We start from the raw sequence: 57,671 nt of genomic DNA, 5'->3' as shown, positions 1-57,671 counted from the left end.
CGGAAGGAACAAAGAGCTCCACCGCAAGCTGGATCAGGAGCTCGGACAGCACCCGCACTTCCACCTGTTCGGCTATATTAGCGAAATAGCCCAGCTAATGCAGCTGAGCCATTGTATCGTAACGAAGCCGGGCGGAATTACGCTCTCAGAAGCGCTTGTCAGCCGTCTTCCCATCTTCGTGTACCGCCCTGTACCAGGCCAGGAGCTGAATAACGCCCTGTATTTAGAGAGCAAAGGAATCGCCCATATTGCGAACGATCCAGGCACCCTGATCCGCCAAATCGATGGGCTTCTCTTAAACGAGGAGCGGTTAGCCCATGTTTACGGGGAGATCGATCTTGTGCGCAGACCCGAGGCTGCCAAAACGATCGTCAGCGACATTATCGAGCAGTGGTTCACACCTGCCTCCTCGCTGGCCGGCAGCACGTCGATCTCCCTGCTGTAGGCAAAACGACAATATCGTTGCTATCATGAATTATTTCGCATGAAAATAAACTTCTGGCCGAGAAGGCCAACGATGAACAACCCCAGGCTTACCCATGGCGCTGCTTCAATAACAGGCAGCTTATCGTGCAAATAGACTGCCGCTAATATGACTGCCGCCAGATAGACGCCATAAATCGCGGCAATCTTCAGACTGAAGCCGCGCCCTTTACCAACCGGCTTGACGCTATCGCGCTTCAGCACCCTCAACACCAATTCAATTACAGCAATCGAGGCAAAGACCAGCATTAGCACAGAAAAAAGGCTGATTCGGTTGAAGGCACCCGTCTTGTTCCCAAATCCCATGGCGATGAAGCCGAACAAGGCCTGCACCGCAAACATCCAGGTTAAGGCGATCCATGGGATCATCGCATACTCCGATATCGCCTCCCGCAGGCTTCTCTTAGGCAAATGTTCCAGCAGCTCTCGGAAGTACTGCTCCGGATCCTCTCCAAATACCTCCGCAGCAGTCTTCCCATGCCGCTGGGCCTCGAGCATGTGCTGAGCCGTCTCTAGAAGCAGCTCTTCTGCCTCAGCCTGATCGACTCGGCTTGAGCGTAAATAAACAACCATATTATCAAAATACGCCTCATTCTCTGGTGTCATTTGCGCTCTCAGCCGGTTATTCTCCTCTGCCATCTGATTAATCTTCATGTCCGCCAGCTCCTTTCGTCAGTACGTGATCCACGCTTTGCCGCAGCCCATCCCAGGATTTCCGAAACTGCCGCAGCGACTGCACGCCTTCATCCGTTAATCGGTAATATTTCCGGGGCGGTCCGCCGGACACCCCGTCCTGCCGTAACTCACCGCAGATCAGCCCTTCCTTCTGCATCCGCAGCAGCAGCGGGTAGATGCTCCCTTCACTAACAAACGACAAGCCCGATTGCTCCAGCAATGTCGTAAGCTCATACCCATAAACCTCTTTTCTCTCCATCAAGGCCAATATGCAGCCCTCTAGAATGCCCTTTAGCATTTGGCTGTAGGTCGTCATGTATCATTTCTCCAATCCAGTTAGCTCAACCATTCCAGTTAGCTCGACATTGTAATTCGACAGTCCGGCTGTTCGGCAGTTTTTAGAAATTCAACTAACTTGTTAAGCAAGATAGCAGGGAGTAGCATATTATACTGCAAGGTAAGTCATAGAGTTCAAGTTCATAACATATCCCCCAACTATCTTGCATTGTAATATAGTATATGCCAATCCTATTTTTAATGTCAATCCGTTCTGTAAACAGCAGGCTCGTCATACACTGTCTATTGAGACAGGGAACCCGTCCCATTCCCTTTATTTGACTGACAGAAAGAAGGTAGATGCTCATGTCCCCTTTCAAATCCTCAACGGGTCTGTATGAAAATGTAGCGGCCTTCCTCTGCTATCTGTTCGCTTTTGTCGGCGGCGTCGTATTCCTGGCGGTAGAGAAAAGAAGCCGCTTCGTGCTTTTTCACGCGCTTCAATCCGTGATGCTGTTCGCCGGGCTCATGATCGCCCATGCCGCTGCCGGCTTCCTGCCGTTGATCGGCATCGTAGTGGGGCTGCTGCTAAGCGCGCTTGGAATCGCGCTCTGGCTCCTGCTGATGCTGACGTCTCTGCAAGGCAAGTGGCTTAAGCTGCCGTGGATCGGCGAGCTTGCCGAGAAGCAGTTGAACCGGATGTAGGAGCAGCGCCGAACCGTTTTAAGCTCACGACCGAGATCAAAAAATGACCAAGCCTTCACAGGCTTGGTCATTCTCTTACATTTGCCGGAACAAACCATGCCCCGTGCTAATAGATGTTATAGTGCCGACGCGGAAGCTGCTTCATCAGCCGCCGTCGGCTGCTGTCCTGGTGTAGGTGCCGATTTGGCTTGATGCCCCCGGAAGCCGTTAAACAACAGATTCAGCACGATGGCGGTGAAGCTGCCGGCAACAATACCGTTGTCAACAAGAATGCGAAGCCAGTCCGGCACGCGCTGGAAAATTTCCGGCACGACGGTAACGCCGAGACCCATGCCTACTGAACAGGCGATGATGAGCAGGTTCTCATGACGGTTAAGATCTACCTGATCCCCCAGCATGCGTACGCCCGAGGACAGTACCAGTCCAAACAGGGCGATCATCGCTCCGCCGAGGACGGAAGCCGGGACAAGCTGGGTCAGCGCGGCGATTTTCGGCACGAAGCCGATCAACACGAGCAAGCTGCCGGCAACGACGATCACATCGCGCGTTTTGACCCGGCTCATTTGAATCAGTCCAACGTTCTGGGAATATGTCGTGTATGGGAAGGAGTTGAACAATCCGCCCAGAACGATCGCCAATCCCTCGGCCCGGTAACCGCGGGCCAAATCCTTCGATGTAATATCCTTATCCACGATTTTGCCAAGCGCCATAAATACGCCGGTCGATTCGGCAACGCTAACGATTGCAACCAGAATCATCGTCAGAATGGCTGACGCGTGAAATGTCGGCGCCCCGAAATAGAACATTTGGGGCATATGGAACCAGCTCGCTTCTTGAAGCGGCTTGAGATTCACACCGCCCGCAAGCGCGGAGACAATCGTGCCGGCAATGAGGCCGAGCAGGACGGAAATAGAACGCAGAAACCCTTTGGCAAAGCGGTTCATCAGAATAATGAATAGCAGCACGCCAAAGCCCAGCGACAGGTTCAAGGGGCTTCCGAATTCGGGATTCGTCCCCGGATTGCCGCCTCCCAGGTCCGTCAATGCTACCGGAATCAAGGTCACCCCGATAATCGTCACCACGGAGCCTGTAACCACTGGAGGGAACAAGGCTATCAATTTACCGAACAATCCGGAAAACAGGAACACGAACAGCCCGGAAGCGATAATCGCCCCATAGATGGCCGATACGCCCATCCCGTCGGTCAAACCGATGGCGATCATCGGCGACACGGCCTGAAACGCACAGCCTAGCATAACCGGCAGCCCGATCCCGAAGATGCGGTTGCCCCACACCTGGAGAAGCGTAGCTACGCCGCAGGCCAGAAGATCGATAGCGATCAAATACGTAAGCTGTTCATGGCTGAGCTGCAGCGCATTGCCGACAATCAGCGGCACGATAACCGCGCCCGCATACATCGCCAGCACATGCTGAATGCCTAGCGATAAGGTTTTGAATGGATGTCTATTTCTTTGAAAAATGGCTTCCCGCTCCATAAAAATATCTTTTCCTCCCCATATCGTATCTGGTCTATTTATTAATCCACAAAAGAAACGGCACCGTTCTCCAATGAAGCGATGCGCACCAGGGATTCAACCCGGTATCCGGCCTTATTGAGCAGTCCTGCCCCAGGCTGGAACGATTTCTCAATGACGATGCCAATACCAGCTACGCTGGCGCCAACCTGCTCCACAATCCGGGCAAGGCCAAAGGCGGCCTCCCCATTAGCCAGGAAATCATCAATAATGAGCACGCGGTCCTCCGAGCTCAGAAACTTCTTCGACACGGTAATCTCGTTGCTCTCTTTTTTCGTAAAAGAGTAGACCTTCTCAACCAGAATATTATCCCGCAGCGTAAGTGATTTATGTTTGCGGGCAAAGATCATCGGCACTCCCAGTTCCAGAGATGTCATGATCGCTGGCGCGATGCCCGAGGATTCAATCGTCAGCACCTTCGTAATCCGTTCATCGCCAAATCTCCGTGTAAACTCGGCGCCAACCTCTTTCATCAGCACCGGATCCATCTGATGATTCAGAAAGGAATCCACCTTCAGCACCTGATCGCTCAGGACGATCCCTTCCGCCATCACCTTATCTTTGAGCAGCTTCATCTCTCTTCCTCCTTGAATTATCTTGGTCTCCTATCCTCTTCATTATGCCGTTACCGTTAACCGGAATAAAAAAAAGCCCAGTTCCCAAAGGCTGGGAAATGGACCTCCTGGCAGAATTCGCCCTAATGCAGGGATGACATGCCAAACTGCGGTCAAAGTATAGGTCAGGAGCCAACCTCAAATAACCGCCCTTGGCACGGCAATACGAATTCTCCCCGTAGTCCGATCATTTCCGGTGATCAGGTAGAAACATGCAGGCCGATTCCTGCACATATACGAGAAGCTAATGAAGAATCTTGTCGAAAACTATCTCTACAATGATTAGTAGTATAACTCATACAATCAATAGAAATAAAGAGGTATTTCGTGGATTGGTCAAATATTTTACAGATAAGCGTTTTCCTGGCGCTTGGCGCCGCTTAGATGGGGCGCGTATCCTTTGGAAGCAGATTCGATATGATCGATTTCAACTCTCCGTCCGTCTGATAGTTCTCTTCTCCGGTATCCAGCCGGCGGATCCTGACTTTCTGGTATTCCGCACTCGGCTCGGTCGGCAAAAATACCAAGTTCTCTTGGTCGGCAAGCCGAAGCTTGTACCCCATATCCCCGAACATCGATAGAAAATCCTGCTCCGTTGGCGTTTTGCCCTTATCGAGGAAAATAAGTCCGCGAAGCTCTTTGGTCTTTTGTTTGTATTCCACTTCAAAATGAACGATACATTCCATGGTGTCCACACTCCTAAAAGTAACATAGTAAGCAGAGGCGCAATTACAGCTTTCCCTGCAGCTGCCGTCCCCATCCGGACTGGCGCCTACTATTTACTACGGTTCAAATGTCCCTGCAGCAGGCATCATTTATAACAACTCGGTGAACTTTTGGCCAGACGGCCAGTCCCGGCCTGCTTAAATTTGCTCTGAGCCGCAGTGCGGACACCATTTCGTTCCCTTTACCAGCGTCGCCGAACATATTTGGCAGCTCGCCTCGTCTCGCAGAGATTCCTTCGCTGCCGCGACATGCTCCGTCAGCTTCACATTCTCTTTCCATGTTCTAATCCGGCGATCCAGCTCCTCCTGGCGCTCGCGCTCCCGCTCCAGCTCCCGCAGCCGCCGTTCTTCCTCCTCGGGATCAATCGGCTCGGCCTCTTCATACCGGGCAGGTTCCTCTTGACCGAGATGGCTGAACAGCGCACCTTCTTCCAGCAGGGCGAGCGGATCGCTGAGCCGCTCGTTCTTAGCCTCAGACTCCTCCTCGTCCGCTTCCATGCGAACCTGCGCCGGCTTATTCGCCTTACCCAATTTATGTCCGCAGTATTGGCAGAATAGCGCCTCTTCCGTAACCACTTTGCCGCAGGAAGAGCACAGGCGCTCGTTTCTAAGCTCAGCGATTTTGCACCGGATCTCATCCCGTTCTTCGGCGAGCAGATCACAGGTTTTCGCTAGATCCATCATTTCCTTCTCCGCTAACGACATGTCTTTATTACGGTATCCTTCGTAGAATACTTCGCCCATTCTTTGAAAGTATAAGCCCATTTCACGCTCAATATTATTGATCTGCGTGTTAAAGCGTCCGATTTCGACCGCGTTCTGCGCCTTATCGGTTACCTTGCCCGCACCATCTTTAATCCGCTGTAAAAATTTCATGACATACTCCTCCCGTGTTCCCCGACTCCTTGATGTGGTTGTGCTATATTGTCCCGTTCGCCGGGAATGCTTGGATGTTTCTTCTCTGTTATTAAACAGCTTGCTGACTGCGCAATCTGTGAAATCGTAATTATCATAACAGATTTGGCGGCCCAGTGAAAATCCCAATCCTCCCTTTGATTCAGCTGCAGAACCATTGTGTATAAAGACATTAATCGAATGAAAAATGAGGTTGGAGGGGAATTTCGGATGAAAACAGGAAGAAAGCCCTATTATGTATCCGTCGCTCACCGCAGCATCCAGGAAGCGCCTAACCAGGACTCCACGGAATTCAGAGTGCTGCTGGACGAAGAAGATTTCGCCAAACTAAGCGACAAAATTGCGGAGCTGTCAGAAGAGGACATTTATACGTTCAGGCGCGCACCGGTCCCTTATAAATCCGCGGATCATGACGATGCTACAGAACAATTTAACGCTCGGATGATAGAGGTCTATACGCTGCTATACCAGTACGGCGATGAACAAACCCGCCGGTCCATCATCGGTCTGGGCGTCCTTGGCAAGCTGCATAACTCTGATTATGACGATCCCGGCTATAACGGAAAAAGTCCCCTAAACAAATGATTCGCTTTGATTTTGCCAGGGCGTTCAAGGTACAATAAGGGAGCAGTACGAAACGTACGAAACCATTTTTTTAGCTTAGGAGTAGATTATCCTGGACAGAGTAGATGCTAACGATAAAGGCGCCCTGTTAAATCAGCTGGATTTGCGGGAGTTGTATCAATGGGAAATCGGAGACGACCAGCTGCGCAAGCTGGAGGAGTGGAAGAAGCTTCCTACGCTGTATCAGCTCGCACTGGATGAATTGAAGAACAAGATCAAGCTGATTCAGACCGAGTGGAAAATTTTGAACGGGTACAGCCCGATCGAACATATCAAGACGCGGATCAAGGAACCGAAGAGCATACTCGACAAGCTGGAACGCAAGGGTCTCGAAATGACCGTTGATAATATGGTGAACAAAATTCACGATATCGCCGGCATGCGTATCGTCTTTTCGTTCGTGAAGGACATTTACAAGCTGCTGGATCATCTGCGCCATCGCGACGATCTTACGATCATTGAGATCAAGGACTATATCGCTAAGCCAAAGCCGAACGGGTACCAGAGCCTCCATGTGATCGTTGCTGTACCGCTAACGCTGTTCGAGGGACAGCGCTGGATGAAGGTGGAGATTCAAATGCGCACGCTGGCTATGGATTTCTGGGCCAGCATGGAGCATATTCTGTTCTACAAATATGACAAGCAGGTGCCGCCGCACGTCGTTCAAGAGCTGACGGAAGCGGCCAAAGCCGCCGATGCGCTCGACAAGAAGATGCACGGCCTGCGAAGAGAGATCATGGGCGCCGCCGAAGCGTCTCTTCCCGAGCCCGGGATAAGCCGGGATATATAACAGGACAGCCGTCAAGGAGTGGAACCTTGACGGCTGTCCTGTTTTGCTGGCGCGTAAGGGGGCTTGCCGCCCGCCAGGCTTGGCTGTGGCCTAGCGAGGCTTATGCCGCAGCTGGCGCGCCAGCTCCTCGGCCCGCTGCATGACGCCCTCGCGTACAAGGCCGAGGCCTTTAGCTGCGCCCCGCACGCCGGGGAGCAGCTTGGCCAGGGCCTCGGCATCCTCGTCCGGGGGCGGGGGTTCCACGGCGTCCAGCTGGATCTGGACGTCGTGGAACTGCGGGCCCGGGGCATGCAGGCCGCCCTGCTCCGCCATCTCCGCGAGCCACTCGGCGATGCTCGGCCCGCCCGCACGGGCGCGGGCCTCCTCCTGCTGAGGCCCCAGCGCCGCGCGCAGGGCCTCGGCGGCATCGGGCAGGGGCTCCGCCTCTGCCCATGCCGCCAGCACTGCCGCGAGCAGCGTCTCGCGCGTCCAGCCGAGCAGCGTTAACCGCTGCTCGGGCGTGGCCGCGCGCCATGCTGCCGCGCCCGCGCGTGCGGCCTTCGCTGCATGGCCGCACGGCTCTTCCGCGCAGCTGCAGCTGCAGCTGCTGCGCGGGGGGCCCTCCGCCGGCTGCCACGGCGGAGTCTTGGGCAGGAGGCCGGCGATCGACGTTGCGCCGGCCTCCTGCAGCGCAGCCAGCTTGAGCGGCTGCTGCGCAAGAGCCTGGAGCAGACGCCGGCCTGGGCCGGGCGCGTCTGCTTCCAGCAGCAGCACAGAACAAGCGGGCTGTTCTGTGCCTTCCCCGGCGGCTGGAATCGTGATTCTCCAGCCGCCCGGCTCCGGCTCGATCTGCACACCGGCCGCCACAACCTTGTTGTCCATAGGCTGTTCCATCGTCCTGCACGCCCCTCCTCGCAGATTTATTGCTGCAGCTCAATCAGATGCTGCAGCTCCTCGTTCGACATCTCCGTCAGCCACTGCTCGCCGGAGCCGACGACCTGCTCTGACAGCGATTTTTTGCGCTCGATCAGCTCGTCAATCCGCTCCTCCAGCGTCCCTTGGCAAATCAGCTTATGAACCTCGACATTCCGCTTCTGTCCGATGCGGAACACCCGGTCGGTCGCCTGATTCTCCACAGCCGGGTTCCACCAGCGGTCATAATGAATCACATGATTGGCCCGCGTCAGATTCAAGCCAACCCCTCCAGCCTTGAGCGATAGTACGAAGAACGGGGCACCGCCTCCCTGCTGGAAATCCTCCACCATGCGGTCCCGCTCCGCCTTGCTGACTCCGCCGTGAAGAAAAGCGGGAGTCATGCCGTACTTCAGTTCAAGCGCCTCGCACAGCAGTTTGCCCATTTGCACATACTGCGTAAAAATAAGCGCGGCCTCGTTATTGTCAATAATCAAATCCAGCAGCTCGAGCAGGCGCTCCATTTTGCCGGATGCCTCTGTCTTTGGCCTTGTTTCCTTTGCGCCGGTCACCAGCAGCGGATGATCGCAGATTTGCTTCAGACGGGTAAGCGTAGACAGCACGATCCCTTTGCGGGTTATGCCGGTGCTGCCCGCGATCCGCCCAAGCAAGTCCTCCGTAGCTTCCCGGTACAGCTCGGCTTGCGCCGGCATAAGCGGACAATAGGACTTCAATTCAATTTTATCCGGCAAATCCTTGCGGATGTCCGGATCACTCTTCAGCCGGCGCAGCAGAAACGGCGCAATCAGCTGGCGAAGCCTTGCCAGCTCCGCAGGCTGCTGCTCGCTGCTCCCGGCATATTTCGATTTGAATGAGGATTGGCCGCCCAAATAGCCGGGATTCAGGAACTGAAAGATGGACCACAGCTCGCTGAGCCGATTCTCAACCGGCGTTCCCGTCATTGCAATCCGATGCGGGGCGTTCAGCTTCATTACGCTCTGTGCCTGCTTGGTACCGTAATTTTTAATGTACTGCGCCTCATCAAGTACAATCGACGCCCATTCAACCGACTGCAGCTCCTTCATATCCCGCCCGGCCAGCGGGTAAGTCGTCAGCACAACCTGCTGCCTGGCGCATTCCTCCCGGAATTCCTCTCCGTGCAGCCGGCCGCTGCCATGGTGAATGTGCAGCTTCAGTTCAGGCGCGAACCTCGACAGCTCCTTCTGCCAGTTGCCCAGCAGTGACGTCGGACAGATGATCAGCACCGTTCCAGCCTCGATTCCATCAAGCAGCGCCGCAATGACCTGTACCGTCTTGCCCAGTCCCATATCATCGGCGAGCAGAGCCCCGAAGCCGAGCTGCCGCATCATAACCAGCCAGCGGTAGCCCCGCTCCTGATAGGGCCGCAAGGTTCCTCGCAGCAAGCGGGGAACCGGCCTGTCATCCATGCCGCGCACCGAATGCCCCTCCAGCAGCAGCGACAGCAGGCCTGCGGTTTCCACCTGCTCAATCGGCAGGCCGTCCCAATAGCTGCCTTCTTCCTGCACGGTCAGATGCATCAGCTCACGGAAGCTCATTTCTCCGGTCTTATAGCGCTTCATGAATTTCAGCACCTGGCGGATTTCCTTTACATCGATCTCAACCCATTCCCCGCGAAAAAAAACGAGAGGCGACTTGGACGCGGCCAGTTCGTTAAGCTCCTCTTCGGACAAGGGGCTTCCGCCGAACACCGCCTCCGCCTCGTAAGCAACAAGCTGCTCGACTCCCAGCCGCGGCGTACTACCTGGCCCTTGCCCGGATTCCGAAGGCGTTCCCCACTGTTCCGTCCGCAGTCTAATCCCGGCAGCCCGGCGCCCCTCCTTCGACCAGCGGGAGGGCATCTGCACCGTAATGCCATGCCTGCGAAGCTGGGCTACCTCCTTGCTTAGCAAGGCGTATACCTCTTCCGGCTGAAGCAGCGTGCCCTCCGGGCGCGGGCATTCCATCGCTTTCCTTACTCCCCGGGAGAGCCTGGCCGCCTTGCCGAGCCGGTGCAAAAGCTGCTCGCCAGCACCGTGATATACCCTGCCGCGAATCTCGATATCCTGCTCCGGATAGCTCCATATCAGCCCATAGGGCAGCAGAACGCCAGGATCCTCGACGCCTTCAGCCCACAATGACAGGCGCCAGGCGGGCATTGCCGCCACCTCTTCCGCCGGTTCGAGCCGCAAGCATAAACGGAATGTTCCCGGGCTCCGCCCTTCATCATCCTCGTACTGAACTTTCGGCTCGCCCCCGCCGGCATCCCTGATGCCCTCAGCCAGCTCAGCCAGCTCCGAGACCGTACCCTGCATGTCCCCGTGCGGCACGGCGGCGAGCAGGCCGTTCCACCATAGCTCCGCCAGCGGAGAGGTGCCCCGGCGATAATCTGCCCGGCTCGCATTCAGCTTTCTACCCAATCCGCCGACAGCTTTGCGAACCTCATGGTCAAGAACAGCGCTCATAAAAGAGTAGAGCACTGCAATTTGCCTTGCCTCGACGTCCTCCTCCTGCATTCCCCCAAACTGGACGGCAGCCAGGCAGATCGGCGGCATGCTTCCAGCCAACAGCCTGAACCGTTCTTCATCCACAGGCTCGCCAAGCTTCGGCCCCCATAGCGCTTTTGCAGAAGCTTGGCCTTTCGGCCGCCGGTTCCCGGTCAGTGGAACCTCTGCCATGCCGGGGGCTATCCGCCCTTTCATCATGAGCTCAAGCGCAAACTTTGCCGCCTTGCTCCAAAATTCCAGCTCTTGCCCAGGCAAAAATCCCTGCGCCTCTATCTGGGCTTCGTTCCAGCCCAGCAGCAGCGGCCATGCGTCTTGAACAGGCAGGGCAAGCCCTTCCAGCGTTCGCCCTATCAGTCCCCTCCGTTCGCCGGATTTAAAGGCGCTTCTTCCAGCGGAAGCTGGATAACGCACTTCGGCGAGCCGAAGCGCGGCCTGTTGAAATGGCCGCTTCCCTTCTGCCGTCTCCAGTCTGCGCAGCGAGGCTGCCCAGGCATCAATCTTAGATTCGGATGTTTCACCCGAGAAACAGAACAATACCTCTCCCAGCCATATCGCATAAAGACGTTGATTCATGGTGATCTCCCGTCGTTTCTATTCCATTTTCCTCTGATCCATTTTGCCCATAACCCGGCCATTCTCAAACGCTTCGCCAGGTGATCGGCATCCAATGAATATGATAACACACCGCCTGATATCATTCGCGCTAATTGGGTATATTCATATCATAAACACTACTTGGTTACATCCTAGGTTCATTTCTAAATCAAGCATCGCAGGAGGTATATATATGTTTCGTAACAATGCCTTCCGCTGGTGGAATGCGCTGTTCTATGCGGCCGTCCTCGGCGTCAATTATTTGGCCATGGCGATTCCGATGGGCGGGATGACCACCGGGCAATTATCCGACAAATATCATACCCCCATCACGCCGGCCGGATACGCGTTTATGATCTGGGCGCTAATCTATCTATTGCTAGCCGGATATATCGTATATCAGCTGCGAAGAAATACCGGAAGACAGGATTCCGTGCTGGCCATTTCCTATTGGTTCATCCTGTCCTGTATTTTTAATATGGCCTGGGTATTCTTATGGCAGTATCAATATATCGCATTATCCTTTGCCGCCATGCTCGCCCTGCTTCTATCGCTTGCCGTCATCTATGCCAAGACCCGCTACGTCTATACGCCAACTTCTGGAGAGACTTGGCTGCTCCGGCTGCCATTCAGCATTTATTTTGGATGGATTTGCGTGGCCACGCTGGTTAATCTCGCTGTTATTCTCTTCCATGGAGGTCTCGGGATAAACCTGAATCCCAAAACAGCAGGGATTATCCTGCTATCCGCAGGCACCGCTGCTGCTATCGGAATAACCCTCCGCCCCCGCGATGGTGTGCTGCCGCTGGTATTCGTCTGGGCTTATGCGGCCATTGCCATTGAACAGAAGAGCATCCCTGGACTCAGCATGACCGCTGCCGTCCTCGCCTTCATTTTATTGCTGTATGCGCTGTGGATTGGACTTATGCGTTCGCGAGAGCGGGATTGACCGGCATTTTTAAAAAAAGGCCACTTACATCCCTTGCGATAACCCAGGTAATGTACGTGACCTTTGGACAGAAGACGGTATCGGGTCTGCCTGTTTCAGTATTACTTCAGTGCAATAACTTCGATCTCGACCAAGCCGTCCTTCGGAAGACGGGCAACCTCAACCGCACTGCGTGCCGGATAAGGCTCGGCAAAAAACGAGCCGTAGATTTCATTTACCTTTACGAAATCATTCATATCCTTTAAGAATACTGTCGTTTTCACGACCTTGTCCAGGCCGCTTCCCGCCGCCTCAAGAATCGCTTTCACATTGTTCAGCGCTTGAGCCGTCTGAGCTTCCACTCCCTCCGCGAATTGTCCGGTCTCCGGAACGAGGCCAAGCTGCCCGGAGGTATATATGAGATCGCCGATGACTACTCCCTGCGAATACGGCCCGATCGCTCCAGGTGCTGCCGTTGTAGATAATACTTGCTTTTCCATCATCTATTCCAACCTTTCTCATTGATCTAGTATAAATATTAACCGGATATGCCGCGTCCGGCAAACATCGCTTTATCCTCGGCAGCTGGAGGCAAACCGGATGCTTGCACATGCGGAGACCTAGGCAGGTAGAGTATAAAGGTGCTTCCTTCGCCTTCTTGGCTCTCCATATCGATCCATCCGCCCAGCAGACAAGCCAAATGCCTGCTGATCGGCAATCCAAGCCCTGTCCCCCCATACTTGCGGCTGATGGAGCCGTCCCCCTGATGGAACGGTTCAAAGATGACCTTGTGCTTGTCCGGCGGAATCCCGATCCCGGTGTCCTTCACGGCAAACGCGATATATTCACCTCTGCCCCGCGCATTCGCTTGTACCTTGTATATCTCCATCCTGACATTACCTTTGTCCGTAAATTTAAAAGCGTTGGAGAGCAGATTGCGCAATATTTGCCCGATTCGTTGGGGATCAGAGATGATCGTAGCCGGCAAGTCGGAAGCTGTGCTGATGTCGAAGCCTACTCCCTTCTGCCGGGCCGTCTGTTCGAACTGTAAATAGAGCAGCTGCGGCAGCTCCTTTACGTTTACTTCCTCCTGGACGATTTCCAGCCGCCCCGCCTCCACCTTCGACAAATCAAGAATATCATTAATAATCTGCAGCAGCTCCTGCCCCGATCTGTAGATGATTCGTCCATAATCCGCAGAGCCTGAATCTTTCTCAGGATAATTCTCCGAGATCATCTGCGCCAAGTTGATAATACTGTTGAGCGGTGTCCTTAACTCATGGGACATGTTCGCCAGAAATTCCGACTTATATCGGGAAGCGAGCGCAAGCTGCTGTGCCCGTTCCTCCAGCGCCAGCTTCGCTTTCTGCAGCTCCTCCGTCTGGCTCTGCAGCAGTTCGTTCGCATGCTTAAGCTCAATTGAGCGGCGGCGGTCCAGCTGGAAATCACGCAGCATCATGGCGAATACGATGCTTAAGACGATGCCGAGCGGCAGCACGACGGGCATAATTTCCAGCATGTACTTTCGGAATGGAATTACGCCGAATACAGCAATGTTAATCGTATTTACCGCATTGACGATCAGTATGGCGATCGCGCCTTTAATAACGAAGCGAAAATTGCTTCTCTGCATCCATATGTTGATTCCGGCGCACACGATGCCCAGAATCGTCAAATTTAAAAATCCGGCGAGGGCAGCCTCAGTCACGCCAAACGTGAACCGGACCAAGCCGATTCCAAAGCCGATGACCACTAGCGTAAGTGGCTGCGAATATACGGCTGTAGCGATCAGAAGGGGAACGAACCTCAGATCGAAGATGACATTGTCGCTCAGCTTGAAGCCAAACCTCATGCAGATCCAACCGGAAAAAATCATAAGCAGCACGGATAAAACGTAATTGATCCTGCGCGGCGTTTTCAAAAACCAATACTTATATAAAACATTCGCTAAATAAGCGACGGTAACCAACATAGCCAAATTCATCAAGAAGGAATTTCCAAGACCCATCTGTTTTCCACCCGCTTTGTTCAAAGTTAAAAGGTATTGGAACTTTCTGCATTTCTATGTTCATACCATATTAACATGAAGCGGCATCAGTAATCATCAAGACGTTTGCTTCTCGTAATACGCCTGTACGAATAATCCGACAAAATAAGGGTCCCATTGCGTTCCCTTCCCCTTCTCCAGAATGCATATCGCCGTTGCCGCATCCATGCCTTTGCGGTAAGGGCGGTCAGAGGTCATCGCATCAAAGGCATCGGCAACGGCAATAATTCTGCCGAAGAGCGGAATCTCTTCTCCCTTTAAGCCATCCGGGTAGCCTGCGCCATCATAGCGTTCATGATGGGAGCGGACGCCCGGCAGAAATGCCGCCATCTCATCGGCTGGCTCAATCTGCTTCAGGATGGCCTCACCCAATACGGGATGAGCCTTGATCTGTTCCCATTCCTCCTCGCTGAGCTGTCCTTCCTTCAGCAGTACGGCGTCAGGTATGCCGATCTTTCCAATGTCATGGAGCAGAGCCGCTTTGCGGAGCTGATCGACCACATGCTTCGGGAGTCTGGCCAAATTGCCGATCTGGACCGCATATTCGGCGACCCTTAAGGAATGTCCGGCCGTATATGGATCGCGGGCATCCAGCGCTGCGGCGAGCGTCGCAAAATAGCTCTCCACCAGCTGATCATTGCGTGCCGCCTGGATTCGTACTCCCCGCAGCATATGATTGAAGCCGGAGACGAGCCGGGAGAACTCGTCGGAGAACAGATCGCTGGCCTCCGTCCGCAGGTATCCAACCTTGACCTCGGCCATTCTTTCGTACAAATGCTGAATCGGCGTCTCGAGTTCCCGGGTCAGCAGCCGCGATCCGAAGAAAGCAAAGCCAAGCCCGATCAGAAGAACAATGCCAGCCCATTTCCAATAGGCTGAATGGTCGACATTCCAATCTCCCAGCCTGAATTGAACAGCGAGATTGTATAACAGAAGCGGAAAAGCCCCAATCAGAAAAAAACTCCATCTTAACTTGCGTTTGATTGAGATAAGCACACGGCCGCCGAGCGTCAGCTCCCTGCCGAACAGCTGCAAGGATTGGAACTGCATCTCTTCCAGTACAGGCCGGATAAAGTGAGAGGTGAGATAGAATTCAATCAGTGCATGCATGCCGGCCAGAAAAGCACCTCCAAGCAGCGCCAGCAGCACATAATAAGGCGGAATCGATAGTTCTCCCGCGGACACGAGCCATAGCGACAAGCTGGCCGCGGGAACGGCCAGCCCGAATAAATGGGGCCCGATAATTCTTTTGACGGTCAGCGCAGGCAGACGGTGGGTCTTTAAATATATCGACTGCATTTCAGTGAAGGTGCCGACAGGTTCATGGAACGCCTGGCGGATCGGCCTGATTTGCCTGGAGAATACCGCCCACTCCAACCCGAGCATGGCGGCAATGGAGACGAACATGACTGCAAGCATCCAGACATACTCGTTCCTCGGGATCTCCTTAAAGGCGAAAATGATAAGACTGGCGATGGAAATGACGGCGGCGAGCGAGCCTGCGATATAGTTCAGCAATAGGCGTGAATAAAACGTCTTATACACCGACAATGAAATGCTCATTCCTTCCGTTTAGCACAAATAATGGATGTTGCCTTGTATATACATTATCGGTTCAAAAGTATGAAGAATTGACACCTTTTTCCGTTTTAACCGGAGCTTGAGAACTAAATCGTCAGAAAGATTTCGCAATATATTTAAAAAAATAAATTTTAAAATATAAGTAACCGCTTGTATTCGCTCTGCATCAAGCCTCCTGCCTCTTGCAGGTCTAGGCGAGATGTTTTTTATCACATACTAAGTGATTTATTTCACATATATGCTTTTATTTATATGCTAAACTTTCCTCAAACAAAGGATTTCCAGCCTTTTTCAACATTCAATTCCATAGTTCAACTTGTATAAATGGATTTATTGCAGCTAGTTTCGGCGACAAGGAAGGGAAGGGTGATTTAAATGTATTTCAGGTCATTAAACGAGGGGAGATGGCTATCTTGGGCTGGATTCTTGATTTTAGGTGCATAAAATCCATTTAACCCCTTGAAACATTCGCTCTGGGCCGAATTAGATACATGAATTCCATCTAGTATATGACACCGTTAATGGCTCACTGCTTAGTGGCTCACTGCTTAGTGACTCACTACTTAGTGGCACGCAGCTTATATAGGCTGAACTATAGATTGGAACAGGCGCACTCAAAGGTATTTGCTTGTTTATCCTGGACACCTGATTTTCCTTATTAAATATCCCCTACGTTATTAAAATGGTTCACATTTTAATATATACAATTTTATTATTTGGAGGTCATTTAACATGAAAAAAGCATCCATTCTACTATGCAGCGCTTTACTGCTAGGACTTCTTGCAGGGTGCGGGGCCAAAAATGAAGCTAATACGGCGAATCCGGCCAACAACGCTCCAGCTGCCGAGAACAGCTCTGCCAACGCTTCAGCCGAAGCTCCAGCTGCAGAAGGCAAATTCCAGGACGGTCTATACTTCGCCATGGGTAAGGAAGATCCAAAATCCGGCTGGCAATACTTCGTGAAGCTGCAGGTGGAAGGCGGCAAAATCACGGACGTCGATTGGAATGGCACCAACGCAACCGTTCCGGTAGACAAAGTTACTTATTCCGAACAAGGCAAATACGGCATGAAGGAAAAAGGAAACGCGCAGGCAGAATGGCATGAACAAGCGGCCAAAGCGATCGCTTTCCTGATTGAGAAGCAAGACACGAAGGCCGTAACCCTTGATGCCGAGGGCAGAACCGATGCTATTTCCGGCGTATCCATTCACGTTAACGATTTGTTCGACCTGGCTGACCAGGCGCTGGCTGCAGGCCCAATCCAGCCAGGACCTTACAAAGATGGCAACTACCACGCCGAAGAAGACAAATTCGCCGAGAAATCCGGCTGGAAAGAAACCGTTGACGTCATCGTATCCGCAGGAAACATCGTCAGAGTGAACTTCAGCGGCGTAAACGAAGCTGGTGAAGATAAGAAACAAAACTCCATCGACGGCAAGTACGGCATGGTTGCTAATGGCGGCGCGCAAGCAGAATGGCATGAGCAAGCTGCCAAAGCCGAGCAATATCTTGTTGAGAAACAAGATCCAGCTGCGGTTAGCTTCAATGACGAAGGCAAAACAGATGCCATCTCCGGCGTATCGATCAGCTTGAAGTCATACTACGATCTTGCAGCCAAAGCGCTTGAGCAAGCTAAATAATACTAGTCTTAAATCATTCGCTATATAAGATGAACTAAAGAATGAGATGCGGGCAATCTATTTCATCCAAGAAATCTAGGAGCAACAGCGATCGTAAGGACATTTTACGTACCTACCCCGCATCGAATTCAACAGTTCAGCTTATATAGCAGCACATCTCCACGATTACCAGCCTAAAGTAAGAAGGTGAATATGTTGAAGAAAATAGTCGTTCTTGGCGGCGGTTACGGCGGTGTCGTCACCTCGAAGCATCTGGCCAAATTGTTCAAAAAAGACAAAGATGTCGAGATTCAGTTGATTGACAAGAACCCGTACCATACGCTGCTGACGGAATTGCACGAAGTCGCGGCAAACCGGGCACCCGAGGATTCCATTCAGATTGATTTAAAGAAAATTTTCGCGGGACAGAAAGTGGATGTCGTCCTGGACTACATCGACAACATTGATTTTAAAGCGAAAGAGCTTCGCTCCAAGAAACAAACGTACAAATACGATTACCTCGTTATCGGTACCGGCTGTAAGCCAACGTTCTTCGGCATTCCAGGCGCCGAGGAGCATGCGATGACCTTATGGTCTTATGAGGACGCTGTAAAGCTGAAAATACAGGTTCGCCGCATGTTCAGCGAAGCTGCCAAGGAAACGGATCCGGCGATCCGCAAGAAGAAGCTTTCCTTCGTCGTCGTCGGAGCAGGCTTTACCGGCGTAGAGCTCGTTGGCGAGCTTGCCGAATTCCGCGATGAGCTGTGCAAGGAATTCTACATCGATCCGAGCGAGGTTCGCCTCGTCGTGGCGGATATGGCGCCAAAAATTCTGCCGATTCTCCCAGATAAACTGATCGGCAAGGCGGTCAAACGCCTGAATAAAATGAATGTCGAAATCGTAACGAGCGCCAAAATTACCGGCGTTACGAAATCGAGCGTCCTGCTTGGAGAGAAGGAGCTTGAAGCGGCAACAATCGTCTGGACGGCGGGTGTTGAAGGCTCCGACCTTGTCGGCAAGCTCGACGTGCAGCAGGAAGGCCGCAAACGGATCGTTACGAACGACAAGCTGCAAAGCGTGGATCATGAGGACGTATACATCGTTGGCGACAACATCTTCTATATCCCGGAAGGCGAGACGCGTCCGGTTCCGCAAATGGTCGAAAATGCCGAGCAAGCAGGTCCGCTCATTGCTCATAACATTTATGCGGACGTCAAGGGCAAACCGAAGAAGTCCTACAAGCCAGGCTTCCACGGTACGATGGTCTGCATCGGCAGCCGCTACGGCGTAGCGAATGTGGGACTGCCGAATAAGATGTTCATGGTCAGCGGATTCATGGCGATGCTCTTCAAGCACTTGATCAATATGTACTATCTGTTCACGGTGGTTGGCTTCAATAAAGTATGGACTTATATGATGCATGAATTTTTCCATGTGAACAATCGCCGAAGCTTCGTAGGCGGCCATTTCGCCAAGCGTTCACCTAACTTCTGGCTGCTGCCGCTCCGGGTATTCGTCGGCTACAAATGGCTGCAGGAAGGTCTCGACAAGCTGCCTAAAGTGCTCAAGAACCCTTCCGAAATCTTTCTGATTCCGGCGCCGCCAAATGCCGGCGATGCGATATCCGCGGCAAGCGAAGCGGCGCAGGCCGTGACGACAACCGTTGACGCTCAAGCGGCCGCATCCGCCGTAGAAAGCGCGTCTACCGCCGTTACGGCACTCCCGGTACCCGGATTTATCACGAATACGGTGAACTGGTTTATGGGTCTCTTCTTCTATACATCCGACGGCGGCTATACCGGACTTGCGACCGTATTCCAAACCGGTATGGTATTTGCAGAAATCATTATCGGCCTCCTGCTGATTGCCGGCCTGTTCACCGCAGTGTCCTCCATCATCACGGTTGGACTCGGCATCATGATCTGGTCCTCGAGCATGGCATCGGGCGAAATGCTCTGGTACATGACAGCTGGCGTAGCGCTGATTGGCGGATCAGGCAGCATGTTCGGACTTGACTACTACGTACTGCCTTGGCTCAAGAAGCATTGGAAGAGAATACCGCTCGTTCGCAGATGGTATCTTTATACGGATTAAGCATTACAACTGCACACAGTTATGCCCCTTATTCCAGAGTAATGTGCGGTTGCCGCGCATTACTCTGATTTTTAACCGAGGATGATCGTGAGTGGATATGAAACCGCCGAAACCGGTGCGAAATCCCCTGCAAACCCTACCTGCTTGTTAAGGAGTGTTTCTTATGATTACTGCTCTCATTCAAGATGCTTGTCAATTATTGCAGGGCGACATTTCGCCCGACACCGGCATTACCCTTAATTTGGACCGTGAGGATGTGCTAACAGCGGCCCATCTGCTCCTGCAGTATGATTTGCCAGCGGAGCGGCAAATTCGTTTGCTCTCCATTTACATGGCCATCAAGCTCGCTCTCCAGCGCCACTGGGATTGCCAGCTGCTTGAGCCCGGCGACGAGCTCACCCGCAAAGTGCTGGATGGCGACTATTTATACAGCTTTTACGTGCAGCAATGCCTGCGCTATGACGAATTCAGTCTCCTCGCCCACTTGGCCCCTACGGTGAAGCAAATTCAAATCAAGCGAGTCGAGGGACGTCCGGAAGATGAGCGGCTGGAGAAATCCTTCGAAGTATTCCTTCGCCTGGAGCATCATCGCAACACTACCCGAAAGGCGATTTAGCGGCTTGCGGTTTAGCGGTGGCGGTTTGGCGATTTGGCGATTTGGCGATTTGGCGATTAAGTTATTTTAGCGGTGACTTATGACGAGGAGGGGAACAGGATGAACCTGCATGAACAGCTCGGCATCTCCATTAGAGCGGTAGATAAAGAAATCGAGAATATGGTGAAATTCGATAAGGATGTTCCCCGCTCCTCGGAGCTGGCCCGCAGTATTCTCGAGCTTATTCGCTCGGGCGGCAAACGGGTTCGCCCATTGATGGTGATCGCAGGAAGCCGCTTCGGTCCCTCACCCGACGAACGCAAGACATGGAGATTGGCCGCTGCTGCCGAGTTCATCCATGCCGCTTCCCTGATTCATGACGACATTATCGACGATTCGCCAGTTCGCCGGGGCGACACAGCGATGCATATCAAGCTCGGGATCAGCCGGGCGATCCACGTCGGCAATTATATGTCGGCCCGGGTGATCGAGTTGATCTCCGCCTATTCCGCAGAACGCGATCGCTATGCTTACGATCTGTCTTCACTGGTTACAACGCAGCTCTGCCTGGGTGAATATCAGCAATTATCCCATCTGTTTGATTACGACGTAACGATTGAGCAATACCTGGAAAAATCAAAAAATAAAACCGCCCAGCTCATGGCCGCCTGCCTGCGGATCGGAGCGCTGTCCGCCGGTGCAGACGAGGAAACGGCTGGCCTGCTGTACAGCTTCGGAGAGAAGCTGGGCATGTCCTTCCAAATTCGCGACGATATTCTGGATTTCACCCAGTCCTCGGCGAAGCTGGGCAAACCTGCGGGCAGCGACCTGCGCAGCGGCCAAGTGACGCTCCCCGTCCTGTTCGCACTGCAGGATGAAGGGCTTGCACCTAGAATCCGGTCGATAGGCGCGCATACGCCGGCCGAATATACGAACGAAGTCATTGCCGCAATTCAAAGCTGCGGGGCGCTCCAGCAAACCGAGGCGTTAAGCCAGCAGTATTTGGACGAGGCGCAGCAAATCATCGATCAATTAAGCAGCTATCCGGCCCACCGGGATTTACAGGCGCTGCTCAGCTTCTTTGGGGGCCGGGATAAATAAGCCGCAGGTTCTGTTATATTCAATAGAAGGCACCTCTCGTCATCATCGAGGTGTCTTCTTCTATTTTTCTTATTCTATTTTCTATGAACTGTTGAAATTAACATGGGGCCGTTACGTAAATATTCCTTTTATCGCTGCGTGCTACTATGCTATATCTACTAAGCTGTGTCTCGCACTAAATGGAATTCATGTAGCTAATTATGCTCTAAGCGCATGTTTCAGGGGATTAGATGGATCTTATGCACCTAAAATCAAGAATCCAGTCCATATTGGCTATTCTCCTTCTTTTAATGACATGAAATCCACTTAAATCTGCTCCTCCTTTCTTGACGCAGAAACTAACTGCTAAAAATCCATTTAAATAAGGTGAACCTGTGGAATGAATGCGGACAAATGCGTAAAATGCTGCTGCCATCCCTGCTGCTCCTAGATTTTCTGGACGATATAGGTTCGCAGCTTTGCTCTCCTTGCCTACATCAGCCTTTGGTTCATCAATATAGTTTCTATTTTTTCTATCTTTTTTATCGTGATCTCCCAAAAATTTAACCGCCGCTTAACCCCGCGTTGATGCCATGTTAATTCCCCCTGTCTAAACTAGGGATGATCTTTGTACGCTAGTCAAGGAGGGAACCGCTATGAACACCACCGTCAGAAACGCACCAGCTCCTGCTGCAGTCACCGCTCGCTCCTACAAGTCTGCTTATCGGAATGGGTTAACGGCAAGCTTGAAAGAGCATGCGCTGGCTTATCTTTTTCTCGCTCCGTCCATCGTAATTTTCGGCCTTTTTCTCTTATATCCCCTCGTTAAATCGGTATACCTCAGCTTCTTCCTGACCGATCCCCGCGGCAATATTGCCGCTTACGTCGGACTGGACAATTTCAGGCAGCTCCTGGGCTCGGCTCAGTTCTGGAATAGCCTGGAGGTTACTGGCAAATTTGTGCTGCTCACCGTTCCGGGCGGGCTTGTCCTCGGCCTGATCATGGCTGCGCTCGCCCATTCCCGCCTCAGAGGGATGCGCCTGTTCCAGTTTATATTCTCTCTTCCTCTCGCCGTCTCGGTCAGCACCTCGGCGGTCATCTGGATGATGCTGTTCCATCCTACGCTGGGGATGTTCAATTATTTCCTCGATCTGGCGGGGCTTCCCGCAGTACAATGGCTGACCGATTCGCGCTGGGCGCTGATATCGATTTCCGTCATGACAATCTGGATGAATTCCGGCTTTAATTTCATCGTATTGCTCAGCGGCCTGCAAGGCATTCCTGAGGATATGTACGACAGCGCCAAGGTAGACGGAGCGGGACCCATTCGCACGTTTATCCGCATCATTCTGCCCTTGTTGTCGCCCACGCTCTTCTTTCTGCTGATCGTCTCGGTCATCGGTTCGTTTCAGGCGTTTGGGCAGATGCATATTTTGACGAAAGGCGGCCCTGCAGGCTCAACTGAAGTGTTCGTCTATTCCATTTACAAGGAAGCCTTTGTCAATTACCAATTCGGTACGGGCAGCGCCATGGCCATCATCCTGTTTCTGCTCATTCTGGCCTTAACGCTCATTCAGTTCACCATTTTGGAAAAGAAGGTGCATTATCAATGACGCTGTTCCGTCCGCTGCTGCGCCACGGCACGGTATATTTCTTCCTGTGCTTGCTGTCGCTGTTCATTATCTATCCGCTGCTGTACACCTTTCTCTCGGTTTTCATGACGCCGGAAGAGACAAGCCAGTTCCCGCCGGCCATCTTCCCGTCCAGCTTGTATTGGGGCAGCCTGGAGGCGGTCATCCGGCTAATCCCGGTGTTTCGCTTCATCGCTAACAGCTTCCTTGTCTCGACGCTGGTCATGATCGGACAACTGATTACGGCCAGCCTGGCCGCCTATGCTTTCGCTTTCATCGCTTTTCGCGGCAAGGCGTTCTGGTTCGCGGTCTTTCTGTCGACGATGATGATTCCTTGGGAAGTGACGATGATCCCGAATTTCCTCCTGATCAAATCATGGAACTGGCTCGATTCTTATCCCGGGCTCGTCTTCCCTTTCCTTGCATCCGCTTTTGGCGTGTTCCTGCTGCGGCAATTTTTCCTGCAGCTGCCCCGGGAGCTGTTCGAAGCGGCACGCATCGACGGTTGCGGTCATACGCGCTACTTCGCCGGCATCGTTCTGCCGCTGGCCAGGCCGGGCCTCGCGACGCTGGCCGTATACGTGTTCCTGAACACCTGGAATAGTTATTTATGGCCGCTGCTCATTACGAACACCGCCAACATGCGCACCGTGCAAATCGGCATCAGCATGCTGCAGTTTGAGGAAATGACCGCCTGGAACGTTGTTATTGCCGGAGTTGCACTCGTGCTGCTTCCTTCCCTGCTGCTCATCGTCCTCGGGTTAAAGCAGCTTGTACGCGGGTTAACGGCCGGGGCGATCAAGGGATAGCTTTTCTATACAGCAACTCCCGTCCTACGGGCGGATGATTATAAATGATACTAATGCAGATCAAAAGGGAGAGAAGAAACCAAATGAAACCGAATCCGTTCAAGCTAAAGCGCTCATTTTTGCTGATCACGATTTTGCTGCTGTCCATGCTCGCATCCGCCTGCGGCGGAGCTGGAGGAAATTCAGGAGCCGGTACGGGCGGGGAAGCCTCGGCCAGTAATGCGGCTGGTTCCAGCAACGCAAAAAGCGGCGGTAATGCCGCACCAGCCGGCAAAACGAAGGTCGTGTGGTGGCACTCGATGGGCGGCGAGCTTGGCACTGCCGCAGATCAGCTCGTGGCTGATTTCAATGCCTCCCAGGACAAGGTGGAGGTTGAGGCGATTTTTCAGGGCACTTACGATGAAAGCTTGAACAAAATGAAAGCCTCGATGGATTCCAAATCGGGCCCATCCCTCATTCAGGTGTACGAGATTGGCTCCCGCTTCATGATCGATTCCGGCGCCATTACCCCGGTGCAGCAGTTCATCGATGCAGAGAACTACGATCTCAGCCATTTGGAAGAGAATATTATGAATTACTATACATTTGATGGCAAGCAGTACTCCATGCCCTTTAATACTTCGAACCCGATTCTGTATTACAACAAGGACTTGTTCAAAGCCGCAGGCCTTGATCCCAACAAAGCCCCAGCCACTTATGAGGAGTTAAAAAAAGCAGCCGAAGCGCTGAGTAAGAACGGAGCCCCTGCCTCCTTCGCCATTTACGGCTGGTTTATGGAGCAGTTTTTCGCGAATCAAGGTGCTGAGTACGTCGACAACGGCAACGGCCGCACCGCTGCGGCAACCCAGTCTCTCGTCAACGAAGAGGCCGGCGTAAAAACACTGGAATGGTGGAAGGGCCTCATCGACAGCCAGGCCGCTATTAATCTAGGACGTAAAACCGATGACACAAAAAAAGCCTTTGTTGCCGGACAGGTCAGCATGACGCTCGACTCCACGGCAGGGCTGCGGGGCATTGTAGACAGCGTAGGCGACAAGTTCGAGGTAGGCACTGCGTTCCTTCCTAAGCCGGACGGCAGCTCTGATGGAGGCGTCATTATCGGCGGAGCAAGCTTATGGGTATTAAATAATAAGCCGGCAGAAGAGCAGCAGGCTGCCTGGGAGTTCATCAAGTACCTCGCCGAGCCGCAGACGCAAGCCAAATGGCACATCGCGACTGGATACTTCCCGATCACAAAGAAGGCTTACGACGAGCAGATCGTGAAGGACAATTTGGCCAAATATCCGCAATTCCAGACGGCGGTCGACCAGCTTCATGCCAGCAAGCCTAGCCTGGCTACACAGGGTGCGGTCATGGGCGTATTCCCGGAGGCCCGCCAAATCGTCGAAAGCGCCATCGAGGAAGCGCTCGGCGGCAGCAAATCCACCAAGCAGGCGCTGGACGATGCCGCCAAGGCGATTACAGATAAGATTGGCAACTATAATAAAACGGTGAAAAAATAAGTTGCATACAGCGGCAGCTCCCCTTCGGTATTGGAGGGGAGCTGTTGTTATGGCAGGCGCTTTTTTTATCCCAGATAGAAATCAATTAATGTCATGAATAAAATCACCATGCTAATCACCTGATTCAGATTGTAAGAGGCGATCTTCATGACCTGCCGGTTGCCCGGCTTAATGATGCGATGTTCCGTGAGCAGGAGAACGACGGCGACGCCGATGCCAATGCCGTACGTCCAGCCGAGCCCCCGCAGCGGGATAAGGGCGAGCAGCAGCAGGACCATCAGCAGATGGAGCGCCGCGGCGATGCGCAGGCCGTTCTTCAGGCCAAAATAGCTGGGAATCGACCATAATCCGTGCTTGCGGTCGAATTCGATGTCCTGCGAGCCGTAGATGATGTCAAAGCCCGCGATCCACAGCATGACGATCGTTCCGAGCACAAACGGCGTAAATGCAAATTTGCCGGTCACCGCAAACCAGGCGCCAATCGGCGCGGAAGCTATGGTAAACCCTAGATACAAGTGGCTCAAATAGGTAAACCGCTTTGTATAGGAGTACGACGAGATCAGGAAAATCGCCACCGGAGACAGCAGGAAGCATAGCGGATTCAGCATCGCCGAGGCGGCGATAAAGATGCCGTAGTTAATAACGACGAACATCAGCACCTCCTTCGCCTCCAGCAATTGCTGCGGCAAATGGCGGTGTGCCGTACGCGGGTTCTGAGCATCGTATATCCGGTCCACGACCCGGTTAAAGGCGTTCGCTCCATTGCGCGCAGCCACCAGGGCGATCAGGCCCCAGATCATCACATGCACGGACGGCAGGCCGTTCGCCGCCCAGACCATCGAAATGATGGCGAAGGGCAGCGAGAACAACGTATGCGAGAACATGACCAGCTCGCTATACAGCTTGATTTTCGACCCGACTTTGCGGGCGTATTCCATAGCTTCCACACTCCTTGGCACAGTAGCAGCGGACGCTACTCCGCCCACGAGACGGGTTGCTTCCGCCCTATTCGATTGATAATGACGCAATAACTTCCGCCCTATTCTGATAATGACTCAATATACTGAGAAAAATCGTTCATTTCATTTGGGCTCATATGAAGGAGCGCAGCGTCTCCTCCAAGGCGGTGAGCATGCACGCAATATCCTCCTCCGTGATGACCAGCGGCGGTTGAAAGGCCAGGACGTTGCGATCCACACCGTTTTTGCCGATGATGAATCCTCTGTCCTTCATCTGTTCCAATACGTCGTCTACCAGTGCGGCGCCATGCGGCGGATCTTCTCCGCACAGCTCGGCGCCGATCATCAGGCCCGCTCCGCGCACCTCCGTGATGGCTTGCGGGTAGCGAGCGGCCAAACTGCGCAGGCCTTCCTGCAGGATGCCTCCAAGCTGCTTAGAGCGCTGCACCAGCCGGTGGGATTCGATGTAGTCCAGCACTGCCAGGGCGGTTACGGCCGATACCGGGTTGCCGCCAAACGTGGACGCCGAAGGCCGATTGAAGCTGGCGGCGATCTCGTCTGTCGTGGCGAATGCGGCAACCGGCACGCCGTTGCCGAGCGCTTTCGCCATCGTGACGATGTCCGGCTGCACGCCGTAGTGCTCGATCGCGAACATCTCCCCCGTCCGGCCGAAGCCGGTCTGGATTTCGTCCGCGATGAAGAGCACATCGTGCTGCGCCAGCAGCGCCTTCACTTCGGCGAAATACCCCGCCGGCGGCACGATGATGCCCGCATTGCCCTGAATCGGCTCGGCGATCATGGCGGCGATTTCACCGCCCTTCTCTTCGAGCACCTTCCTCAGGGCAGCGAGGGAGCGCTGTGCCGCCTCTTCTCCGCTCATTCCCCGTTCATAAGGCCGGGGAATGAATGTCACGTCCCGATCCGCCTCCAGCTGCGGATCGGTCCGCCACATGCGCAGGCCCGTCACGCTCATCGTCAAATAGGTGCGGCCGTGCAGGCCTTGCTCCAGCGCGATGAAGCCTCTTTTTCCCGTATGCAGACGGGCCAGCAGCAGAGCCCCTTCATTGGCCTCTGAACCGCTGTTCACGAAGAAGGTGCACTTCAATGTTCCTGGCAGCACCTCCGCCATACGCTGCGCCAAGTCGGCGTTCGGCTGGGTCAAATATATGGTGCACGTATGCTGGAGTGTTCTCAGCTGCTCCTCCGTGCGTCTAACGATATCGGGGTTGCAATGGCCGCAAGCAACGACGGATACCCCCGCAAAAAAATCCGTGTACCTCCGGTTCTCGTGATCGTACAGGTATTGCATCTCCCCTTTGACGATTTGCGGCGGAGTCTGGTAAAAGTGACTCGTGCACGGGTAAAAATGCTGCTGCCGTTGTTGCAGGATGTGATCTGGTCCGCTGTATTGCGCCATTTTCGTTTCCGCTCCTTTTTGTTGACGATAGAGTGGGATGTAAGAATAGAGTACTAACTGTATTTTAGGTATCTAAAAGTGGGCCATTTCGCATTTTCGCCTCATTACATGGATTTCTTGCAGTTAAAAACCAGGCTCCCGCTAGATAGGTATGATATATCCCGGTTTAAATGCAGGAAATCCAGTTAATCCCGCCTAAATCGTAGAAGTCTCATAAATAACTGCATAAAATACAGTTAATTTATCGTGTCTGGGGCCAGATAGTCTTTTGTCGTTCTTGTCTTACACCTATACTTTACTGCTACTGCTGATACTGCTGCTATTGCTACTGCTCTTGCTCTTCCACCTACTGCTACTGTGGGACATTTGGCGATCAATAAGACCCTTAGGGTACTTTTTATATATTTGGTGCTGGGGTGCGTTGTAAGAACAGAATACTAACTGTATTTCATGTATCTAAAAGTGGGCCATTTCGCATTTTCGCCTCACTAAGTGGATTTCTTGCAGTTAAAAGCCAGGCTCCCGCTAGACAGGTATGATATATCCCGGTTTAGATGCAGGAAATCCAGTTAATCCCGCCTCAAACGTAGAAGTCTCTTAAATAACTGCATGAAATACAGTTAATTTATCGTGTCTGGGGCCAGATAGTCTTTTGTCGTTCTTGTCTTTACAGCTACACTTTACTGCTAATGCTGATACGGCACTGCTGCTATTGTTGCTATTGCTACTGCTCTTGCACTTGCTCTTGCTCTTGTACATATACCTACACCTACACCTGCTCTTGCTTCTATTTCTACTTCTACTCTTGCACTTGCACCTGCATTTAAACTTGCTTGCAACTCGTTACTACTACTACTACTACTATTGCTATTGCTACTCTTACTCTTACTCTTACTCTTACTCTTACTCTTACTCTTACTCTCTTACCCTTACTCTTTACTCTGCGTTACACCTACTATCTACACCTTCACCTAAACCTGTATTGCACTTCCACCTACATCCGCACCTGCACTCGTTCTTTCTCCTGTTTCCCTTCACAAGCTCCATCCACTGCTTCGACTTGACCCGGCGCAACGCCGTCGAACTGCAGCGCTCCCAGCGTATATCCCGCGTAGACTGGGGTCATTCCAGCAAATAGCTCACCAGCAGTTTCTGGTCTCTCTATCGCCGCCCTGTACGTACTAACGATCGACCGCAACTGCTCCGGCTGGTAGGTCGCGCCTTCGATCCGGCAAACAGACAGTCCGGCATCCTGCAGCTCATTCATTACGGGCAGCAGACACAGCTCCTTGGCCAGCATCAAATGGCAGCGCCCATGTACATCGCGGTAAACCGGGTTCTCTCCCTTGTCAGTCATCAGCACCAGAGTACGGTTATCGACGTACCGGTTGTCCTCTTCGCCTATTGGCTCGAACACCTCTGTGTTCTCATACAAATCAAGCTCCATGTACATCAGGGCAGGCGAGCCGTGCACCACGACCTCCATTGGAGCCGCCGCATTCACCAGCAGCTTGGTCAAATCATGGAGCGGGAGTTCGATGGAAGCTGTAAACCGCTCTACACCAAGCTTCCTATACATCTCTGCGGCCAAATGATTGAAAATATTCAAATTGATATCGCCCACAAGCGGATAACCTTTGGAGGCAAATTTATGGATTGCGCCGAGGTTCGTCACGAGTATGCCGTCGATAGGTAGGCGTTCACCAGACAGCAGCCCGTCGTATATTTCGAAGTGCAGCTCGTTCATCATGCGCGGCAAACCTAAATACAGCTTGGCGTTCCCCTTGATCACTGCCAGTTGTTTAATTTCCTGCTTCGTAAATGGCCGATCCGGCTCGAACACATCGCCCGAAAGATAAACATGATCGGCCCCTGCCTCAAACGCTGCTTGCGCTTGGGCCGCATTATTCACATGCACGGACAGCTCCATTCGGTTGTTCAGGTTGTTCGAGTTGTTCGAGTTGTTCGGGTTATTTTGGCTATATTGGTTGTTTCGATTGTTTTGGTTATTCCGACTGTTTTGATTGTTTGGGTAACATTGGTTGTATGGGTTGCCTTGTTCCATTTGACTGCCACGTTCCATTGGTTTGCCTCGTTCCATTCGTTTACCTTGTTCGGCTTGTTTGCTCAAATTGTTCCGCTCGTCCTCTTGCCGCCCCGCTTTGCTGCTTGCTGCAGCCTCGGCGAGATAAGCCGCAACCTCACCCAACCGTTTGTCTCCGAGCCTCCGCTCTTCGGTCGGCGTGCTGAATACCTTGCCTGTGCTATAAAATTTGCCTGTCCCCTCATAGCGCTTATTCATGTAGGTCAGCCCCGGACGGCCAAACGCATAACCGGTGGACAAATCACGCTTGCGGTTGTCGTACAGCAGCTGGGTATCCCGGCTCCGTTCAAAGCCGACCGGATCGTCGATGTACCGATCGATCGCGTCTCCATACGCATTGACCAGCATCAGCACAAACTCCGTGTCGCGCATACGCCCTTCGATTTTAAAAGACGTCACCCCGCCATGAATCAGTTCGGGAATATGCTCGTACATGAACATATCCTTCACGGCAAGCGGATATTCGGAAGGATACACATAGCCGTCCTTCTTCACCCGGTAGTCCCAGCGGCACGGCTTCAGGCACTTGCCCCGGTTGCTGCTCATCCCGAACACAAGCGAGCTGAAGTAGCAATTCGCCCCATGCACGGAGCACATGTCGCCATGAATGAAGTATTCCAGCTCCATGCCGGTCGTCTCACGCAAATACCGCGTGGTCTTCAGATCCATCTCCCGGGACGTGACGATCCGAGTGACACCCATCTGGCTCAGCGCCTCGATCATCTCGCGGTTATGCACATTCATCATGACCGAGGAATGCACGGGAAGCTGCAAGCCCATGTCCTGAATGAGCGCCAGCACAGCGAAATCCTGCACGATCATGGCATCCGGCCCCGCCTGTTCCAGAAAGCGCAAATATTCCCGCGCCTCTTCGATTTCCCCTTCGTTCAGCAGGTTGTTTACCGTAACGTACACTCTTTTATCCAAGCCATGGGCCAGCTCAATCGCCTCCACCATCTCCGGGCGGCTAAAATTATATCCTTTGCGCATCATGCGCATATTAAGGCTCGGTCCCCCGAAATAAACGGCATCGCAATTGGCACGGATCACTTCCTTGAAGATTTCAAATGTTCCCGCCGGCGCAAGCAATTCGACTTCTTTTCCATTAAAATAACGAGCCACAGCGTTTCTCCCCTTCCTGCCTCAACTAAGCTGTACTAGCAGTCTATATTGATAAAGTTGAATTTATTGTGATTTTTTTCACTATACATCTGTCATTCCAAACAGCCCTGTGTTGCCGTGCACGCGATGAATCCCTCGTCCCCATGCTTTTTTCACATCAAAATCCTATACATCAGCACGCTGGCAGCCAGGATTACAAATGATAAAATGAACCAGGTGTCACGGCGCTTCCAGACGAGCAGGTGATATTCCGAACGCGGCGCTCCGATCCGGTAGCCTCTCGATTCCATCGACAGCACCAGCTCCTCAGCCCGGCGAAAAGCTCCTACCGTCACCGGAACGAGCAGGGACACCAGCATCTTCCCTTTCTCTTTCCATGGCAGCTCCCGCAAATCGGCGCCCCGGGCGGCCTGCGCTTTCACGATCTTCTGCGCTTCATCCAGAATCGTCGGGATGAAGCGCAGCGCAATGCTCATCATCAAGGTCAGACGCTGCGCGGATAATCCTACACCCTCCAACGGTTTCAGCACGCCAGCCATCCCTTGGTTTAGGAGCCCGGGCGTCGTCGTAAACGTAAGAATCGTCGTAAAAGATACAAGCAGCGCCATCCGCGAGGCCGAGATCAGCCCGAGGCTGACTCCTCCGGAATACAGCGTCCATGAGCCGATCTGCCACAGCGCCGTTCCCTCGGTCACCGTAAAGCACTGCACGGCAAAGATAAACACCATCAGCACCCAGAGAGGCTTCGCCGCTTTGACATAATACTTGAGCGGAATCTTCGTTGCCGTCATATAAGCGAGGGAAAAAACGGCGGCGACGCCAAGCGCAGGCCATGAGCCGACAGCGACAATCGCGATGAGATACAGCAGCATGGCCGTCAGCTTCGCCCGGGGGTCGACGCCATGCACCCAGGAGCCCGTATCGATGCTCCGGCCGATCAGCAGCTTTCCCCGCATGCCATTCTCTCCTCTCTGCCTCTTAATGTGCCTGCAGCCGAAAGCACCTCGGCAAGACGTTCCGCCAGTGATTCCGGCGTTAAGCACGGCTTCTCCGCCTCCAGCCCGCACTTGGCAGCCAGCCTATTCCATAACGTGATGCATTCCGGAAGGGCCAGCCCTTCCCGCTCCAGGAAGGCGGTTTCCCTGACCAGAGCAGCGGTCGTCCCCTGAAATAACGTCCGGCCGCCCTTCATTACGATCCAACCGTCCACATAGGGCAGCAGTTCCTCCATCCGGTGCGTCACGACGATGACCGTCTTCCCTTGCTCCCGATGCAGCTTCGACAGCAGCGCAGCCAGCTCGGCCCGGCTCTGTGGATCAAGAGTGGCCGTCGGCTCGTCAAGGGCAATGACCTCCGGGTCCATGGCCAGAACGGAAGCAATGGCTACCTTGCGCATCTGCCCGCCGCTGAGATGAAAAGGATTCCTCTGCAGAATCGATTCATCCAGCCCAAGCAGGGACAAGGCCCATTTTGCCCGCTCCTTCGCTTCCGCGAGAGGCATTCCGAAGTTGAGCGGTCCGAAGCAAATATCCTTCTCCACCGTATCCTCGAACAGCTGCTGCTCGGGAAATTGAAAGACCAGTCCGACCCGCCTGCGCAGCTCGCGCATTGCCGGCGCCTTACCCTGGGCGTCTATTGGCACATCTAAGACACGCACACGCCCTGCGGTCGGCTTCAGAATGCCGTTGAAATGCTGCAGCAGCGTCGACTTGCCAGAGCCCGTCGTCCCGGCAATCCCCGTGAACGTTCCAGGCTGAATATGGAGATTGATACCCTCAAGCGCCCCGCTTCGCCATAAGCTGCGGTCATCGTATGCATAGCTGACTTCCTCGAATGTAATAGCCATAGTGTCACCGTCTCCTCGTTTGCCAGCCAGGGAGAATGCCGTCTCCATCCAACCCCCGCTTCCGTAATTCCTGCACCAGCCTGACCCGGTAAGGCGCGATCAAGCGGCAAGCGTGCAGCAGCTCCTCATTCTCGAACAGCTCCGCCGGAGCTGTATCTGCTGCAATGGCCCCGCCCCGGAGCACGATTGCCCGGTCCGAGGCCATAATCTCTTCCGCATCATGCGTAATCGAGATAAGCGTGTAATCACCGCTGCTCCGCATGTCCTGCCAGATGTGCAGCAGCTCGCCGCGCGCCTTCTCATCCAGCATGGAGGAGGCTTCATCAAAAATGATGATGCCTGGTTCCATCGCTAGAATCGAGGCGAGGGCCACACGCTGCTTCTGCCCGCCGGACAGCTCTGCCGGGTGCTTGGTCAGCAGATGGCTGATTTCCAGCTTCTCGGCGTAACGCTGCACCCGGTCTGTCATTTCCTCGCGGGAAAGGCAGCGCCCCTCTAATCCAAAGGCGATATCCTCCTCCACCGTGGAGCCGATAAACTGGTTATCCGGGTTCTGGAACACCATGCCGATCCGGGGACGGATCTCCCAGACTGAATCCTGCGTCAGCTCGCGGCCTTCCACCACAATCGTGCCGCTGTTTGCGGCCAGCAGTCCGCCCAGCAGCTTGGCAAGGGTCGATTTGCCGCAGCCGTTAGGCCCGACGATCGATACCCAGCTTCCAGAAGCAATGCGGAGCGTCACCTCATCCAGAACCGGGGTATCCGGCGAATATGCGAAGGAAACTTCGTTCAATTCGTAAGCGTATGCTGCTGCGGCCATCTTTTCACCCCCTTAATCCGTCAGAAAAGATTCAAACAACGACAATCTGGAAAGCGCAGGAATCAAATAACGAACCGCAATCCCGACTGCAATCCCCGTCAACACCCCTGTAATGAGCAGCATCGGCAGGTAATAGAATATTTTCGTTGTCAGGAAATACAGCGATGCCGCGGTAAGCTGTCCGATGTTATGGGCAATCCCCCCGACGATGCTTATGCCGATCATGCTCAGTCTCTTGCGTCCCACCAGGAGCAGAAACCACATCGCCGCAAAGCTGAACAGCGCACCCATAATACTGAACAAGAAGCTGGAAAACGTACCAAAAATAAAAGCGGTAAGCAGCGTTTTTAGCAGCACCATCATCAAGGCGTCCCTCGCCCGCAGAAAATAAAGGCAGGTCAGCACCATAATATTCGCCAGCCCCAGCTTGGCGCCGGGCACGCCCATATTGATCGGAATCAGCGATTCAATCAGGCTCAGCACAACCGCAACCGCAGCGAAAATCGCGACGATAACCGTTCTTTTCAACATGAGAGTGGATGACTCGCCGCCAAGCGTTCTCGGCGCGGCTGGTTTATTTAACGACGGCATCGATCTCATCTCCTTCCCCGGAAGCTCCTTCAATTTCTACGATCATTTTGTGCGGGAGACAGACGATCGTGCCTCCGTTACGCTGGACAAACCCGAAGGTCAGGCATAACTGATCAGGGCAATCGGCCTCAATCATTTCTATGCCATAATCATGTACCTTCAAAATGTTGAGGCCATCCTCGGTTTCAATTTCAATGATTTGCTCCTCTTCCGTGAGCTCCACGGATCGTACCAGCTTGCCATCGACCTTGATATTTGCAACAAGTGGATTGTTATTGTGATTGTTTTCACTTAAATCTCCAAAAATCCACCTTGGAACAAGAAATGCCATGGCAATGACAACAATCAAGCCGATCAGCAGGATATCTCCACGTTTCATAGAGAAAACTCCCTTATTTTTTGATTATATAAATCTTAGATGATCTCATTATAACCCCTGTTCAATGACTAACCTGTGCGATTTCTCTCATTTTCCCAGTTGTCACAAATCCCTCACTTTATAAGGATTTTAATGGAATAATCATCACTTTGTGAAAAAAAGTACTTTAAACATTTTCCTGCCCTTGATACAATAAATTTGAATGAATCAATTTAGAAGCAAATGAAATGAGGCGGCGTTTATGAAGCACAATAGACTAATTACCTTAGGATTAACGCTATTGCTATCAACGGCATTATTGGCTGGCTGCGGCACAGATCCGGGCCTATCCAAGGCCTCCGGCGAATCTAGCGATAAGACGGCAAATTCGCATGAGACCGTGAAGCCGATGGGAGAAACGTTCTTCATATTCGACACCGTCGTCAACGTGAAAATATATGATGATCGCGCCACACGTCAGCATTTCAACGAAATTGAAGCCCTGCTAAATGACATTGACGGCAAAATCAGCCGTACGCTGGAGAGCAGCGAAATCTACCAGGTGAACAGCCATTCCGGCAAGTCGCCAGTTGAAGTTTCGAATGAGACGTTCGAATTGATCGAGAAAGCTCTCGACTATGCGAAACGAACAGATGGAAAGTTCAATCCCGCCATCGGCAACCTGGTCACGCTGTGGAACATCGGCCATGAAGGCGCCAAGGTCCCAGACGCCGATCTGATCGAAGCCGCCAAAGCGCTAAGCGACTATCACCTGATCGAACTGAATAAGGAAACGCACGAAATTTATTTGCAAAAAGAAGGCATGGCCATTGACCTTGGCTCCATCGGCAAAGGCTATGCGGCAGACGCGATTTACGAGTACCTGGAGACGCAAGGCTTCAGCAGCGCGATCATCGATCTGGGCGGCAACATTTATGCTATGGGCAATAAGCCGGGCGGCAAGCTGTGGAACATCGGTATCCAGGATCCGGGCAAAGAACGCGGTAACTCGATCGGCACGATTCAGGTGGCCGACAAGACCATCGTCACCTCCGGCATCTATGAGCGCTTTTTTATCGAGGACGGCAAGCTCTATCAGCATATTCTCGATCCTGGAACCGGTTATCCGGTAGATAACGGCATCAGCAGCGTCACCATCGTGACGAAGCACTCTACCGATGCGGATGCCCTGTCCACTTCGCTGTTCGTACTCGGCATTGAGGACGGGTTGAAGTTCATCGAGGATACACCGGACACAGAGGCCTTGTTCATTTCCAAAGAGCAGAAGCTGTACGCTACTTCCGGATTCAAGGACATGTTGAATAAAACGAACGACAGCTATACCTTTGCCAACTAGGCGTGAGACAAGTGGATCGACGATAGACTCGTAAAGACCGCATCCCACTTTCCCGCTTCAGCCTTTCGCTGGAGCGGTATTTTATTTTCACGAAATATTCTTGCTTTAACGACCGAACTATAGTATTATTATAATTTGAGTTGCAAACCGCTTTTAAGTGTAGTTCCTCACAAGATTATAGCCCTCCTATACCTGACCAGGTATGAAAATTCCTATGAATGACCCAAAGTAAGGATTTAATGGATTTCTGATTCACACTGGCGCGGTCATCGGAGCCGCAAGGACAAAAGAGAGGCAGGGCTTTTGTTGTTTTAGAAAATGATTGTGGTTGTAGTCTGAGCAGGAACCAAAGTTGTTCTTCCCGTGTACAGGAGAACAGTAAATATATAAAGCACAAACGCCCGTTTCCACTTTAGCCGTGGTTACGGGCGTTTTGGTTGTGTAGCTGTCAGCTATAATGCCAATTTATTCTAGTAGATGAGTTTTAACACCGTAATCAGGGTATTCGTCAATTGCTTTCAATCATTTAGGTCACTATATTTTTATTTTCAAATTCTACATGATCTCCAAGTGCAAGTCTGTAAAATAGTTTGTGTAAACTCCTGAACCCATAAAAATGGAAGTAATAGAAAGGTTGGGAGAACACATGGGACTTTGGTCAAAAGAACAACTGCGGGCTTTCATGAAGGAAAATCAGCTGGTTACGGCCCAGGAGTTTGTGGGTGGAAGTGAGCGGCAAATTCTAACGGTTGTGAGCGACGTTATTTGTGCAAAAATGTTGTTTAACAAAATGTAACGGTTGCCAGTGAGCCTATTTCCGCTTTTTCGTAGGCAGAGGGGCTATTTCGTCCAAATAAGCGCTCATACAACCGTTAGAATAGAAACTCCGTTTTTGGGAACGATTAAGCGCTATGACAACCGTTAGCGTAGCCTCGTTCCAAACAGGCCACTCGTTAGAAGCTAACATGTTGATTCCTAAGTGTCCATACCGCTTACATTCGAAGTCCTCTGCGATGGTAGGATGTTCCCCGGGACCGAGGGGCAGATCATCATCGTATTACCGACCGCTTGAATGCCGGGTTTTTCGTCGTACGACAATTACTATGTTGAGTCCAAAATTGGGGACAAATACTGCTGCAGTTCTCCATCTTTTCCCGAAACGCATCGGTAACCATTTACGTTTTACATCTAGTATCTCCTCGTAACATACATGACCTAAATATACCTTGCGCACTAAATGCGCATCCAACACTTACTAAGTAATCATTAATTTATTCTTTCTCTACATGCAGACGATTTGTCTCCTTCTATAATTCCTCTGTCCTAGGCTTTGGACTTCCAATCATCATTAGAAATGCAACCCCTAGAATTCATCGGTAAACCAAATGGTTTTTCCAATATCTATTCTAGGGGAACATTTCACAGATATGGTTATGTTATTTTAATATTATTTTCAATTTGCGAGAGTAGGCGTTGTATCCCTCCATACTATATTCTGAGTAAGAATATGATTTTTAAGATCACTATACTTAATTTCAAATTCTACATGGTCTCCAAGTGCATGAGGTACATTAAAGCTTATACCAAGCGATTCATCTGCAAAATAAGTGAATACTCCTAATTCATTTATATCGCTTACTTCGTCAGATTTATTTAAGTAAGCAATCAACTCAGCATTAGAATAGTTACTTAATTCCTCCCTTGCTTCTGATTCAACATTCAAATCGGAATCATATGGAACATATCTCGCCCCTCTTAACAAATCAATAAACTCATCATTTATTTTCACTACATCCCTCAATAATAACTTCCTAGAATTTTTTACATCAAGATTCACTGTGAAAAAGAGGGATTTAGGATGCGCTCCATCTTTTACATAGCTTGATCCTACATACTGAATACTAATTAATGTATTCCCGACACACTTGGGAATATAATCAACATCAAGCTCATAACCTTGTTCATTACCTCCATATTGCTCTAATGATTGCATAGCCTCACTCTTCAGAATCTCATTTAGTTGTATTCCATGTTCTAAGTTATTATGATTAATAATTTCAGGATAAGAGATATTAACATTTGGGTTAGAGTAACTCACTTTTTTTATTTCTAGTTCTTTTTCATTTGATTGCAATGTGATGCTATTCTCCGAGCCGATTGGATTTTTTGTTAATAATCCATTCTCATTATTCACACAAGAAGTTAATAATACCAATAGGATAAGCACGGTCACTTTCAAGCAACAGTTCTCCTCTCACTTATCTTCAAAACTTAAAATCGTCCATAACCTCACCCTCAAGGGTTAAGAGATAATGGTACTACGCAATTAATCGTTCGTCTAGTATTACGTTTAATGTTACCTGTACATATTCAATCGGATGATCATAGTGCATAAATGCCCGATTCATTCAGCACTTGGTGGGGTAAAAGAAGAGACCTTGAGGATTGCCGCCCTCAAGGTCTTAATGCAATGACCATTATTATGGTCTAAATACAATTTTGCAATAAAAAGTTAGGTTTCCCTTGCTTTGTGATAGTAATAAATACTCGGTGTTATGCTCGGTATCATTTCTAACATAAAACGTGGAAGTATATTGAATAAATTGCACCAAAGAAGAAAATACACTTTTAATATTCGGCAACGTGTAATCATGCATCCTAACGCTCACACAATATACTTTGTCTTCCGAAATATCAACTTTGCAGTCTAAAACCTTGTCATTATAGTTTAAACAATCACGAATTTCAGATGACAACCCTGGGATAATATCATGATCTAGTTCTTTAACTAATTTTATAAAAGAATCTTTCATAGACACCCTCCTATTTCTTAGATTTCGGGATATAATTCCCACCATTTTTACCTTGAGGATATGAATAAACGGTAACTATATTTTCTCCCCACTCATCAGTAATTACGGTATTGCCACGGCTGTCCTGGTATCTCCATTGAGCCTTACCATCATCTCCGATTTCCTTGACTCTGTTCTTTTTATTATTGTTTATAATATTATCAATGGTTTCTGAGGTAAATCCCCGTTCATCTGCTCTCTCAGCTCCATGTTTGGTAAATATTCTTCCTCCTGGAGTCTTATCACCACAATTAATATTATGAACCCAAATCCCCAAACTGCTCACATAGTAAGTGTGGAAATCAGCAACAGTAAAGTTGTAGACCTTAACCAGTTCATCATGCTTAACAATCTTTATATTGTCAATCGTCAAGGTATTTCCGTTACTTTGCTGTAATTTATCCCCCACCTGCAAGTTAACCGCTAGAACCCATCCCTTACCTTCAACCCAGAATGGATGGTTGTCGGTCGTCTCAATGACCTGATCTTCTAATGTAAGTTCATAGGTAATCTCCTTATCATTTCGATACAGATGTGTAACTTCCTTGTAAGCCTGTTCACCAGTCTCTTCATCCTTGGCAAGAACCTTATCTCCGACTTCAATGTCCTCGATATTCTTCTCCCCTTCGTCTGTTAAAACCTCTGTCCCCGCAGTAAAACAATTACATTCAATTCGTTTTATTGCTTTTTTTATATCCTGGGCTTCCTCAGCTATTTTTTGCGTTTTTTTGAATACTTTTAACGCTTTAACAGGAGGTAAATTTTCAACGATGATTACTCCCTTGTCAAAACTACTGGCTTCTTTATCTATTAATGTTCTAACATCATCGAGATAAAAAATTTCAATGTTCTTCTTTGAAGCCTCTACTTGTGCATCAATGTTTGTTTTGCAATTTTCTATATCTGCTGCACATATCAACGAAGGAGTTGGTGCCATGGGCATTATATAATGCCCACTAGGATCCGTATAAGTCAAAGGATTATTATGCACATACGTATACAAGTTCTGGCTCAGCGGGTTAGTAATGTCCCCTTCATAGCTATCCTTCGATACGAACCTTCCCGCGTTCGGATCATACCAGCGGGCTCGGAGATACTGCAAATCCGTCGTTGCATCCCAGTACTCTCCAGAGTAGCGGAAGATATTCGGAACAGTCTCTTCCTCAAGCTCATGGTTGCCCCAAATGTCGTAAGTGTAGCTGTTCAGCTGGTTCCCCGCGCTATCGACCAGACCTACTACGTCGCCATGACCGTTAAATTGATAATACTGGACTACTCCGGTTGCTTGATCCACCCGGGACCATAGCCGGCCGGCTAAATCGTAGATGTAGGTGTAGGTCAAACTTGGTGAACCATTGCTTACTTCTGCTTCTGCAATCAGCTTCGCTTGTTCGTCATAGTAATAGCGGGTACGCTCGGTTCCTTCAGCCCGCTCGTATAGCAAGCCGTCGCCGTTATAGCTGTAGCTGACTTCTGTACCGTCTTCGCCTGTTACCTTTGTTAAACGGTTGAGGCTATCGAAGGTGAATTCGGCATTCGTCATGCCCCGAACCTGCTGGCCCTCTACTTCGAGGCGATTGCCGCGCTCGTCATAGACGTACTTTTTGCTCAGGTCTTGCCCATTCTCCTCTTGAATTCGATTCAGGGAATCATAAGCAAAGGTATCGGCGGCCCCGTCCTGGCTGCGGGAAATAATGTTCTTGTTGTCGTCGTATTGATAAGTGAACTGCAAGCCCGCAGCACGCTGTACTTCTGCATTCCCGCTCATCTCGCTCATAAGAGCTGCAGAGCTGCTTCTCAGCGTTCTTCCCGCCGCCCCAGGCGCGAGCGTCATCGCCGTCAAATCATAGCCTTCATACGTGTATGAGGTGCTTTGTCCATTACTGGCAGACTGGATCTGCAGCAGTCCGTTCGCTTGGTAGTCGAAGGTCATCCGATCCACTGACCCCGACCCGGCAGTAAAAGCCGCTATTCTTCCATTGCCTGAGGCATCATGAACCACATCCAGAGCGCTAACCCGGTTCATGGCATCCAATGTATACTGAGCGCCTGTCGTTTTACCGGAAGCATCCTTCAGTGTGTATCCCGTCCGCATCTGCTTGTTATAGGAATATTCGATTTGCGTACCGTCAGGATAGGCGATCCTCGTTAGCAACCCGCTTTGCGGATCATAGGTATACGTCGTATTCCCTGTAGCGTCGGTCATTCCGGTACGGCGCCCCATCGTATCGTAACTATATTTTATCTGCTGGCCAGGCGCTTTAATCTGGGTAAGCAAATTATCGCTATTATACTCGTATTCCGTAAATTGACTCGCGTGATCCAGCGATCTGATCAGGTTTCCTCGTGAATCGTAAAAGAATGCCTCAACCAACCGTTCCTCGTTAATTTGCCGGATCAGGTTGCCTGCCTGGTTATATTCCTTCTCCATATACGTATTATCCGGATATTGAATTTTGGTCAGATAACCTGCCAAGCTGTACGTATAACGCGTCGAACGCTGCTCAGGATCGGTGACAGATATCATACGCCCAAGCGCATCATATTCATATCGGGTCTGTCCGCCATTTCCGTCCGTGACGATCACCGGGTGGCCTTCCAAGTCGTAGACCGTCTGCTCCAAAGGAACATATGCCCCGTTTTTCGATTCCTCGAACGCCAATACATTTCCAAGCAGATCCGTCTTCTCCTGATGCTTCACGCCAGCAGGGTCGGTGTAAGTCGTCGTGCGGCCAACCATATCATACTCGACTCTGTCCTGGGAACCGTCTGCAAAGATAGTTCCCGTAAGGCGATTGAAGCCATCATAGACAAAACTGGTTTTATTTCGCTCGGCGTCTATAGACTCCTTCATATTCCCTTCTTGGTCATATACGTATTGAAAAAGAGCGTCGTCTACCTTCTCCTGAACGAGCAGTCCAAGCGGGTTAAACTTTTCGACGATGACGATGCCTTCCGTGCCCGTAGTCGTGACCGTGTTCAGCTCATCCTCATATCTCACCGTCTTCGTGGTCTGATCACTGTAAAGCGTTTGGATCAGGCGGCCAATTACATCATAAGTATATGAGGTCACCGCTCCCGACTCATCTTCTGCCGATTTTATTTCACCCGCTGAAGTATATTCATAACGTTGGCTAACTTCGGTATAAAAACCATCCACGGAATGAACGACCATCGAGCGTTTTGTCGGCAAATGTTTCCCATAAGGAGATTGGTACGCATAGTTCACCGTATTCGTTCTTTTATCATCTTTAACATTGGAGGAGGCGATATTTCCGTAAGCATCGTATGTGAAATCGGTTTGAGCTAATAGCTTGCCGCTTGCGCTATTCTCTCTAACGCTGGATTGCAGCACGCTCCCCTGGTTATTGTACTGATATTGCTCCACCCTTGACTGATTACTGCTGAGCTTGGTGCTGATTTTACTTGGCAGCGCCCAGAAGAACAGAGCAGCAGATGCGGTATATTCATAGCTGATCTCCTGTCCCGTACTCCAATTTTCCGCCGTCACCAGTCCCTCATCATTGTATTGATAATGAATGGACAAAGGCTCTGAAGCACGGCCTCCCTGCATATAACTTTCGGTGACCTGAACAGGAGCATTCCAGCCCTTCGTTTCATCGTAAGTGAATTGCTGCTTGTACTGCGTACTTGCTTCCTCGCTGCGCTGCTCGCCTAAGTAATGGATATCCGGCTTGCTGCTCGATTGGTAGGTTTTGTTAAAAACTCGCGTATCCTTGGAGCGCGTAGCCTCCATCGTCGTCGTCCAGGCTGCCGCTTCTCCATAGCTGTTCAAATCCTCACCGGAATAACGGAATGTTACCGGGTGTAGAACTTCGTCGCCGGCCGTAGTAGAGTAGGAGTCCTGACGAGAACTAACTTTAAATACGAAGTCAGTAGCGTAATCCCCGATCTGCTTCCGCGCTGGAGTATAATCGAAGTCGGTCATCCCGGATCCCGGACGAACGATCCTGAGCAGCAGCGCAGATGATTTGACCGGTTGAAGCTCTCCCTGATCGGTTAGCGAGGCCAAGAAGTTAAATCGGGACTCCGGATAGGAATAGTAATATTTCGTGCTCCGTCCGGCGGCGTCTTTTGCCTCGCTGAGAACCTTCTGACCGTACTCTTCCTTCTGGAAATATTCCATTTTCCGATTCGTACCGGATTGAGTTACGGTCACTTGGTCTCCCGAATAGGAGAAGACCAATTCGTTATCGTCGCTATTGACGATTCGTGACAAAACCGTCCCTTCGCCCTGCGCAGCATAGTGAAAATATACTTTATTCCCGTAATTGTCCGTAATCAGGATCAGATGCCCTGAGGAATTGAAGTAATATTGATTTCCATTGCGGACGGACAGCTTTATTTCGCTTGTAGAATTCCCAACTGTTTGCGTGCGGTCTGCTGTCAATCTAAGATCATTCCATAAGTAACCTTCCAACTGCAAATCTTCAGACAGCTTGTAACGGCCTACTCCGGGGAGATCCAGAATCCGTGAACCGCCATAGGTATCCATATACGGAATTTCCCATCTCCATCCTCGGCCAATAGCCGTGTCCAGCTCATCCCTGCGAATGCGGGCTTCATTAATGTAGGCCCCATTCTCGAGCCTAACGCCGATTTCATCATTAGCTCTGGCACTGTCATATACACGAACCAATGGAAAGGACAGAGCTCCCGGCAGCGAGAAGTCCATATAACGGAGCTTCATTCCGCCGGTCGCCGTAGAAATTGAATCCGTCCCATATCCTACTTCATATAAAGAGGAATCATCCTGCAAGGAATAATGCTCTACTGCCGCTTGATCATACTCAAGGGACTGGGCAGCCGCTGAAAAATCATGGACTAGCCCAGAGTAAGTATGATTGGCGCGGCTCTCCGCATCCGGCACAAGAAGGTCCGCTTCCTCGATAGCACGCGTTACGTCATAACGGGAAATAGCCGCTTCGTAACCCGCTTTTCCTCCTTGTAAAGCCGAGTAAATTTGGTACAGCGTATAACCTTTAGACAACTGTTCATCGAGCCAACCCTCGCTGACATCAAATTGCCGGAGAATCCCGGACACCGTCAGTACATTTCCACTAGCGGATTGCGCATCAACTGCAGATGTATTACTTTGTTCCGGTGCTCCATATACGACAGTTTCCAGCAGACTGGCGCTGATCAAGGTCAAGCACAGAACGAAACATATTATTCTTTTCATGATTTCACCTCAGTTTTTCTCTTAAAAAACCCTAAACCTTAAAACGGATATATTTTCTTCGTTCTTTGCTTCAAATTGCCCTTGGAATCGTAGTCGTAAAGGAGAATATCCCCTGACGGATAAATGATTTGAGTCAGCCGTCCATCCGGTCTATATCGAAAAGACGCCTCAGGTTTGATCTCCATCAGAGCCACCATGATTTGAAATTCGAAGGGTTGCGAGTTTTTCTCAGCTAGCTTCAGGTAGTAGGTCTTTCCACCCTCTAAGTCGAATTCCCATACCGTATAATCCACTCCAAATTCCTGTTCGCTATCCTCCAGCGGCAATATCGGCGTTATCAGCTCTTTCTGATCATATAATGTCAGTTCCGGCTGCTGGGAGAAATTCCGCAATTCCTTGGTAGCGAAGCGATATTGTCCCGTTTCCGGTGCGACAAAGCGATAATACCCGTTCTGGCCGGCTGCTTTAAACACATATGCCACCTGCCGATGCAAAAGATCTTCAAAGATATACTCCTGTACATCGACCGCTTCAAATGTCCGGTAAGGAGCCGCAAAAGTGACCGGGTTCCCTAGTGCCGTCCTCACCTGAACGGTTCCACCAGCAGGGATCGGATAAGATACCGTCGCCTTCTCACCCTCCCTGATCACCGTCCCGTTTGCATCCAGGATCGTATAATCAAAGGAACGATTGCCCGCTGTACTCGCATTTGTAGTCAACTTCGCGGCAAAGCTGCCTATATTCTTAAATCCTGCGCTCTGATTTGTAGACAATGTGCTCTTCAATAACGCTTGCTCCAGACTTGGCACTGCCTGGAAGGACTGCCCGTACGTAAACGTGACGGGTTGATCCGTTATTACCGTTACGACCACTTCTGCCCCGCCAGGAACGGAAAGGCTGCCTTGCTGATCGAACTCAGCTTCCAGCGGCTCTCCATTTGCAGCATATATAGCGTAATCAAACAAAGACAGCGTGTTATTAGATGCGTCGCTGGTTAGGGTTTGCGATGATGACTGCAAATTCACAAATAAGTAGCTTTCATTTTTAGATAGGGTCACTTTGTTGACCGCGGGGTTTTCCCCAGGCATTCCCGTAAAGGACGTATAGACTCCTCCAAAGGTGATGGCCTCCGTTAATGGTGCAACTGTAATAGAATGCTCTGCAGGAACTGAGACGGGAGTGTAGCGGCTTGGATTGTCTCCCCGAATCGTTCCATCCGGCCGTCTTAGGACATATGCAAATTCCTTTGAAGAGGTTGCATCGCTGTACAAATATTCCGACTGACCGCTAATGTTCACATAAGTATAGGAATTACCTGGCAGCACAGTAGCCCGCAGCATCGCAGGATATGCCGACGGCTCGGATGTAAAAGAGTCGGTGTAAGAGAATGTTACCGGGTTCACAGATTGCCCCGTGACAACCGCATAACCTCCGGCAGGTATCGATACGCTGCCTTTTTCATCAAAACCTCCCCGGTCTACACTTCCGTCATTGTTGTATATTGCGACGTCAAACTTTCCGCCGCTTTGAGCCGTATCACTGGTAATCGCTCTTGACCTGGATCCGATATTTGTGAACAGGTACGACTGCCCGTTATGCACGATTTGCTTGGAAATGGCCACGCCTTCCTTGTCCTTCCAATCAAACAAGCGGTATATGGCGCCAAACGTAACCGGAATATCGGACACCGCGGTCACAACGATACTGTTACCTTTTGCAACCTGCGGATTAGTATAGGTGTTAGCTCTCCTCCCTTGCTGCGTGCCATCCGGGTAGTATTCCGCCCAGTCGAAGCGGCTGCTGGAAGAAGCAATGCTGTACAAATATCTGGCAGCGGAGCTGATATTTCTAAACTCAAAGCTCTCTCCCCTGGATAGAGTCACCCTGAAGTGTGAAGGCTCATCGCTAACTTCTGCCGAGAAATCATCAGCGTACTCGAAGGTAACCGGAGCGCTGTCCCGAACCGTAAAAATGACGATAGATCCGGGAGATAGGGTTGGTGTACCCAAAGAGTTAAAGCCTTGAGAAACATAATTTCCATTCACGTCGTATACGACGTAATCGTATCGGCCTTTCACTGCTCTAGCATCGTTCTTAACGCCATTCCGCAGCGTACCGTTATTCGTGAAGATATAAGAATCCCCTGGTGATACAGTGACCCTGCTAAGCGCCTCATCTCCGCGATTTTCTCTCATAAAGGAGCGATATGGAGCGCCGACGCGAACCGGGTTCTCCGTAACCAAAGTAATAGCTACACGTCTTCCTACGGCTACCAATGGTAAAGTGGTCGTATTCGTCCCCCTGGAAACCTCTGAGCCATCCGGCGAGTAGACGACATAATCAAATTTATCTTTGGAGGTTCCCGCATGCTCCGGACGATCGGACTTGGTGCCGATATTTATAAATTCATGGCTTTCACCCGGATACAGCATGAGACTATCGTATGCCGGCTCGTCCGTTTCATAACCATAGAAGCCTTCGTATGGAACGGCAATGGTAACCGGTATGTCAGAAGCTCCCGTAAGTACAATCGTATCTCCTACACTAAAAGAAGGCTTGGAATAGGCATCAAAACTTGACTTTTCTAAGGAACCATCGCTTTTATAGACGGCAAAGTCATAGCGCATCCCGTTGGAGGAAGTTGCGTCGCTTATGATGCTTCTCGAAGCAAGCGATTCGTTAGAGAATAAATAACTCTCACCACGGTGCAATGTTGTTTTAAGCAAAGCGGGAACCGGTACGTAAGAATAAGTAAGTACGTCATTAAAGGTTACCGTTACCGGGTAACCGTAATCCGCAGAAACGACAGTATATCCCCCTTTAGAATAAACAAGCGGATTACCCGTGTACGCCATGTCATCCGACACGACCTTCCCATCCGCATTATAGGAAACATAATCAACGCGAATATTATTCGTTGACTTAGCATCTGTTGTTAAGGTCGTTGTGGTGGATGTGTCATTCGTAAACTGTACGCTCTCCCCGGGATATATGACCAAGCTATCTTTTGCAGCGGCAAGCATGAACATATAGGTGCTGTCCGTCACCGTTAGTTCTTCCGGGGACAGTGGCGTATCATCAATTTCTATAGTGTCGGCAGGCACCCATTCATCCAAAGATGGGGAAGCGTTATCTACCCGCTGGTGACCATGCCCCTCTACAGGCAGTGCTTCTCCTTCGGCAAATGTTGATACAGGCCCAAAACTTCCTAGAAGCAGCAGGACAGTCAAGGCAAGCAAAACTAATTTTCTAAGATTCAACTTATTTCCTCCATTTCCCAAATTTATTAATATGTATCATCTTTATCGGCTAACTTACATTTGATCTTATATAGTCATAAAGTCCCTTATCTGGTTGGATTAACAAAAAGAAGCCACCCCCAACATCCCGTTGAAGGTAGCTTCCAGCTTGTAGTTTCTATTTAATTTCCAGCCTGTTTCCACGCTCTTATTATCCAGCTCGGCTGAATTGGGTCGTATATCTCGGCTTCGTGATTTTGTCGCTCACTGCCTGAATTCCTCTTATCCTTTCACTGCCCCGCCAACGATCCCCTCTACGATTTGCTTCTGCATGGCGATAAAGAATACAAACACAGGGGCAAGCGTAATGACCGTCATCGTCATGAACATCGGCCAATTGACCGCGAATTCGCCCTTTGCCTTGTAGATCTCCAGAACGAGCGTTGTATTCTCCCGGGAGCTAAGGAACAGCATCGGGGACAGGAAATCGTTCCAGATCCACATCGTTTGCAGCACGGCACAGGTTACGGTAATCGGCTGCAGCAAAGGCAGGATGATCTTCCAAAATATGCCCCAGATGGAGCAGCCATCGATGATCGCCGCCTCCGACAGATCCTTCGGAATGGTCTTCATATACCCCAGGATCAGGAAGAAGACAAACACCGAGCCCCCTAAATACATCGTCGTTAATCCATACAGCTTATCCACCAGCTTCAAGTTGGTCATCAACTGGAACAGTGGCACGAGCAGCGTCTGAAACGGAACCATGAACCCAAGCAGTAAATATCCCATAATGACCCGGTTTACGCGAGTCCGGTTATATACGATTGGATACGCTGCCATGGCTCCGATCAGTACCATCAGGATAACGGCTGTTACGGTCAGAAACAAGCTGTTGCCGAAGCTGCGCAGTATCGGCGTCTCCTCAAAGACTCTGGCATAATTCGAGAAGTTCCAGCTTGTAGGCAAGCTGACCGGCTTTGTTGCCGTTTCGAACTCACTTTTAAACGTGTTGACGATAATGATGTAAAAAGGGAAAAAAGTGAGCAGTCCGAAAGGAAGCATAAGAACATCCAGTATCCATAATTTCCGTTTGGATCCTATCATTGCATGCGCTCCTCCCTTTTCTGCATCAGGTTGAATTGGACGAAGCCAATCACTAGCACGATAAGGAAGAAGATGACCGAAATCGCAGACGCGAGGCCAAACTGAGCTTCGGAAATCCCCCGGAGCACGATCACCTGCGTAATCGTATGCGTCTCAAAACCAGGTCCGCCGTTCGTTAATGCAAACGGGATCTCATAAACCTTCAAGCCGTTAGTGATTAAGAGCAGCACGCTCACCGTCATCGCCGGAGCCAGCAGCGGAATAGTAATGTAGCGGATCTGCTGCCACTTGTTGGCTCCATCGATTGCCGCTGCCTCGAAGAAGTCCTTGGAAATCGACTGCAGGAAGGCCAGGTAAATGACCGCGTGCCAGCCGGTCGTGGCCCAAACAGCGACGACAATCGTCGATACCTTGGCCAGCACAGGATCGGATAACCATGGCTGGGCCGACATCCCGAACAATTCGCGCAGGAAAGTGTTTAGAATCCCCGACGGAATCGGCGCGAAGATAAACCCCCAGATAAAGGCCAACAGCAGGCCGCTCGGAATGGACGGGAAGAAAAAGACCGCCCGCAATACATTTTTACTGAAAAAATTCTGATCCAGAACAAGCGCTAGCGGAATCGCAAGTAAAGTGACCAGCACCGTTGTTGCGACCGCAAACAATATCGTAAATGATATTCCCGATACGATCGCATTGTCGGCGAACAAGCGCGCATAATTTTTCAAGCCGATAAAGTCATAGTTCGTTGAATACCCGTTAAAATTAGTCAGGCTAAGCATAAATGAGCGAATTAACGGGTAAATCGTAAACAAGGTATAGATGATCAGAATCGGAATCAGAAACACCTGGTATTGCAGCTGTCGCATAAATTTACCCAAGATTGATCTTCCTTTCAGTGAGCTAGACCTTAGTAACTCTCCATCTCAATGAATTTCTTATCAATGGCTTGAACAGCTTCCTCCGGCGTAATCTTACCTACAGCCATGTCCTGGGTCGAAACCACAAATTGGTTTCTGAGCGCTTCCTGGTATCTTGGCCAAGTTACCATAGGCAAATAGATTCTGCCTTGCATCAGGCCTTCCTCATATGCGTTTTGCAGGGCAGGATGCACTTCCGCCTCGAAGCCCTTGGCCGTCATGATTAAATTCGTGCCCTCATAGAACAGCTGCAGGCCTTCCTCCGTGCTCAAGTACTCCAGGAACAGCAGCGCTTCCTCTTTATTCTTCGTCTTGCTATTCACCGCAAACCCTACGCCAGGCGCCCCGACATAATAGCTCTGACCCTTCTCGAATCCAGGCAGACCCATCACTCCGAAATCCAGATCCGGCACCTGCGTCAATTTATCCATCACCCACGGGCCGCTGAAGAACATCGCGACATTGCCGAGTGCAAACTCGCTTTCAACTTGATCTCCAGTCAGGCCAATCATGTCGGAGGTCAAAATTTTCGTATCGATCAAATCTCTTTTCCACACTTTAAACACTTCTGTCCATCCATCGGCAAATGTTTTTTCGCCAGCAAAGATCTTCTCGTCAAAATCAGGGTCTTGGGACAGCACCATGTTCCCGTATAGAGCCGAATGGATTTGCGTCAAATCCTGCATGGTATCATAAATCGGGACAATTCCTGCCTCTTTCAGCTTCAAGCACACGGCGATGAACTCATCCCAAGTTTCAGGGAGCTCCGTAATACCTGCTTTCTCAAATAGCGCCTTATTGTAGAACCAACCGCCTACCCAGCCGTTTTGCGTAAAAGCGTAGGTTCTTCCGTCCTTGCTCAGCATTGGTTTATTGCTGTCGAGCATCACATCCATGAACGGGTAGTCCGTCAGATCGATTGCATGTCCGCCGTCGATAATTTCATTGCGGTTCTCGGCAGCGATCATAAAAATATCCGTCGCGGAATCCGACAGCAGCATCGTCTGCAATTTCGAAATATAGTCTTTGACCGGCGGAGCAAATTGGAAATCGAAAGAAATATGCGGGTATTTCTTCTGGAACCCTTCCAGCACCGGCTTCATTTCGGACTCATTGTTCCAGGCTAGGATGCTCAGCTTCACCTTTTGCTTGCTTTGCCCGCCCTCGGCGCCGCTGGCTGCGCTTTCAGAACTGTCCTTGCCTCCGCAGGCGCTGAGCACCATCGTGACGATCATAACCATAATCAACAGCAGTGACTTTCTTTTCACGTTTAGTTCCCCCTTATTTCAACATTGTAAGCACTTACACTCATTTCAAAGCTTACTCCGGTTCCTTTCGCGGCGGAATTCATATTGTTGCGCAACTTCTTGTATTTCGTTGCACGGCTTAATGTTTCTCGCCTCGATGGAGCTGACGGTATTGCTTGGGGGACACGTCATAGTATTTTTTAAACGTCCTGCTGAAGTGACTCTCATCGACAAATCCAGTCACAGAGGCAATCACACTGTTCTTCTCCTCCGTGCGGAGCAGCAATTCGGCGGCCTTCTCCATCCTAATCTGAATCACATAATTCCAATAGTTCACATTCATTTCCTGCTTGAACAGCCTGCTTAACTGAAAGCGGTCGACGCCAAACCGGTCCGCCACCATCTGCAGAGACAAATCCTCCCCATAGTTGAGGTCGACATATTGCTTCACTCTCATAACCATATCCTCCGTCAGGTTCGGGCCTTTCATGATGCTAGCGATATGATCGATTAAGCTCATAAATAAGAGCTCCAGCTCCCGGATATTACGATAGCTCTTAAGGTCATCCATGGTGATGTTATCGAGCTTCGTACTTGACCTGCCCTTAGACGGAATCGATTGGGCAATGACGTACAGAAAATGAAGAACTAGAGAATAGACATCCTCCGGCGGAATCCGCGAGCTCCGGAAATAATCGAACATTTCTGCGGTCAGCTTCCTGGCGGCCTCCGGAGCGAATTCGCGGACAACCATCTCCCGATAGGCCTGCTCATAGCTCTGAAAATGCTGCATGCCCCATGCCTCGTTAAATGTTTCCTCCTGGTAAGCATTCACGGGTTCACAGGTATAGAAGCTCAGCCTGCCGGCTTCCTCGCTCTGCTCCAGCAGCTCCGGCAGCTGGTCAGCATGGCATCCGTTCATCATTCGGCTTGCTCCAATGCTCACCGCAAGTTCGGGTATATGGGCTTGAATACGGGATAACGTCTCCTGGCACAGCTCCAGCAACCGGGATTCTAACATTGGAGCGGTTATTCCCAGCAGGCAGCTGTATTTATCCCGGCTCTTTCGGTAGACTACCGGAATTAGCGACGGCTCCGCCTGGAGCAGCCATTCCGCAAGCATCGGCTCGCTCAGGCTCTCTCCTTCGATCTGGAGGACGGCGCATTGCTGGAGCTTCAGCAAGCCGCAGGCCCGCTCAACGACGGCGAGGCTATTGGCATACGCAGACTTGGAGTGCACCAGCTTCCCGAATTCATGGGCCAGAACGGATTGCTGCTCTGCTTGTATGGCGGATGTAAGCTCAAGAATGGTTTTCTTCAGCAATACGACATCCACGGGCTTCAGCAAATACTGATAGACGTCCAGACGCAGCGCCTCCCGCGCATAGGTGAATTCATCGTGAGCGCTTACAATGACGGTTTTCGGCTTCTTTATGGAATGATCCAGCTGCTGCAGGGTTTCGATCCCGCTCATAAATGGCATCTGAATGTCCAGTATGACGATGTCCGGCAGGAACTCTCCAAGCTGCTGCAGCGTTTCCCGGCCGTCGTAAGCATGTTTGATTTCCGTAATCCCTAAGGCTGCCCAGTCCATCGTTTTATCCAAAAAAGTGTGCAGGGAAGTTTGGTCATCCGCTATTAGCAATTTCATGGCATGTCCCCCTCATACAACGAGCTTATTTGATCCTCGGCACAACTAAATATACGCAGGTGCCGGCATTCTTTGTGCTGCGAACCCGGATTCCAAAATCCTGCCCGAAGTTCAGCTTAATCCGGTGATTGATATTATAAAGTCCGATATTGCCGTTTTTCTCATCCGGCTTGTCCAGCTGCCGTCTCAGCCGTTTGAGCTCATCTGCATCCATCCCTTTGCCGCTGTCAGAAATGGCGATAAGCAGACCTCTTCTCACTGTAGTGACGCTGATGCGGATCGCACCCTCCCGCCGATCCTCACCGAATCCATGCCGGATACAGTTCTCCACGACAGGCTGCAGCAGCAGCTTGGGTATTCTGCACGGCAATACGCGCTGATCCGGAATGTACTCGTCGACCTGCAAGCGGTCATCGTATTTTTTATTCATAATATAAAGATAATTCCGTACGTGCTCCAGCTCCGTTCTAAGCTCCACCAGCTCACCCGACTGTCTCATCGAATAACGGAACATGTGGCTTAAGGAAAGCACGATATGATTAGAGGATTCGATGTTACCGCATACAATTTCCGTCTGCAGCAGCTGCAGCGTATTGAACAGAAAATGAGGATTGATCTGGGCCTGCAGCGCCTTCAGTTCTTCTTCTTTCAGCGCGATCTGAGTCAAATAGTTTTGCTGAATGAGCAGGTCGATCCGGTCCATAAGCTCTTTGAATTTCATGCCGATCTGATTGATTTCGTGATACTGGTAGTTTTTATCGCGAATGTACAGCATGTCGTCGGTCCCGATTTTGTCCAGCGTCTTCAGCAGGCCCTGCATCGGCCGGGAAATGCGGAAGGTGACCGCCAGGCTGATCAGCACATTTAGAATCAGGCACAGGTAAAGAATTCGCGCCAGGTTCGACTTTAGCGGAGCGGATTGGCTCGTGATTTCACTCATCGGCACGGCGGAGATCATCATCCAGCCTTCAACCGCTGTCGGCTGATAAATAATCAAATGCTCCTCCCCGTACAATGGTGTGCGGAAATTGCCCGACTTCTGTTCGTAGATCTCATCGATTCCAGCAATATCCATGATTTGGCCGATTTCTTCGTTGTTCTGGTGAACGATGATTCTCCTGTTCTCGTCGATCAGAAAGATGCTCCCTCTGTTCTGATAGTTGTTGCGCTCGAACATGCTGTTTACTTTCTGCAAGTCCAGGTTGGCAATAACCGAGCCGATGACCTCGCGGCGAAAGCCTTTGACCTGCATCGCTACAGACAAGGTGGGTCGTCCATATCGAGAAATGTCCGAGCTTAAATAATAATCCTGATGATGAATGCCCAGGCTAAAAAAATAATCTCCCTGCCGGGGCTGAAAGGATTCCTGTGCCCACGGCTGCGCCCCGAAGGAATATTCCCACCAAAGCGAGCTCCGCCCGTTCAAATTGTTGACATACCCGTTTTTCCCCAGAATAAGAACATCGCTGATTAACGACTGATACGTATTGATGCTCTGCGTAATTTCGGAAATATTTCGTTCATGCTGCAGCAAATAGGCCATGTCAGGCACTTCAGCATGCCGCATGATTGCGCCGACGGATTGATTGCTTGCCAGCACCAGCAGCGAACGCTTCGTCTCCTCCAGGTTGAAGCTTAAGCCTTGAGCGGCCTGCTCCATCACCTTGTTGCTTGAACGGATCACCTCTTCCGTAATCATCCGGGTCGAATCGCGAATGGACAACATCCCAAGCAGCACGAGCAGCAGAAGGTTGCCGAGCAAATAGTATACGAGGAACGTCCGATAAATCGTTTTTTGCAGCATGAAACGGCGTAAAAATCGCAGTATTCTGTTCATACATAGCTCCCTCAATAGCTGATCATTCTCCCTATTCATCCTAATGCATTGTAGCAAAAGAACAAAGCAGATGAATAGACTCCCCTCATTTTTGCCCAAAAAAAAGAAGCATTGATAGATTGCCATCAACGCTTCTGAGCCTGCCTATTCCACGCTTAAATTGTCCCAGTTCTGCTGGAACTGCTCGTACATCTCGGGTTTTGTGATTTTGCCGCCGATGTAGGCCTGAATGCTGCTGGCGAATTCGCCCGACATGCCATTCGGGAACCGGAACCAGTTCCAGGTCAGCGCTTGGCCTGCATCGGTGTATTTCAGCACCTCGATGCCGAGGGCCCCGAGATCCTCTTCTGTGCCTTCGATGCTGTCAAAGGCCGGAATGAACTGAAATTCCTCGGTGATATACCTCCTGCCTGTCTCGGAGGAAACGAGCCAATTGAGGAAGGTCTTCGCTTCCTCTTTAACAGGAGAATTCTTGTTGATGACCCAGTTGTTAGGCACCCCGACGAACAGTACATCATTATCCTCGGCCGTATCGTCGATCGGCATGGGCAGTATGCCCAAGTCGAGATTCGGATTGATCCCGTCGATCTGCCCTTGCGTCCAGTTGCCCTGCTGCATCATCGCGGCCTGGCCGCTGGCAAACAGGGTCACCTGGGTGTTGTAATCTGTGGTGAGCGGGTTTGGATTGCTGTATTCCAGCGTCAGCTCCAAAAGATCCGACCACTGCTGTACGACCGGGTCAGCCGCGAACTTCGCCGACCCTTCGTTTAACTGCTGGATGAATGCTGCAGGGTCTTGCTGATAGGCAAATGCGGCATTAATGTTATGGTTGCCAAGCACGAACGACTCCTGATACCCGTTGGAAAACGGGATAATCCCTGCGGCCTCCAGCTTCTCCGCCGCCTCCCGCAGACCGCTGAGCGTAACCGGACGCTCGGTAATGCCGGCCTGGCGGAACAGCTCCTTGTTATAGATAAAACCGTAGCCTTCCAGGTTCATCGGCTGCCCGTACAATTTGCCGTCCTTGGTCATTGGCTCTTTGGCCAGCTCCTTGACATCCTTCACCCAGGGCTGGTCGGACAGATCCTCCAGATATTCCTCCCACATTTCCATTTCGCGGTATCCGCCGATGTTGAAAATATCGGGCTCTTCCCCGGAGGCGAACTTCGACCTTAGTGTTGCTCCGTAATCACTGCCGCCGCCCACCGTCTGGATTTCCAGTTTAATGTCCGGATGCTCCTGCTCGAACTCCTTCTGCAGCCTTTCCAGCGCCTCGGCGATTTCCACCTTGAATTGGAAAATATGCAGCACCTTGCGTCCGTTTTGCATTTCGGCTTCCTTCCGGCTGCCGCAGCCTGCTGCAAGCAATGCAGTCAACAGAAGCAGCAGGGCCAGCCTGCCGATGTTCCTTCCTGCTCTCATATCCGCTCAACCTCCCGTCCATCGATCCTAATCATCGTGTAGTCATCCTTTGACCGAGCCCTGCGCAATACCGTCGATGATATACCTCTGCATAAAGAGAAAGAAAATCACGATCGGCGTAATGCCCAATACGAGCGCTGGCAAGGCCAGGTCCCACTGCTTCGTGAACTGTCCGAAAAATGCGAAGGTTTCGATCGGAATCGTAAACAGCTCCGGCTTCTGTAGAATTAGCGAAGGCATCAGGTAGTCGTTCCAAATCCACAGCGTATTGAGAATAACGACGGTTACCGCTATCGGCTGCATTAGCGGCAGGACGATCCGGAAGAAGATGCCATAAGGCGAGCAGCCGTCCACTCGGCCGGCTTCCTCGATATCGAGCGGAACCGACTTCACGAATCCGTGGAGCAGAAATACTGTGAGCGGCGCGCCAAACCCAAGGTAACAGAGGATCAGCCCGGTTCGCGAATTCATAATGCCGAGCACGCTCGTCACTTTGACAAGCGGAATCATGATCGCCTGGAACGGAATGAGCATCGCCGCCACAAACGCCATGTACAGTATGCGGTTAAACCAGGTTGGCCTGCGGGCCATCCGGTAAGCGGCCATCGCGCACATCAGCACGAGCAGCAGATTGCTAAGCACGGTAATGAGCAGCGAGTTCCCGAAGGCTTTGGGAAAAGATGTCTTCTCCCACGCTCCAGCGTAATTCTCCCATTGGAACGCCGACGGCCAGCCGGCCGCATCCGTCAGAATCTCCCCAAAGCTCTTGAGCGAGTTGACCAGCAGAAAATAAAACGGAACAAGGAACAGCAGACCGCCGAAAATGATCAGCAGCTCGACCAGCACGATTTTTCCGTTATACCGTTTCGCTGTCTCCATCACATCTCCACCTCCTTGCGCTTTGTGGCCCATACTTGAAGCATGGAAATGACCGCCACAATAAGGAAGAACAGGATCGCTTTTGCCGAGCCCATACCGAACCGGCTGATGTTAAAGGCTTCATTGTAAATGTTCAGCGCGACGGATTCCGTTGATTTGAACGGCCCGCCTTTGGTCAGGGACAAATTGAGATCGAAGAGCTTGAACGACCAGGATATCGCCAGGAACAGGCAGACCGTCACTGCGGGCATAATCAGCGGCACGATGATTTTGCCGAGCACCTGCCGTTTGCCAGCGCCGTCCACCTGCGCCGCCTCCATGAGGTTTTTCGGCACGTTGTTCATCGCAGAGATGTAAATAACCATCAAATATCCGGCATTCTGCCAAACAAATACAATAATAATCGCCCAGAACGAGGTGGATTCTGTGCCCAGCCACGGCAGCTGAAAGAAGCTCAGCCCGGTCCATTCACCGATCGAACTAAAGCCCCGCACAAAAATAAACTGCCAGATAAAACCGAGCAGCAAGCCGCCGATGACATGGGGCATAAAGAACACGGTACGCATCACGTTCCGCGTTCGGAAAGGCTTCGTCAGCAAATAAGCGAGGATGAATGCTGTAACATTCGTTAGAAGGACGCTAAACAGCGTAAATTTCGCGGTAAAGACAAACGAATTGCGGAAAGCGAGATCTCGCGTGAATATGTGCAGATAATTGCTCACACCGACAAGGTCGGCCTGGCGCGAAATCCCGTTCCAGCTCGTCAATGAATAATACAGGCCGAGCACAAAAGGCGCAGCCACGATCAAGATGAAGAATACCGTCGATGGTCCGACGAAGATGATCTGCTGCAGCAATTGGGACGCTTTCTTGCGCATCAAACGCTCCCTCCCTTGATACGGTATTGACCTCTTTTTACCCTATAAGCCAAAGCTTTGAATCTGGGAGGCTGCTATTCTGGTGCTGCGCGCACCTATGCGGATGTCTCGCCCGCCTGCTCTTTGCCCTGTCTCCGGTGATGCAGCGCATAGTACAGCAAGGTGGTGAAAGCGACCACCATCGCACCGACGAAATACATCGTGCCGTAGCTGGTCATCGCGGCTACCACGCCAAGGACATAGGAACCCACGCCATAGCCTGCGTCAAAAAAGACAAAGTAGGTGCTCGTAGCCAGCCCGCTGCGCTGGATCGGCGCCGACTTGATCGCAACCGCCTGAAAGCTGGGCAGCAAAGCGCCGTACCCGAGACCGATTACGCCGCCAGCCGCAAGGAAGGCAAAGGTGCTATCGGCCTGACTGAGCCAGATCATGCCGACAACGAAGAAGAGCAGGCCCGGATATACCAGCACATGCTCGCCTCTACGGTCGAACAATCTCCCGGTGAATGGCCGGGAAATGAGAATAAGGGCGGCGAAGACGATGAAGAAGTAGCTGGCGAACGGCTCCATCCCCAGGCTTTTGGCATAAACCGAAATGAACGTAGAAATCGCGCCATAGGAGAA

The 57,671-nt window shown here is 51.1% G+C and carries 47 protein-coding genes and 1 riboswitch (2 of these 48 running past the window's edge); of the genes, 14 read left to right on the top strand and 33 right to left on the bottom strand.

The window, feature by feature from the left end; genetic code table 11:
• A protein-coding gene (locus MKX50_RS03860; protein ID WP_339158471.1) for a glycosyltransferase crosses the window boundary here: on the top strand, positions 1 to 445 show its 3' portion. 713 nt of this gene lie to the left of the window's left edge; only the last 445 of its 1,158 coding nucleotides appear in the window; its start codon lies beyond the left edge, outside the window; it ends in the stop codon at positions 443 to 445.
• A 23-nt stretch (positions 446 to 468) separates the two neighbouring features.
• On the opposite strand, the gene MKX50_RS03855 is transcribed toward MKX50_RS03860, so the two are convergent.
• Both MKX50_RS03855 and MKX50_RS03850 read right to left on the bottom strand, forming a co-directional pair.
• Complete coding sequence (locus MKX50_RS03855; protein WP_339158470.1) at positions 469 to 1,137, bottom strand: DUF1129 family protein; 669 nt, start codon at positions 1,135 to 1,137, stop codon at positions 469 to 471.
• On the bottom strand, positions 1,127 to 1,474 hold the full coding sequence (locus MKX50_RS03850; RefSeq protein WP_213594909.1) for a PadR family transcriptional regulator: 348 nt from the start codon (positions 1,472 to 1,474) through the stop codon (positions 1,127 to 1,129). Before MKX50_RS03850 ends, MKX50_RS03855 begins: the two co-directional genes overlap by 11 nt.
• 326 nt (positions 1,475 to 1,800) lie before the next feature.
• Between MKX50_RS03850 and MKX50_RS03845 the strand changes: the two genes are divergently transcribed.
• Entirely contained in the window at positions 1,801 to 2,139 is a 339-nt protein-coding gene (locus MKX50_RS03845) for a hypothetical protein (RefSeq protein WP_155611859.1), read from the top strand.
• A 116-nt stretch (positions 2,140 to 2,255) separates the two neighbouring features.
• Here MKX50_RS03845 and MKX50_RS03840 read toward each other — a convergent pair whose 3' ends face one another.
• From MKX50_RS03840 to MKX50_RS03825, 4 genes are all read right to left on the bottom strand, one after another.
• A complete protein-coding gene (locus MKX50_RS03840) occupies positions 2,256 to 3,635 on the bottom strand; it encodes a nucleobase:cation symporter-2 family protein (protein WP_213594907.1) in 1,380 nt (459 codons plus the stop codon).
• Between the two features lie 41 nt (positions 3,636 to 3,676).
• Positions 3,677 to 4,249: a xanthine phosphoribosyltransferase gene (locus MKX50_RS03835; RefSeq protein ID WP_213594905.1), complete on the bottom strand. Its 573-nt coding sequence runs from the start codon at positions 4,247 to 4,249 to the stop codon at positions 3,677 to 3,679.
• A gap of 198 nt (positions 4,250 to 4,447) precedes the next feature.
• Positions 4,448 to 4,548: riboswitch (purine riboswitch) on the bottom strand.
• Positions 4,549 to 4,668: 120 nt separating this feature from the next.
• On the bottom strand, positions 4,669 to 4,974 hold the full coding sequence (locus MKX50_RS03830) for a hypothetical protein (RefSeq protein WP_339158469.1): 306 nt from the start codon (positions 4,972 to 4,974) through the stop codon (positions 4,669 to 4,671).
• A 177-nt stretch (positions 4,975 to 5,151) separates the two neighbouring features.
• Complete coding sequence (locus tag MKX50_RS03825; protein WP_339158468.1) at positions 5,152 to 5,889, bottom strand: zinc ribbon domain-containing protein; 738 nt, start codon at positions 5,887 to 5,889, stop codon at positions 5,152 to 5,154.
• Positions 5,890 to 6,138: 249 nt separating this feature from the next.
• Between MKX50_RS03825 and MKX50_RS03820 the strand changes: the two genes are divergently transcribed.
• Together MKX50_RS03820 and MKX50_RS03815 are read left to right on the top strand one after the other, a co-directional pair.
• Positions 6,139 to 6,513, top strand: a complete 375-nt coding sequence (locus MKX50_RS03820) for a hypothetical protein (protein WP_155611854.1) — start codon at positions 6,139 to 6,141, stop codon at positions 6,511 to 6,513.
• Positions 6,514 to 6,664: 151 nt separating this feature from the next.
• Positions 6,665 to 7,342 carry a GTP pyrophosphokinase family protein gene (locus MKX50_RS03815; protein WP_230873861.1) on the top strand — a complete coding sequence of 226 codons (678 nt, stop codon included), beginning with the start codon at positions 6,665 to 6,667 and terminating at the stop codon, positions 7,340 to 7,342.
• A 90-nt stretch (positions 7,343 to 7,432) separates the two neighbouring features.
• Here the strand turns inward: MKX50_RS03815 and MKX50_RS03810 are convergent, their stop codons facing one another.
• Positions 7,433 to 8,203 (bottom strand): hypothetical protein, encoded by a 771-nt coding sequence (locus MKX50_RS03810; RefSeq protein WP_339158467.1) that lies wholly within the window; start codon positions 8,201 to 8,203, stop codon positions 7,433 to 7,435.
• 38 nt (positions 8,204 to 8,241) lie between these two features.
• On the bottom strand, positions 8,242 to 11,331 hold the full coding sequence (locus tag MKX50_RS03805) for a DEAD/DEAH box helicase (RefSeq protein WP_339158466.1): 3,090 nt from the start codon (positions 11,329 to 11,331) through the stop codon (positions 8,242 to 8,244).
• Between the two features lie 214 nt (positions 11,332 to 11,545).
• On the opposite strand from MKX50_RS03805, the gene MKX50_RS03800 reads away from it, so the two are divergent.
• Entirely contained in the window at positions 11,546 to 12,301 is a 756-nt protein-coding gene (locus MKX50_RS03800) for a tryptophan-rich sensory protein (protein ID WP_213594895.1), read from the top strand.
• A gap of 101 nt (positions 12,302 to 12,402) precedes the next feature.
• On the opposite strand, the gene MKX50_RS03795 is transcribed toward MKX50_RS03800, so the two are convergent.
• The 3 genes from MKX50_RS03795 to MKX50_RS03785 form a co-directional block, all read right to left on the bottom strand.
• Positions 12,403 to 12,780 (bottom strand): RidA family protein, encoded by a 378-nt coding sequence (locus MKX50_RS03795; protein WP_339160006.1) that lies wholly within the window; start codon positions 12,778 to 12,780, stop codon positions 12,403 to 12,405.
• 38 nt (positions 12,781 to 12,818) lie between these two features.
• A complete protein-coding gene (locus MKX50_RS03790; RefSeq protein WP_339158465.1) occupies positions 12,819 to 14,264 on the bottom strand; it encodes an ATP-binding protein in 1,446 nt (481 codons plus the stop codon).
• A 120-nt stretch (positions 14,265 to 14,384) separates the two neighbouring features.
• Positions 14,385 to 15,890 (bottom strand): HD domain-containing phosphohydrolase, encoded by a 1,506-nt coding sequence (locus tag MKX50_RS03785; RefSeq protein WP_339158464.1) that lies wholly within the window; start codon positions 15,888 to 15,890, stop codon positions 14,385 to 14,387.
• 750 nt (positions 15,891 to 16,640) lie between these two features.
• On the opposite strand from MKX50_RS03785, the gene MKX50_RS03780 reads away from it, so the two are divergent.
• The 4 genes from MKX50_RS03780 to MKX50_RS03765 all read left to right on the top strand — a co-directional run bounded on the left by MKX50_RS03780 (position 16,641) and on the right by MKX50_RS03765 (position 21,318).
• On the top strand, positions 16,641 to 17,549 hold the full coding sequence (locus MKX50_RS03780; protein WP_339158463.1) for an FMN-binding protein: 909 nt from the start codon (positions 16,641 to 16,643) through the stop codon (positions 17,547 to 17,549).
• A 195-nt stretch (positions 17,550 to 17,744) separates the two neighbouring features.
• Positions 17,745 to 19,622 (top strand): FAD-dependent oxidoreductase, encoded by a 1,878-nt coding sequence (locus tag MKX50_RS03775; protein ID WP_213595091.1) that lies wholly within the window; start codon positions 17,745 to 17,747, stop codon positions 19,620 to 19,622.
• Positions 19,623 to 19,785: 163 nt separating this feature from the next.
• On the top strand, positions 19,786 to 20,238 hold the full coding sequence (locus MKX50_RS03770; protein ID WP_213594889.1) for a hypothetical protein: 453 nt from the start codon (positions 19,786 to 19,788) through the stop codon (positions 20,236 to 20,238).
• Between the two features lie 99 nt (positions 20,239 to 20,337).
• Entirely contained in the window at positions 20,338 to 21,318 is a 981-nt protein-coding gene (locus tag MKX50_RS03765; RefSeq protein WP_339158461.1) for a polyprenyl synthetase family protein, read from the top strand.
• Between the two features lie 226 nt (positions 21,319 to 21,544).
• On the opposite strand, the gene MKX50_RS03760 is transcribed toward MKX50_RS03765, so the two are convergent.
• A complete protein-coding gene (locus tag MKX50_RS03760) occupies positions 21,545 to 21,856 on the bottom strand; it encodes a hypothetical protein (RefSeq protein WP_339158460.1) in 312 nt (103 codons plus the stop codon).
• A gap of 97 nt (positions 21,857 to 21,953) precedes the next feature.
• On the opposite strand from MKX50_RS03760, the gene MKX50_RS03755 reads away from it, so the two are divergent.
• From MKX50_RS03755 to MKX50_RS03745, 3 genes are all read left to right on the top strand, one after another.
• Positions 21,954 to 22,910, top strand: a complete 957-nt coding sequence (locus tag MKX50_RS03755) for a sugar ABC transporter permease (RefSeq protein WP_339158459.1) — start codon at positions 21,954 to 21,956, stop codon at positions 22,908 to 22,910.
• Positions 22,907 to 23,737, top strand: coding sequence for a carbohydrate ABC transporter permease (locus tag MKX50_RS03750; protein ID WP_339158458.1), 831 nt, complete (start codon positions 22,907 to 22,909; stop codon positions 23,735 to 23,737). Before MKX50_RS03755 ends, MKX50_RS03750 begins: the two co-directional genes overlap by 4 nt.
• Positions 23,738 to 23,820: 83 nt before the next feature.
• Complete coding sequence (locus MKX50_RS03745; RefSeq protein ID WP_213594881.1) at positions 23,821 to 25,239, top strand: ABC transporter substrate-binding protein; 1,419 nt, start codon at positions 23,821 to 23,823, stop codon at positions 25,237 to 25,239.
• Positions 25,240 to 25,304: 65 nt separating this feature from the next.
• Here the strand turns inward: MKX50_RS03745 and MKX50_RS03740 are convergent, their stop codons facing one another.
• From MKX50_RS03740 to MKX50_RS03705, 8 genes are all read right to left on the bottom strand, one after another.
• Complete coding sequence (locus MKX50_RS03740; RefSeq protein WP_213594879.1) at positions 25,305 to 26,177, bottom strand: UbiA-like polyprenyltransferase; 873 nt, start codon at positions 26,175 to 26,177, stop codon at positions 25,305 to 25,307.
• Between the two features lie 154 nt (positions 26,178 to 26,331).
• Positions 26,332 to 27,615, bottom strand: coding sequence for an aspartate aminotransferase family protein (locus tag MKX50_RS03735; RefSeq protein WP_339158457.1), 1,284 nt, complete (start codon positions 27,613 to 27,615; stop codon positions 26,332 to 26,334).
• A 994-nt stretch (positions 27,616 to 28,609) separates the two neighbouring features.
• Entirely contained in the window at positions 28,610 to 30,841 is a 2,232-nt protein-coding gene (locus MKX50_RS03730) for a U32 family peptidase (RefSeq protein ID WP_339158456.1), read from the bottom strand.
• A 152-nt stretch (positions 30,842 to 30,993) separates the two neighbouring features.
• Positions 30,994 to 31,797 carry an energy-coupling factor transporter transmembrane component T gene (locus tag MKX50_RS03725; protein ID WP_339158455.1) on the bottom strand — a complete coding sequence of 268 codons (804 nt, stop codon included), beginning with the start codon at positions 31,795 to 31,797 and terminating at the stop codon, positions 30,994 to 30,996.
• A complete protein-coding gene (locus tag MKX50_RS03720) occupies positions 31,779 to 32,687 on the bottom strand; it encodes an energy-coupling factor transporter ATPase (RefSeq protein WP_339158454.1) in 909 nt (302 codons plus the stop codon). Before MKX50_RS03720 ends, MKX50_RS03725 begins: the two co-directional genes overlap by 19 nt.
• A 4-nt stretch (positions 32,688 to 32,691) precedes the next feature.
• Entirely contained in the window at positions 32,692 to 33,507 is an 816-nt protein-coding gene (locus MKX50_RS03715; RefSeq protein ID WP_339158453.1) for an energy-coupling factor transporter ATPase, read from the bottom strand.
• 12 nt (positions 33,508 to 33,519) lie between these two features.
• Entirely contained in the window at positions 33,520 to 34,098 is a 579-nt protein-coding gene (locus tag MKX50_RS03710) for a Gx transporter family protein (RefSeq protein WP_244996876.1), read from the bottom strand.
• On the bottom strand, positions 34,082 to 34,477 hold the full coding sequence (locus tag MKX50_RS03705; RefSeq protein WP_213594863.1) for a NusG domain II-containing protein: 396 nt from the start codon (positions 34,475 to 34,477) through the stop codon (positions 34,082 to 34,084). Before MKX50_RS03705 ends, MKX50_RS03710 begins: the two co-directional genes overlap by 17 nt.
• Positions 34,478 to 34,718: 241 nt before the next feature.
• On the opposite strand from MKX50_RS03705, the gene MKX50_RS03700 reads away from it, so the two are divergent.
• The gene (locus tag MKX50_RS03700; protein WP_339158452.1) at positions 34,719 to 35,813 is read left to right on the top strand and encodes an FAD:protein FMN transferase; all 1,095 of its coding nucleotides are present in this window, start codon (positions 34,719 to 34,721) and stop codon (positions 35,811 to 35,813) included.
• Positions 35,814 to 36,459: 646 nt separating this feature from the next.
• A complete protein-coding gene (locus MKX50_RS03695) occupies positions 36,460 to 36,609 on the top strand; it encodes a hypothetical protein (RefSeq protein ID WP_339158451.1) in 150 nt (49 codons plus the stop codon).
• Between the two features lie 657 nt (positions 36,610 to 37,266).
• Here the strand turns inward: MKX50_RS03695 and MKX50_RS03690 are convergent.
• From MKX50_RS03690 to MKX50_RS03630, 13 genes are all read right to left on the bottom strand, one after another.
• A complete protein-coding gene (locus tag MKX50_RS03690) occupies positions 37,267 to 38,052 on the bottom strand; it encodes a hypothetical protein (RefSeq protein WP_339158450.1) in 786 nt (261 codons plus the stop codon).
• Between the two features lie 241 nt (positions 38,053 to 38,293).
• Complete coding sequence (locus tag MKX50_RS03685) at positions 38,294 to 38,626, bottom strand: hypothetical protein (RefSeq protein ID WP_339158449.1); 333 nt, start codon at positions 38,624 to 38,626, stop codon at positions 38,294 to 38,296.
• Positions 38,627 to 38,636: 10 nt separating this feature from the next.
• The gene (locus MKX50_RS03680) at positions 38,637 to 43,868 is read right to left on the bottom strand and encodes a polymorphic toxin-type HINT domain-containing protein (protein WP_339158448.1); all 5,232 of its coding nucleotides are present in this window, start codon (positions 43,866 to 43,868) and stop codon (positions 38,637 to 38,639) included.
• A gap of 38 nt (positions 43,869 to 43,906) precedes the next feature.
• Complete coding sequence (locus MKX50_RS03675) at positions 43,907 to 47,128, bottom strand: hypothetical protein (RefSeq protein WP_339158447.1); 3,222 nt, start codon at positions 47,126 to 47,128, stop codon at positions 43,907 to 43,909.
• A gap of 261 nt (positions 47,129 to 47,389) precedes the next feature.
• Positions 47,390 to 48,214: a carbohydrate ABC transporter permease gene (locus tag MKX50_RS03670; RefSeq protein WP_155611830.1), complete on the bottom strand. Its 825-nt coding sequence runs from the start codon at positions 48,212 to 48,214 to the stop codon at positions 47,390 to 47,392.
• Positions 48,211 to 49,095: a sugar ABC transporter permease gene (locus tag MKX50_RS03665; protein WP_019635278.1), complete on the bottom strand. Its 885-nt coding sequence runs from the start codon at positions 49,093 to 49,095 to the stop codon at positions 48,211 to 48,213. The genes MKX50_RS03670 and MKX50_RS03665 overlap by 4 nt, the downstream gene beginning before the upstream one ends.
• A gap of 29 nt (positions 49,096 to 49,124) precedes the next feature.
• Positions 49,125 to 50,402 (bottom strand): ABC transporter substrate-binding protein, encoded by a 1,278-nt coding sequence (locus tag MKX50_RS03660; protein ID WP_083484821.1) that lies wholly within the window; start codon positions 50,400 to 50,402, stop codon positions 49,125 to 49,127.
• A gap of 118 nt (positions 50,403 to 50,520) precedes the next feature.
• The gene (locus MKX50_RS03655) at positions 50,521 to 52,032 is read right to left on the bottom strand and encodes a helix-turn-helix domain-containing protein (protein WP_339158446.1); all 1,512 of its coding nucleotides are present in this window, start codon (positions 52,030 to 52,032) and stop codon (positions 50,521 to 50,523) included.
• 25 nt (positions 52,033 to 52,057) lie between these two features.
• Entirely contained in the window at positions 52,058 to 53,869 is a 1,812-nt protein-coding gene (locus MKX50_RS03650; RefSeq protein WP_339158445.1) for a sensor histidine kinase, read from the bottom strand.
• Positions 53,870 to 54,013: 144 nt separating this feature from the next.
• Complete coding sequence (locus MKX50_RS03645; RefSeq protein ID WP_339158444.1) at positions 54,014 to 55,291, bottom strand: ABC transporter substrate-binding protein; 1,278 nt, start codon at positions 55,289 to 55,291, stop codon at positions 54,014 to 54,016.
• Between the two features lie 42 nt (positions 55,292 to 55,333).
• Complete coding sequence (locus MKX50_RS03640; protein WP_339158443.1) at positions 55,334 to 56,170, bottom strand: carbohydrate ABC transporter permease; 837 nt, start codon at positions 56,168 to 56,170, stop codon at positions 55,334 to 55,336.
• Complete coding sequence (locus MKX50_RS03635) at positions 56,170 to 57,051, bottom strand: sugar ABC transporter permease (RefSeq protein ID WP_213595117.1); 882 nt, start codon at positions 57,049 to 57,051, stop codon at positions 56,170 to 56,172. The genes MKX50_RS03640 and MKX50_RS03635 overlap by 1 nt, the downstream gene beginning before the upstream one ends.
• A 92-nt stretch (positions 57,052 to 57,143) precedes the next feature.
• Positions 57,144 to 57,671, bottom strand: the final stretch of a protein-coding gene (locus tag MKX50_RS03630; RefSeq protein ID WP_213595118.1) for an MFS transporter. Its footprint extends 666 nt past the window's final position; 528 of the gene's 1,194 nt are visible here — the last part of the coding sequence; the start codon falls outside the window, past its right edge; its stop codon occupies positions 57,144 to 57,146.

The sequence above is a fragment of the Paenibacillus sp. FSL W8-0186 genome, assembly GCF_037969765.1.
In the GTDB taxonomy this organism is placed as follows: domain Bacteria; phylum Bacillota; class Bacilli; order Paenibacillales; family Paenibacillaceae; genus Fontibacillus; species Fontibacillus woosongensis.
This window is presented reverse-complemented; position numbering and strand designations above follow the sequence as displayed.

What these genes read in the sequence shown, in the direction of transcription:
- MKX50_RS03855 (WP_339158470.1), bottom strand. Translation starts at nt 1,137, where the DNA reads ATGAAGATTAATCAGATGGCAGAGGAGAATAACCGGCTGAGAGCGCAA.
- MKX50_RS03850 (WP_213594909.1), bottom strand. Translation starts at nt 1,474, where the DNA reads ATGACGACCTACAGCCAAATGCTAAAGGGCATTCTAGAGGGCTGCATA.
- MKX50_RS03845 (WP_155611859.1), top strand. Translation starts at nt 1,801, where the DNA reads ATGTCCCCTTTCAAATCCTCAACGGGTCTGTATGAAAATGTAGCGGCC.
- MKX50_RS03840 (WP_213594907.1), bottom strand. Translation starts at nt 3,635, where the DNA reads ATGGAGCGGGAAGCCATTTTTCAAAGAAATAGACATCCATTCAAAACC.
- MKX50_RS03835 (WP_213594905.1), bottom strand. Translation starts at nt 4,249, where the DNA reads ATGAAGCTGCTCAAAGATAAGGTGATGGCGGAAGGGATCGTCCTGAGC.
- MKX50_RS03830 (WP_339158469.1), bottom strand. Translation starts at nt 4,974, where the DNA reads ATGGAATGTATCGTTCATTTTGAAGTGGAATACAAACAAAAGACCAAA.
- MKX50_RS03825 (WP_339158468.1), bottom strand. Translation starts at nt 5,889, where the DNA reads ATGAAATTTTTACAGCGGATTAAAGATGGTGCGGGCAAGGTAACCGAT.
- MKX50_RS03820 (WP_155611854.1), top strand. Translation starts at nt 6,139, where the DNA reads ATGAAAACAGGAAGAAAGCCCTATTATGTATCCGTCGCTCACCGCAGC.
- MKX50_RS03810 (WP_339158467.1), bottom strand. Translation starts at nt 8,203, where the DNA reads ATGGACAACAAGGTTGTGGCGGCCGGTGTGCAGATCGAGCCGGAGCCG.
- MKX50_RS03805 (WP_339158466.1), bottom strand. Translation starts at nt 11,331, where the DNA reads ATGAATCAACGTCTTTATGCGATATGGCTGGGAGAGGTATTGTTCTGT.
- MKX50_RS03800 (WP_213594895.1), top strand. Translation starts at nt 11,546, where the DNA reads ATGTTTCGTAACAATGCCTTCCGCTGGTGGAATGCGCTGTTCTATGCG.
- MKX50_RS03795 (WP_339160006.1), bottom strand. Translation starts at nt 12,780, where the DNA reads ATGGAAAAGCAAGTATTATCTACAACGGCAGCACCTGGAGCGATCGGG.
- MKX50_RS03790 (WP_339158465.1), bottom strand. Translation starts at nt 14,264, where the DNA reads ATGAATTTGGCTATGTTGGTTACCGTCGCTTATTTAGCGAATGTTTTA.
- MKX50_RS03785 (WP_339158464.1), bottom strand. Translation starts at nt 15,890, where the DNA reads ATGAGCATTTCATTGTCGGTGTATAAGACGTTTTATTCACGCCTATTG.
- MKX50_RS03780 (WP_339158463.1), top strand. Translation starts at nt 16,641, where the DNA reads ATGAAAAAAGCATCCATTCTACTATGCAGCGCTTTACTGCTAGGACTT.
- MKX50_RS03770 (WP_213594889.1), top strand. Translation starts at nt 19,786, where the DNA reads ATGATTACTGCTCTCATTCAAGATGCTTGTCAATTATTGCAGGGCGAC.
- MKX50_RS03765 (WP_339158461.1), top strand. Translation starts at nt 20,338, where the DNA reads ATGAACCTGCATGAACAGCTCGGCATCTCCATTAGAGCGGTAGATAAA.
- MKX50_RS03755 (WP_339158459.1), top strand. Translation starts at nt 21,954, where the DNA reads ATGAACACCACCGTCAGAAACGCACCAGCTCCTGCTGCAGTCACCGCT.
- MKX50_RS03750 (WP_339158458.1), top strand. Translation starts at nt 22,907, where the DNA reads ATGACGCTGTTCCGTCCGCTGCTGCGCCACGGCACGGTATATTTCTTC.
- MKX50_RS03745 (WP_213594881.1), top strand. Translation starts at nt 23,821, where the DNA reads ATGAAACCGAATCCGTTCAAGCTAAAGCGCTCATTTTTGCTGATCACG.
- MKX50_RS03740 (WP_213594879.1), bottom strand. Translation starts at nt 26,177, where the DNA reads ATGGAATACGCCCGCAAAGTCGGGTCGAAAATCAAGCTGTATAGCGAG.
- MKX50_RS03735 (WP_339158457.1), bottom strand. Translation starts at nt 27,615, where the DNA reads ATGGCGCAATACAGCGGACCAGATCACATCCTGCAACAACGGCAGCAG.
- MKX50_RS03725 (WP_339158455.1), bottom strand. Translation starts at nt 31,797, where the DNA reads ATGCGGGGAAAGCTGCTGATCGGCCGGAGCATCGATACGGGCTCCTGG.
- MKX50_RS03720 (WP_339158454.1), bottom strand. Translation starts at nt 32,687, where the DNA reads ATGGCTATTACATTCGAGGAAGTCAGCTATGCATACGATGACCGCAGC.
- MKX50_RS03715 (WP_339158453.1), bottom strand. Translation starts at nt 33,507, where the DNA reads ATGGCCGCAGCAGCATACGCTTACGAATTGAACGAAGTTTCCTTCGCA.
- MKX50_RS03710 (WP_244996876.1), bottom strand. Translation starts at nt 34,098, where the DNA reads ATGCCGTCGTTAAATAAACCAGCCGCGCCGAGAACGCTTGGCGGCGAG.
- MKX50_RS03705 (WP_213594863.1), bottom strand. Translation starts at nt 34,477, where the DNA reads ATGAAACGTGGAGATATCCTGCTGATCGGCTTGATTGTTGTCATTGCC.
- MKX50_RS03700 (WP_339158452.1), top strand. Translation starts at nt 34,719, where the DNA reads ATGAAGCACAATAGACTAATTACCTTAGGATTAACGCTATTGCTATCA.
- MKX50_RS03695 (WP_339158451.1), top strand. Translation starts at nt 36,460, where the DNA reads ATGGGACTTTGGTCAAAAGAACAACTGCGGGCTTTCATGAAGGAAAAT.
- MKX50_RS03685 (WP_339158449.1), bottom strand. Translation starts at nt 38,626, where the DNA reads ATGAAAGATTCTTTTATAAAATTAGTTAAAGAACTAGATCATGATATT.
- MKX50_RS03680 (WP_339158448.1), bottom strand. Translation starts at nt 43,868, where the DNA reads ATGAAAAGAATAATATGTTTCGTTCTGTGCTTGACCTTGATCAGCGCC.
- MKX50_RS03670 (WP_155611830.1), bottom strand. Translation starts at nt 48,214, where the DNA reads ATGATAGGATCCAAACGGAAATTATGGATACTGGATGTTCTTATGCTT.
- MKX50_RS03655 (WP_339158446.1), bottom strand. Translation starts at nt 52,032, where the DNA reads ATGAAATTGCTAATAGCGGATGACCAAACTTCCCTGCACACTTTTTTG.
- MKX50_RS03650 (WP_339158445.1), bottom strand. Translation starts at nt 53,869, where the DNA reads ATGAACAGAATACTGCGATTTTTACGCCGTTTCATGCTGCAAAAAACG.
- MKX50_RS03645 (WP_339158444.1), bottom strand. Translation starts at nt 55,291, where the DNA reads ATGAGAGCAGGAAGGAACATCGGCAGGCTGGCCCTGCTGCTTCTGTTG.
- MKX50_RS03640 (WP_339158443.1), bottom strand. Translation starts at nt 56,170, where the DNA reads ATGGAGACAGCGAAACGGTATAACGGAAAAATCGTGCTGGTCGAGCTG.